This window comes from Streptomyces chryseus (genome assembly GCF_014650755.1).
In the GTDB taxonomy this organism is placed as follows: Bacteria; Actinomycetota; Actinomycetes; order Streptomycetales; family Streptomycetaceae; genus Streptomyces; species Streptomyces chryseus.
In genome coordinates this window covers 170,121-225,876 of sequence record NZ_BMVO01000007.1, presented here as the reverse complement: position 1 = coordinate 225,876, position 55,756 = coordinate 170,121, and the positions used below count along the sequence as shown (strand labels likewise).

53 protein-coding genes and 1 pseudogene (1 of these 54 running past the window's edge) are annotated in these 55,756 nt (G+C 71.8%); 28 read left to right on the top strand and 26 right to left on the bottom strand.

What is annotated here, in order from left to right:
• Nucleotides 1-34: 34 nt before the first annotated feature.
• On the bottom strand, nucleotides 35-1,858 hold the full coding sequence (locus IE185_RS14585; protein ID WP_138896077.1) for a phosphoenolpyruvate carboxykinase (GTP): 1,824 nt from the start codon (nucleotides 1,856-1,858) through the stop codon (nucleotides 35-37).
• 222 nt (nucleotides 1,859-2,080) lie between these two features.
• Between IE185_RS14585 and trhA the strand changes: the two genes are divergently transcribed.
• Together trhA and IE185_RS14575 are read left to right on the top strand one after the other, a co-directional pair.
• Complete coding sequence (trhA, locus tag IE185_RS14580) at nucleotides 2,081-2,791, top strand: PAQR family membrane homeostasis protein TrhA (protein ID WP_138908472.1); 711 nt, start codon at nucleotides 2,081-2,083, stop codon at nucleotides 2,789-2,791.
• Between the two features lie 400 nt (nucleotides 2,792-3,191).
• A complete protein-coding gene (locus IE185_RS14575) occupies nucleotides 3,192-3,827 on the top strand; it encodes a TetR/AcrR family transcriptional regulator (protein WP_373303724.1) in 636 nt (211 codons plus the stop codon).
• A 130-nt stretch (nucleotides 3,828-3,957) separates the two neighbouring features.
• On the opposite strand, the gene IE185_RS14570 is transcribed toward IE185_RS14575, so the two are convergent.
• Nucleotides 3,958-6,426, bottom strand: a complete 2,469-nt coding sequence (locus tag IE185_RS14570; protein ID WP_189715284.1) for a galactose oxidase early set domain-containing protein — start codon at nucleotides 6,424-6,426, stop codon at nucleotides 3,958-3,960.
• Nucleotides 6,423-7,904, bottom strand: coding sequence for an ArnT family glycosyltransferase (locus tag IE185_RS14565; protein WP_229843497.1), 1,482 nt, complete (start codon nucleotides 7,902-7,904; stop codon nucleotides 6,423-6,425). Before IE185_RS14565 ends, IE185_RS14570 begins: the two co-directional genes overlap by 4 nt.
• Before the next feature lie 421 nt (nucleotides 7,905-8,325).
• Here IE185_RS14565 and IE185_RS14560 point away from each other — a divergent pair, with 421 nt between their 5' ends.
• Both IE185_RS14560 and IE185_RS14555 read left to right on the top strand, forming a co-directional pair.
• Entirely contained in the window at nucleotides 8,326-9,540 is a 1,215-nt protein-coding gene (locus IE185_RS14560; RefSeq protein ID WP_138897779.1) for a glycosyltransferase, read from the top strand.
• Nucleotides 9,537-10,799: a glycosyltransferase gene (locus tag IE185_RS14555; RefSeq protein WP_229843496.1), complete on the top strand. Its 1,263-nt coding sequence runs from the start codon at nucleotides 9,537-9,539 to the stop codon at nucleotides 10,797-10,799. The genes IE185_RS14560 and IE185_RS14555 overlap by 4 nt, the downstream gene beginning before the upstream one ends.
• Before the next feature lie 71 nt (nucleotides 10,800-10,870).
• Here IE185_RS14555 and IE185_RS14550 read toward each other — a convergent pair whose 3' ends face one another.
• Complete coding sequence (locus tag IE185_RS14550; RefSeq protein WP_189715282.1) at nucleotides 10,871-12,892, bottom strand: thioredoxin domain-containing protein; 2,022 nt, start codon at nucleotides 12,890-12,892, stop codon at nucleotides 10,871-10,873.
• A gap of 105 nt (nucleotides 12,893-12,997) precedes the next feature.
• Here IE185_RS14550 and IE185_RS14545 point away from each other — a divergent pair, with 105 nt between their 5' ends.
• Nucleotides 12,998-16,216: a tetratricopeptide repeat protein gene (locus IE185_RS14545; RefSeq protein ID WP_189715276.1), complete on the top strand. Its 3,219-nt coding sequence runs from the start codon at nucleotides 12,998-13,000 to the stop codon at nucleotides 16,214-16,216.
• 155 nt (nucleotides 16,217-16,371) lie between these two features.
• Here IE185_RS14545 and IE185_RS14540 read toward each other — a convergent pair whose 3' ends face one another.
• Both IE185_RS14540 and mca read right to left on the bottom strand, forming a co-directional pair.
• On the bottom strand, nucleotides 16,372-16,665 hold the full coding sequence (locus IE185_RS14540; RefSeq protein ID WP_229843495.1) for a hypothetical protein: 294 nt from the start codon (nucleotides 16,663-16,665) through the stop codon (nucleotides 16,372-16,374).
• Entirely contained in the window at nucleotides 16,658-17,539 is an 882-nt protein-coding gene (gene mca / locus IE185_RS14535) for a mycothiol conjugate amidase Mca (RefSeq protein ID WP_138896948.1), read from the bottom strand. Before mca ends, IE185_RS14540 begins: the two co-directional genes overlap by 8 nt.
• 97 nt (nucleotides 17,540-17,636) lie before the next feature.
• On the opposite strand from mca, the gene IE185_RS14530 reads away from it, so the two are divergent.
• On the top strand, nucleotides 17,637-18,056 hold the full coding sequence (locus IE185_RS14530; RefSeq protein ID WP_138896949.1) for a DUF4307 domain-containing protein: 420 nt from the start codon (nucleotides 17,637-17,639) through the stop codon (nucleotides 18,054-18,056).
• Nucleotides 18,057-18,202: 146 nt separating this feature from the next.
• Nucleotides 18,203-18,700: a transcription elongation factor GreA gene (gene greA, locus IE185_RS14525; protein ID WP_138896950.1), complete on the top strand. Its 498-nt coding sequence runs from the start codon at nucleotides 18,203-18,205 to the stop codon at nucleotides 18,698-18,700.
• 63 nt (nucleotides 18,701-18,763) lie between these two features.
• Here the strand turns inward: greA and IE185_RS14520 are convergent, their stop codons facing one another.
• The 3 genes from IE185_RS14520 to ilvA form a co-directional block, all read right to left on the bottom strand.
• Complete coding sequence (locus IE185_RS14520; protein WP_138896951.1) at nucleotides 18,764-19,624, bottom strand: ABC transporter permease; 861 nt, start codon at nucleotides 19,622-19,624, stop codon at nucleotides 18,764-18,766.
• The gene (locus tag IE185_RS14515; protein ID WP_138896952.1) at nucleotides 19,621-20,592 is read right to left on the bottom strand and encodes an ATP-binding cassette domain-containing protein; all 972 of its coding nucleotides are present in this window, start codon (nucleotides 20,590-20,592) and stop codon (nucleotides 19,621-19,623) included. The genes IE185_RS14520 and IE185_RS14515 overlap by 4 nt, the downstream gene beginning before the upstream one ends.
• A 123-nt stretch (nucleotides 20,593-20,715) precedes the next feature.
• Nucleotides 20,716-21,945 (bottom strand): threonine ammonia-lyase, encoded by a 1,230-nt coding sequence (gene ilvA, locus IE185_RS14510; protein WP_138896953.1) that lies wholly within the window; start codon nucleotides 21,943-21,945, stop codon nucleotides 20,716-20,718.
• 147 nt (nucleotides 21,946-22,092) lie between these two features.
• Here ilvA and IE185_RS14505 point away from each other — a divergent pair, with 147 nt between their 5' ends.
• From IE185_RS14505 to IE185_RS14495, 3 genes and pseudogenes are all read left to right on the top strand, one after another.
• A complete protein-coding gene (locus tag IE185_RS14505; RefSeq protein WP_167519071.1) occupies nucleotides 22,093-22,629 on the top strand; it encodes a MarR family winged helix-turn-helix transcriptional regulator in 537 nt (178 codons plus the stop codon).
• 32 nt (nucleotides 22,630-22,661) lie between these two features.
• Nucleotides 22,662-23,136: pseudogene (locus tag IE185_RS14500) on the top strand (sigma factor-like helix-turn-helix DNA-binding protein).
• Between the two features lie 29 nt (nucleotides 23,137-23,165).
• On the top strand, nucleotides 23,166-23,378 hold the full coding sequence (locus IE185_RS14495) for a hypothetical protein (protein WP_138896957.1): 213 nt from the start codon (nucleotides 23,166-23,168) through the stop codon (nucleotides 23,376-23,378).
• Nucleotides 23,379-23,429: 51 nt separating this feature from the next.
• Here the strand turns inward: IE185_RS14495 and IE185_RS14490 are convergent, their stop codons facing one another.
• A complete protein-coding gene (locus tag IE185_RS14490) occupies nucleotides 23,430-24,575 on the bottom strand; it encodes a cystathionine gamma-synthase (protein ID WP_138896954.1) in 1,146 nt (381 codons plus the stop codon).
• Between the two features lie 69 nt (nucleotides 24,576-24,644).
• On the opposite strand from IE185_RS14490, the gene IE185_RS14485 reads away from it, so the two are divergent.
• The 5 genes from IE185_RS14485 (at nucleotide 24,645) to IE185_RS14465 (ending at nucleotide 28,936) form a co-directional block, all read left to right on the top strand.
• Entirely contained in the window at nucleotides 24,645-25,751 is a 1,107-nt protein-coding gene (locus tag IE185_RS14485) for a hypothetical protein (protein ID WP_138908965.1), read from the top strand.
• A gap of 72 nt (nucleotides 25,752-25,823) precedes the next feature.
• Nucleotides 25,824-26,483: a peptide-methionine (S)-S-oxide reductase MsrA gene (gene msrA, locus IE185_RS14480; protein WP_373303723.1), complete on the top strand. Its 660-nt coding sequence runs from the start codon at nucleotides 25,824-25,826 to the stop codon at nucleotides 26,481-26,483.
• Nucleotides 26,484-26,677: 194 nt separating this feature from the next.
• Nucleotides 26,678-27,091, top strand: a complete 414-nt coding sequence (locus IE185_RS14475) for a DUF7919 family protein (protein WP_138908409.1) — start codon at nucleotides 26,678-26,680, stop codon at nucleotides 27,089-27,091.
• A gap of 60 nt (nucleotides 27,092-27,151) precedes the next feature.
• The gene (locus IE185_RS14470) at nucleotides 27,152-27,814 is read left to right on the top strand and encodes a GNAT family N-acetyltransferase (RefSeq protein WP_138895890.1); all 663 of its coding nucleotides are present in this window, start codon (nucleotides 27,152-27,154) and stop codon (nucleotides 27,812-27,814) included.
• Nucleotides 27,815-27,865: 51 nt separating this feature from the next.
• Nucleotides 27,866-28,936: a DUF4034 domain-containing protein gene (locus tag IE185_RS14465; RefSeq protein WP_138895889.1), complete on the top strand. Its 1,071-nt coding sequence runs from the start codon at nucleotides 27,866-27,868 to the stop codon at nucleotides 28,934-28,936.
• A gap of 100 nt (nucleotides 28,937-29,036) precedes the next feature.
• Here IE185_RS14465 and IE185_RS14460 read toward each other — a convergent pair whose 3' ends face one another.
• Nucleotides 29,037-29,384 carry a DUF1330 domain-containing protein gene (locus tag IE185_RS14460; RefSeq protein ID WP_138895888.1) on the bottom strand — a complete coding sequence of 116 codons (348 nt, stop codon included), beginning with the start codon at nucleotides 29,382-29,384 and terminating at the stop codon, nucleotides 29,037-29,039.
• A 116-nt stretch (nucleotides 29,385-29,500) separates the two neighbouring features.
• Nucleotides 29,501-30,577 (bottom strand): NAD(P)-dependent alcohol dehydrogenase, encoded by a 1,077-nt coding sequence (locus IE185_RS14455; protein WP_138895887.1) that lies wholly within the window; start codon nucleotides 30,575-30,577, stop codon nucleotides 29,501-29,503.
• Nucleotides 30,578-30,705: 128 nt separating this feature from the next.
• On the opposite strand from IE185_RS14455, the gene IE185_RS14450 reads away from it, so the two are divergent.
• Together IE185_RS14450 and IE185_RS14445 are read left to right on the top strand one after the other, a co-directional pair.
• Entirely contained in the window at nucleotides 30,706-31,560 is an 855-nt protein-coding gene (locus IE185_RS14450) for a helix-turn-helix transcriptional regulator (protein WP_138895886.1), read from the top strand.
• Nucleotides 31,557-32,033: a GNAT family N-acetyltransferase gene (locus tag IE185_RS14445; RefSeq protein WP_138895885.1), complete on the top strand. Its 477-nt coding sequence runs from the start codon at nucleotides 31,557-31,559 to the stop codon at nucleotides 32,031-32,033. Before IE185_RS14450 ends, IE185_RS14445 begins: the two co-directional genes overlap by 4 nt.
• A 346-nt stretch (nucleotides 32,034-32,379) precedes the next feature.
• On the opposite strand, the gene IE185_RS14440 is transcribed toward IE185_RS14445, so the two are convergent.
• From IE185_RS14440 to IE185_RS14420, 5 genes are all read right to left on the bottom strand, one after another.
• Entirely contained in the window at nucleotides 32,380-33,378 is a 999-nt protein-coding gene (locus IE185_RS14440) for a GNAT family N-acetyltransferase (RefSeq protein ID WP_138895884.1), read from the bottom strand.
• Nucleotides 33,379-33,465: 87 nt separating this feature from the next.
• The gene (locus IE185_RS14435; RefSeq protein ID WP_138895883.1) at nucleotides 33,466-34,152 is read right to left on the bottom strand and encodes an ABC transporter ATP-binding protein; all 687 of its coding nucleotides are present in this window, start codon (nucleotides 34,150-34,152) and stop codon (nucleotides 33,466-33,468) included.
• Between the two features lie 55 nt (nucleotides 34,153-34,207).
• A complete protein-coding gene (locus IE185_RS14430; protein WP_138908413.1) occupies nucleotides 34,208-35,668 on the bottom strand; it encodes an ABC transporter permease in 1,461 nt (486 codons plus the stop codon).
• 185 nt (nucleotides 35,669-35,853) lie between these two features.
• Nucleotides 35,854-37,122 (bottom strand): L,D-transpeptidase, encoded by a 1,269-nt coding sequence (locus IE185_RS14425; protein ID WP_138895881.1) that lies wholly within the window; start codon nucleotides 37,120-37,122, stop codon nucleotides 35,854-35,856.
• Nucleotides 37,123-37,359: 237 nt separating this feature from the next.
• On the bottom strand, nucleotides 37,360-37,686 hold the full coding sequence (locus IE185_RS14420; RefSeq protein WP_138895880.1) for a hypothetical protein: 327 nt from the start codon (nucleotides 37,684-37,686) through the stop codon (nucleotides 37,360-37,362).
• Between the two features lie 109 nt (nucleotides 37,687-37,795).
• Here IE185_RS14420 and IE185_RS14415 point away from each other — a divergent pair, with 109 nt between their 5' ends.
• The gene (locus IE185_RS14415) at nucleotides 37,796-38,074 is read left to right on the top strand and encodes a hypothetical protein (protein ID WP_138895879.1); all 279 of its coding nucleotides are present in this window, start codon (nucleotides 37,796-37,798) and stop codon (nucleotides 38,072-38,074) included.
• Nucleotides 38,075-38,117: 43 nt separating this feature from the next.
• Here the strand turns inward: IE185_RS14415 and hutH are convergent, their stop codons facing one another.
• From hutH to IE185_RS14390, 5 genes are all read right to left on the bottom strand, one after another.
• Nucleotides 38,118-39,662, bottom strand: coding sequence for a histidine ammonia-lyase (gene hutH / locus IE185_RS14410; RefSeq protein WP_138895878.1), 1,545 nt, complete (start codon nucleotides 39,660-39,662; stop codon nucleotides 38,118-38,120).
• A 124-nt stretch (nucleotides 39,663-39,786) separates the two neighbouring features.
• On the bottom strand, nucleotides 39,787-40,926 hold the full coding sequence (locus tag IE185_RS14405; RefSeq protein WP_189715272.1) for a GGDEF domain-containing protein: 1,140 nt from the start codon (nucleotides 40,924-40,926) through the stop codon (nucleotides 39,787-39,789).
• Between the two features lie 44 nt (nucleotides 40,927-40,970).
• Nucleotides 40,971-41,771, bottom strand: coding sequence for an enoyl-CoA hydratase/isomerase family protein (locus tag IE185_RS14400; RefSeq protein ID WP_138896793.1), 801 nt, complete (start codon nucleotides 41,769-41,771; stop codon nucleotides 40,971-40,973).
• A gap of 43 nt (nucleotides 41,772-41,814) precedes the next feature.
• The gene (locus tag IE185_RS14395; RefSeq protein ID WP_229843506.1) at nucleotides 41,815-42,921 is read right to left on the bottom strand and encodes an adenylate/guanylate cyclase domain-containing protein; all 1,107 of its coding nucleotides are present in this window, start codon (nucleotides 42,919-42,921) and stop codon (nucleotides 41,815-41,817) included.
• Nucleotides 42,922-43,316: 395 nt separating this feature from the next.
• Entirely contained in the window at nucleotides 43,317-44,198 is an 882-nt protein-coding gene (locus IE185_RS14390) for a biotin--[acetyl-CoA-carboxylase] ligase (protein ID WP_138896792.1), read from the bottom strand.
• Nucleotides 44,199-44,303: 105 nt separating this feature from the next.
• Between IE185_RS14390 and IE185_RS14385 the strand changes: the two genes are divergently transcribed.
• On the top strand, nucleotides 44,304-45,884 hold the full coding sequence (locus IE185_RS14385; protein ID WP_138896791.1) for an acyl-CoA carboxylase subunit beta: 1,581 nt from the start codon (nucleotides 44,304-44,306) through the stop codon (nucleotides 45,882-45,884).
• A gap of 14 nt (nucleotides 45,885-45,898) precedes the next feature.
• Nucleotides 45,899-46,105, top strand: a complete 207-nt coding sequence (locus tag IE185_RS14380; RefSeq protein WP_138896790.1) for an acyl-CoA carboxylase epsilon subunit — start codon at nucleotides 45,899-45,901, stop codon at nucleotides 46,103-46,105.
• A gap of 53 nt (nucleotides 46,106-46,158) precedes the next feature.
• On the opposite strand, the gene IE185_RS14375 is transcribed toward IE185_RS14380, so the two are convergent.
• A complete protein-coding gene (locus tag IE185_RS14375) occupies nucleotides 46,159-47,412 on the bottom strand; it encodes an SGNH/GDSL hydrolase family protein (RefSeq protein ID WP_138896789.1) in 1,254 nt (417 codons plus the stop codon).
• A 72-nt stretch (nucleotides 47,413-47,484) separates the two neighbouring features.
• On the opposite strand from IE185_RS14375, the gene IE185_RS14370 reads away from it, so the two are divergent.
• The 5 genes from IE185_RS14370 (at nucleotide 47,485) to IE185_RS14355 (ending at nucleotide 49,652) form a co-directional block, all read left to right on the top strand.
• A complete protein-coding gene (locus IE185_RS14370; protein ID WP_138896788.1) occupies nucleotides 47,485-48,117 on the top strand; it encodes a TetR/AcrR family transcriptional regulator in 633 nt (210 codons plus the stop codon).
• Between the two features lie 71 nt (nucleotides 48,118-48,188).
• A complete protein-coding gene (mmpB, locus tag IE185_RS33685) occupies nucleotides 48,189-48,317 on the top strand; it encodes a morphogenic membrane protein MmpB (protein ID WP_268245845.1) in 129 nt (42 codons plus the stop codon).
• A 42-nt stretch (nucleotides 48,318-48,359) separates the two neighbouring features.
• Complete coding sequence (locus IE185_RS14365; RefSeq protein ID WP_138896787.1) at nucleotides 48,360-48,587, top strand: YlcI/YnfO family protein; 228 nt, start codon at nucleotides 48,360-48,362, stop codon at nucleotides 48,585-48,587.
• Between the two features lie 73 nt (nucleotides 48,588-48,660).
• Nucleotides 48,661-49,014, top strand: coding sequence for a PIN domain-containing protein (locus IE185_RS14360; protein ID WP_229843494.1), 354 nt, complete (start codon nucleotides 48,661-48,663; stop codon nucleotides 49,012-49,014).
• A gap of 23 nt (nucleotides 49,015-49,037) precedes the next feature.
• Complete coding sequence (locus IE185_RS14355) at nucleotides 49,038-49,652, top strand: Maf family protein (protein WP_189715270.1); 615 nt, start codon at nucleotides 49,038-49,040, stop codon at nucleotides 49,650-49,652.
• Here the strand turns inward: IE185_RS14355 and pdxR are convergent.
• Nucleotides 49,633-51,180, bottom strand: a complete 1,548-nt coding sequence (pdxR, locus tag IE185_RS14350) for a MocR-like pyridoxine biosynthesis transcription factor PdxR (RefSeq protein WP_189715268.1) — start codon at nucleotides 51,178-51,180, stop codon at nucleotides 49,633-49,635. The two genes, IE185_RS14355 and pdxR, sit on opposite strands and share 20 nt — an antisense overlap.
• Here pdxR and IE185_RS14345 point away from each other — a divergent pair.
• On the top strand, nucleotides 51,179-51,784 hold the full coding sequence (locus IE185_RS14345) for a LysE family translocator (RefSeq protein ID WP_138897612.1): 606 nt from the start codon (nucleotides 51,179-51,181) through the stop codon (nucleotides 51,782-51,784). The two genes, pdxR and IE185_RS14345, sit on opposite strands and share 2 nt — an antisense overlap.
• A gap of 56 nt (nucleotides 51,785-51,840) precedes the next feature.
• Here IE185_RS14345 and IE185_RS14340 read toward each other — a convergent pair whose 3' ends face one another.
• Nucleotides 51,841-52,323 carry a hypothetical protein gene (locus tag IE185_RS14340; RefSeq protein ID WP_138897611.1) on the bottom strand — a complete coding sequence of 161 codons (483 nt, stop codon included), beginning with the start codon at nucleotides 52,321-52,323 and terminating at the stop codon, nucleotides 51,841-51,843.
• 353 nt (nucleotides 52,324-52,676) lie between these two features.
• Here IE185_RS14340 and IE185_RS14335 point away from each other — a divergent pair, with 353 nt between their 5' ends.
• A complete protein-coding gene (locus IE185_RS14335) occupies nucleotides 52,677-54,431 on the top strand; it encodes an acetyl/propionyl/methylcrotonyl-CoA carboxylase subunit alpha (RefSeq protein ID WP_138897610.1) in 1,755 nt (584 codons plus the stop codon).
• A 217-nt stretch (nucleotides 54,432-54,648) separates the two neighbouring features.
• On the top strand, nucleotides 54,649-55,212 hold the full coding sequence (locus tag IE185_RS14330; protein WP_138897613.1) for a TetR/AcrR family transcriptional regulator: 564 nt from the start codon (nucleotides 54,649-54,651) through the stop codon (nucleotides 55,210-55,212).
• 12 nt (nucleotides 55,213-55,224) lie between these two features.
• Here the strand turns inward: IE185_RS14330 and IE185_RS14325 are convergent, their stop codons facing one another.
• Nucleotides 55,225-55,756 carry the 3' portion of a DeoR/GlpR family DNA-binding transcription regulator gene (locus IE185_RS14325; RefSeq protein WP_138897609.1) on the bottom strand. 446 nt of this gene lie beyond the right edge of the window, so 532 of the gene's 978 nt are visible here — the last part of the coding sequence; its start codon lies beyond the right edge, outside the window — the gene reads right to left on this strand; its stop codon occupies nucleotides 55,225-55,227.

Below are 55,756 nucleotides of genomic sequence, written 5' to 3'. Positions count from 1 at the left end.
CGGCCCGGCCGCGGAGTTCAGTGGCCGGGGATGATCACCCCAGGCGCTCGACGAGGGCGTGGTACTCGTCCCACAGCTCCTTCGGGGCGTGGTCGCCGAAGGTATTGAGGTGCTCGGGGACCAGGGCGGCCTCCTCGCGCCAGACCTCCTTGTCGACCGTGAGCAGGAAGTCCAGCTCCTCCTCGGAGAGGTCCAGGCCCTCGGTGTCCAGGGAACCCTTGGCCGGCAGGATGCCGATGGGGGTCTCGACGCCCTGGGCCTTGCCCTCCAGGCGCTCGACGATCCACTTGAGCACGCGGCTGTTCTCACCGAAGCCGGGCCACACGAACTTGCCTGCGTCGTTCTTGCGGAACCAGTTGACGTAGTAGATCTTCGGCAGCTTGGACTGGTCCTTGTCGGCGCCGACCTTGACCCAGTGGCCCATGTAGTCGCCCATGTTGTAGCCGCAGAACGGCAGCATGGCGAACGGGTCGCGGCGCAGCTCGCCGACCTTGCCCTCGGCGGCGGCGGTCTTCTCGGAGGCGACGTTCGCACCGAGGAAGACACCGTGCCGCCAGTTGAAGGACTCGGTCACCAGCGGCACGGCGGTCGCGCGGCGGCCGCCGAAGAGGATGGCCGAGATCGGCACGCCCTTGGGGTCCTCCCACTCGGGCGCGATGATCGGGCACTGGCCGGCCGGGACGGTGAAGCGCGCGTTGGGGTGGGCGGCGGGGGTGCCGGACTCGGGGGTCCAGTCGTTGCCCTTCCAGTCCGTGAGGTGCGCGGGCGCCTCTTCGGTCATGCCCTCCCACCACACGTCGCCGTCGTCGGTGAGCGCGACGTTGGTGAAGACGGAGTTCCCCCACATGGTCTTCATGGCGTTGGCGTTGGTGTGCTCACCGGTGCCGGGCGCGACGCCGAAGAAGCCGGCCTCGGGGTTGATCGCGTACAGCTGGCCGTCCTCGCCGAACCGCATCCAGGCGATGTCGTCGCCGATGGTCTCGACGGTCCAGCCGGAGATCGTGGGCTCCAGCATGGCGAGGTTGGTCTTGCCGCAGGCGGACGGGAACGCGGCGGCGACGTACTTCGACTCGCCCTTCGGCGGGGTCAGCTTGAGGATCAGCATGTGCTCGGCCAGCCAGCCCTCGTCGCGCGCCATGACGGACGCGATGCGCAGGGCGTAGCACTTCTTGCCGAGCAGGGCGTTGCCGCCGTAGCCCGAGCCGTAGGACCAGATCTCGCGGTCCTCGGGGAAGTGCGAGATGTACTTCGTGGAGTTGCACGGCCACGGCACGTCGGCCTCGCCCTCGGCGAGCGGCGCGCCGAGCGTGTGGACGGCCTTGACGAAGAAGCCGTCGGTGCCGAGCTCGTCGAGGACGGCCTGGCCCATCCGGGTCATCGTGCGCATCGAGACGGCGACGTACGCCGAGTCGGTGATCTCCACTCCGATGGCGGACAGCGGGGAGCCGACCGGGCCCATGCAGAACGGCACGACGTACATCGTGCGGCCGCGCATCGAGCCGCGGAAGAGGCCCTTCTCCCCGGCGAAGACGGCCCGCATCTCGGCGGGGGCCTTCCAGTGGTTCGTCGGACCCGCGTCCTCCTCCTTCTCGGAGCAGATGAACGTGCGGTCCTCGACGCGGGCGACGTCGCTCGGGTCGGACGCGGCGTAGTAGGAGTTCGGGCGCTTGACCGGATCCAGCTTCTTGAACGTTCCCTTGGCGACGAGTTCCTCGGCGAGCCTTTCGTACTCGGCCTCCGAGCCGTCGCACCAGACCACCTGGTCCGGCTCGGTGAGGGCTGCGATCTCGTCGACCCAGGAGATCAGCTCCTGGTGGTTCGTCGGAAGGGTGGTGGGAGCCGCGTTCTCGCGCGCCACGGTTGCTCCTAAGTGAGGGTGTTTTCAGGTGTATGCCCCGTGGGGGCCGCGACCCGGATGCTTCACGACGGTGATTCGCTGGCGCTCATCCGGTGCCGACCGCACTCATCTGATGATCGATGCCACGCGCCCATATGTCCAGGGGGCCTCTCACGTGAGCATCACCACTCATTTCACCCCTACCTGCGCGTAACCTACGGTCGCGTAGGTAGCATGTCGCTCATGACGTCCGCCCAGTCCGATCACCGCACGAACCCCGACGACCCCGGGCACGGCCCCGTCGAGATCGACCTCCCCACCCCCGTCAAACCGAAGCTGCGGGGCTGGCTGCACGCCGGTATGTTCCCCGCCGTGGTCGTGGCCGGTCTGACGCTCATCGCCCTCGCGGACTCCACCCGCGCCCGGGTGGCCTGCGCGATCTACATCGCGACCGCGTGCCTCCTGTTCGGCGTCAGCGCGGTCTACCACCGCGGCACCTGGGGGCCGCGCGGCGAGGCCGTGCTGCGCAGGCTCGACCACGCCAACATCTTCCTGATCATCGCGGGCACCTACACCCCCCTCACCGTGCTGCTGCTCCCCGACTCCACCGGCCGCACCCTGCTGTGGGCGGTCTGGGCGGCGGCCCTCGCCGGTATCGCCTTCCGGGTCTTCTGGGTCGGCGCCCCGCGCTGGCTCTACACCCCCTGCTACATCGCGATGGGCTGGGCGGCGGTCTTCTTCCTCCCCGACTTCATGCGCGCGGGCGGCATCGCCGTCCTGGTCCTGGTGATCGTCGGCGGGCTGCTGTACAGCGCGGGCGGCGTGATCTACGGCCTCAAGCGCCCCAACCCGTCACCGCGGTGGTTCGGGTTCCACGAGGTCTTCCACTCGCTGACCCTGGCCGCGTTCGTCGCGCACTACGTGGGGATCTCGCTGGTGGCCTATTCGGCCTGACGGCCGACGCCCGTCCGGTGGCCGCACCCGCACCACCCGCACCACCCGTACCGCCCGCGACGGCCGCGGCCTCGACGCCGCGGCCACCTGCCACGCCACCGCGGCGACCGCGACCAGCACCACCCCGAGCACGGCCGCCCCGCCGCCGACCAGGAACCCCACGACACACAGCGCCGCCGCGACGACGGCCGACCCGTTGATGACTCCCCGCATCCCCGCTCCCCCTTTCGCGCGTATCTCCGCACACCAGTCCGCTTTCACGGACTGTTCATTTACCCCACACACATCGTGACATGCCCCACTGACAGTCCTCCGGGCCCGCCGCGGGAGCCCGGCCGAGCAGGCCCCCGGGAGAACGACGGAGGAACGGCGGGCGGCCTGCGAGAGCCGATGCCCGACAATGGCGGTCATGGCCGCCGACACCCCCCACCCGCTCGCCGACACCGCACCGCCCCGCCCGGGCCTGCGCGAGCGCAAGAAGCTCAAGACGCGGATCGCGATCCGCACCGCGACCTACCGGCTCATCGCCGAGCAGGGGTACGAGGCCACCACCGTCGAGCAGATCGCCGAGGCCGCCGAGGTGTCGCCCTCGACCGTCTTCCGCTACTTCCCGGCCAAGGAAGACATCGTCATCACCGACGAGTACGACTCCCTGATGGAGTCGGCCCTGCGTGCCCGCCCCGCCGACGAGCCGCTCGTCGAATCCCTGCGCGTCGTCGTCACCCAGGCCCTGCGGCACTCGCTGACCCACGAGCCCGAGGAGATGCTGACGCGTTCGCGGCTGCTGACCGAGGTGCCCGCCGTACGCGCCCGCATGATGGAGAGCATCTCCGTGACCGGCCGCATGCTGTGCGAGGTCGTGGCCGAGCGGACCGGAAGGCGGGCGGACGACCTCGACGTACGGGTCGTCTCGATGGGGTTCGTCGCCGCCCTGATGGAGACGACCGTGTACTGGGCCGAGCGCGGCCGGCAGGACGACCTGATCGCCCTCGTCGACCGCACGCTCGACACCCTCGACCACGGCTTCCGGCTGTGACACCCGCGAACGAACCGGCGGCGGCCCGGCCCCTCACCGGAGCCAGGGCCGCCGCCCGGGAGCAGAGCCGCCGGAAGACCGACCCGGCTGGGCCGGCCGGCCCCCCGGCCGGCCGGCCCAGCCGCTCGGCTCACCGCTTGCGGAAGTCCCCCTTCCCGCAGGCCCTGCCGTCCTTGTTCCGGTCCAGGCCGTGCCGGTCGCGCCGCACGTCCAGCCCGCCGTACCCCTTGGCCTTCAGCCACGCGCACCGGTCGGCCGCCGGCACCTTCGCCGGAAACTTCCACGGCACGCACGTGCTGACCTCGCCGTACGCGTGATCACAGCCGTCGTACCCCTCCGGCAGCTCCACGCCCGCCTTCGCCCCCTTCTTCCCGTGGCCCCCGCTGTCCCCGTGGCCCGCGCGCCCCGGTGTCCTCGGCGCCGCGGCCAGCTCGTCGGCGTAACTCTGCACGCGCTGCGCCGCCACCTGTCCCTGCGGGCCGATCCGCACCCACTTCGACACCGACGGCACGCCCTTCGCGTCGACGACCGACAGCATGTACCAGCCGGGCGGCGCCAGGTTGGGGTTGCTGGTGAGGCTGAGGTCGATGGTGCTGCCGTTGACCGTCATCGGCAGGTCGACGAGGCGCTGGTTCGGGTCGGACGAGTGGGTGACGGCGGCCGGACGGATCAGCGACGCCTTGACCACCGGCCGGTCGACCGTGATGCGCTGCGCCGAGCCGTACGCCCAGTTCTGCGAGGCCACCGACATGATCTTCGGGCGGGCGCCCTTGAAGAAGTACGGCGGCTTGTAGATCGACACCCGTTGCTCGAACGACCCGTCGCCTGGGTTGTCCCCGACGCTCAGCACCCGGCCGTCCGGCAGCAGCGTGGACGACGAGTGGTACGTACGCGGCACCGGGTCGGCGGCCAGTCCCGGCTGGAACGTGTTGGTCGCCGGGTCGTACATCGACGCCCCGAAGACCGGGTCCTCGCGGTACGTGTGCAGCGCGCCGCCCGTCTCCAGGACCTTGCCGTCCGGCAGGATCACCGCCGACAGGTAGACCTTGCCCTCGGCCCCCTTCTGGAAGGTGCCGTCCTTGTACCTGCCCTGCGGCAGGTCGGGCCCGGGGACGTACTCCGGGGAGGCGGCCTTCAGATCGATCAGGTCCACGAGCCGGTGCGCGTCGGGCGAGACGGTGTGGTTGCCGCCGCCGGCCGTGAGCACCTTCTGGTCCTGGGCGGGGGGCAGCAGCAGCGACGCCGACTGGTCGCGCTCGTCCTTCTTCCTCAGCCCGGGTACGTCGGTGATGGTGCCCTTCTCGTAGTCGTAGACCGAGGCTCCGGTACCGGGCAGGCCGACGCCGAAGGTGTGGCTGCCGCTGTAGAAGAGGCGCCCGTCCTGGAGGAGGATCATCGCCGGGTAGAGGCCCCAGAACGACCAGGCCTGCTTGGCCTCCCCCATCGGGAGCCACTTGTTCTGGGCGTAACTGAAGTGCTCGTTGACGACCGTCCCGGCCGCGTCCTCGCCGAGACCGCCGAGCGACAGGACGTCGCCGTTGCCCAGCGCGGTCGCCGACGGGTACCAGTGGCCGGCCAGCATGTCGTTGACCTTGAGGTACTTGTTGAGCTTGGGATCGAAGACGTAACTGGTCCTCAGCCCCTTGTAGCCGACCGTTCCGTCCGCCGACGCGTAGTCCTTGTTGCCGCCCACCACGAGCACCCGCCCGTCCGGCAGTTGGACGTGTCCGGCGCAGAAGAAGTCCGAGGGCGTCGGGATGTTCGTGTACCTGCCGGTCACGGGGTCGAAGACGGACGACTTGAAGGTCCCGGCGGCGAAGGCGTCACGGTCGTTGCCCGAGCCGGCGATCAGCAGGACCTTTCCCGTGTGCAGCAGTACGGAATGGATGGCGCGCACCGGCGACTGCGCGCTCTGCACGGTCCACTGGCCCTTGCACTCCGGGCCCTTGCCCTCGCACGGGTCGGCGGGCGGCTCGGGCACGACGGTCGCGTCGACCATCGCGTAGTCGTCCGTGGTGAGCGAACCGACCCCGTAGAGCGCCGCGCCCCAGGTGATCTGGTCGGTGTTGGGGGGAATGACCGGTGTACGGACCTCCGTGCGGGCGTACGCCGCGCTCTGCGGCAGGGTGTTGAGGTCGGCCCAGAAGACCCAGCCGGCCGTCTTGTCGTGCCGGAAGAGCGTCATGGCCACATCGGGCGACGTGGACTTGTACCAGAGGGACAGGTCGTACTGATGGCCCTCGGTGACCTGGGGCGCGCACGCGTTCTCCAGCATCATCGCCTTGCGGTCGCCGTCGGCGCGGCGGGTGAGGTCGACACGCAGGGCGCGGGCCCCGGAGTGCGCGTCGTCCGTCACCGTGTACGTGTAGTCGTTGTCGCCCCACCCGGACTTCTCGAAGCACTCGGGGAACTCGCCCTGCGCGTCGAGCGTTTCCAGGCCGGGATTGGCTATCAGGTTCGGCGCGGCGCTGGCGGGCGTGGCGTCGAGCGGCGCCAGCCCGAAGCCCGCGGCGAGCAGGGCGAACGCCGTGAGGAACAGGCGCTTCCTGCCGCGCCCGGGTCTTCCTGCGTTCCTTCGGTACGAGTGGTGCGGGGTCATCCCTCCCCCTTCTGGAGCTGCTGGTTGCGCCGGTCGGCCCGGTCGACCTGGAGGATGTCGATCCGGCCGTCCCCCTCCCCGAAGCTCGCGACCGGCTCGCTGTGCTCGAACAGGTCGCGCAGCGTGGGCAGATTGTGCTGTTCGCCGCGCAGGGCGGGCGTGGACACGACGTAGTCGATGTCCTTCCAGCCGCGCGGCAGCGTCCTGGCGACCGCGGGGTCCTGGTCAAGCTTGTAGTGCCAGATGGCGCCGGTGCCCGGCCGGTATCCGGCCTCGACGGCGTCCAGCCACAGCACGCCGTCGGTCACCACGCGGGTACGTTCCCGGTCGCCGACCGGCGTCTCGCGCAGCCAGCGGGAGGCCGCGTGGTAGACGCCGTTGTCGTCGCCGCGCACGGTGTCCCGGTCCTCGCGGTACCAGTGCGGGGCCACGAACACGACGGCGACGGCGAGGACGGCGGTGACCGCGGCCGGGCGCATCGCGCGGTGGCGGGACGGGACGAGGGCGATGAGCGCGCACCCCAGACCGGTCACGGTGAGCGCGAGGAAGGGCAGCACCTGGGCGACGTACATCTGCGGCAGGTAGCCGCCGGGGCGCAGCGCGACCAGGGCCAGCACCAGGACGGCGAGGGCGACGGGCCGCAGACGGCGTACGGCGAGGCCGACGACGGCGGCCGCGCAGCCGGCCCCCAGCAGGTAGGGGTCGCGCGAGAACCAGTCCAGGATCAGGGTGTTGGCGTCGGTCCCGTCCTGGAAGACGGAGCCGCTGCCCTCGCGCCCGCCGAGCTGGAACTTGAGCGTGCCGAGGAGCGAGACGTGGCCGGCGCCCGGCACCAGCTCGCCCTTCAGCGTCGCGTACAGCGGATAGAAGAGGGCGGTGAGGACCAGTCCCGAGCCGAAGCCGGCGAAGGAGAACTTACGGGTCCTCGGATGGCTGCCGTGCCACAGCGTCACCAGGACGACGGGCAGCAGGACCGCGATCGTCTCCTTGGACAGGATCGCGAGGGCGAAGGCGCTGCCTGCCGCGATGTGGTGCCACAGGTGGCGGCGCGGGGACAGGGCGAGCGCGAAGGCCGCCAGCGCCCAGACGACCGCGAAGTTGTCGAGGTAGATCTGCCGGTGCAGGGTCACGGCGAGCGGCGAGAGCCCGTACAGCAGCGTCGCGAAGGCGGCGGCGGGGCGGCCGAGGCCGATCCGGCGGCCCACGACGAAGACGAGGACCGCGCCGGCGGCGACGACGGGCAGCATCGCGATGCGGCCCTGGACGAACGTCGGCAGATCGGGGAAGAGCCAGGTCGGCAGCCAGGCGAGGCCCGCGAGCTGTATCCAGCCGAACGGCGGGTGGTCGTACCAGTAGGTGTAGTGGGCGAGGTCGCCGTTGCGCACCGCCCAGGCCTGCGCCAGGTATGTGCCTTCGTCGTCGTTGGGGAACGGGAAATTGCCTATGTTCCACGCACGTACGGAAACGATCAGAATCAATAGCGGCGCCACCCACAAGAAATCTTTGAGAAAAGTGGAACCGCCCTGGGGTTCCGGAGCTTTCCGAGTTGTGGACGGCGCGTGACGCGGGCGTAATTCCGGCCCGTTACGGGTATTGGCGCGCAGCACAGCGTTGCTCATGCAGATCCCCCCACCCTGAAGGCCCCCCTGGCCTGCAGCTCCCAGGATCCGACCCCCCGGACCCGGGCATGCCGCAGCAGCATGGCACACAACGGGCATGCCACATAAGAAGAATCTTGCATTCCGTTTGTGGCGGCGGCGTGCGGCTCAGGCGTCGTTGCCGCGCGAAACAATCACCTGCTAGCTTCCCCGGCGGGGAGAGAAATAACAGAACACCGAGGAAGACCCAGGGGGGTAATTCGTGGTCTCCGCCGTCCTTTTATTGGACTCGCTCATACTCATGGCCACCGCCGGCGTCACGCTCTGGTGGATGGTCCATGCCTGGCGCACACCGGAAACGCTGGAAGCGACCGCCTTCGCCGAACCCGACGGGCACCACGGCGTGTCCTTCTCGCTGCTGGTCCCTGCCCGGCACGAGGAGGCGGTGCTCCGGCACACCGTCGAGAACATGCTGAAGATCGACCATCCCGCCTTCGAGATCGTGCTGATCGTCGGCCACGACGATCCCGGCACCGCCGCGATCGCACACCAACTGGCCGCCGAGCACCCGCACATGGTGCAGACCGTCGTCGACCAGCACGAGGCCAAGAACAAACCGCGCGCCCTCAACACCGCGCTGCCGTACGCCAAGGGCGACGTCGTCGGCGTCTTCGACGCGGAGGACATCGTCCACCCCGAGCTGCTCAGCCACGTCGACTTCGCCTTCCGCCGCGACGACGCGGACGTGGTGCAGGGCGGCGTACAGCTCGTCAACTACGACACCAGCTGGTACAGCCTGCGCAACTGCCTGGAGTACTTCTTCTGGTTCCGCAGCCGGCTGCACCTGCACGCCCGCAAGGGCTTCATCCCGCTCGGCGGCAACACCGTCTTCGTCCGGGCAGCGCTGCTGCGCGAGACCGGCGGCTGGGACGGCGACTGCCTCGCCGAGGACTGCGACCTGGGCGTACGGCTGTCCTCACGCGGCGCCAAGGTCGTCGTCGCGTACCACGCCGCGCTCGTCACCCGCGAGGAGACACCCGACACGCTGCTCGCGCTCTACAAACAGCGCACCCGCTGGAACCAGGGCTTCCTGCAAGTCCTGCGCAAGGGCGAATGGCGCGGGCTCCCGGGCTGGCGCCAGCGCCTCCTCGCCCGCTACACCCTCTCCACGCCCTTCCTCCAGGCCGCCACCGGCATCATGATCCCGCTGGGCCTGCTGCTGGCCTGGGTCGGCGGCGTGTCCCTGCCGATCGCGCTCGTCGCCTGGCTCCCGATGGTCCCGATGGCCGCGATGATGGTCTTCGAGGCCGTCGCCCTGCACGACTTCGGCCGCGAGTACGGCTTCCGGATCGGTCCGTGGCAGTACGTACGGCTCACGATCGGAGGCCCGGTGTACGCCGTCGTACTCGCCGCCGCAGCGCTGCGCGCCGTCTGGCGCGAGTACACGGGGCGCAGGGACTGGGAACTCACCTCCCACATCGGCGCCCACCTGGAGCCCCAGCGGGAGGCACGGTGACGGCTGACCCGCTGGACCTGCCCTTCGACCTGCAGGTCGACGCGCCCCTCGACACCTCTCACGGCGGATCTCCCGACGGGCCGCTCGAACCCCTCGACGTCTCCGTCGTGGTCCCCACCTACAACGAGGCCGGCAACATCCGCGAGCTGCTGCGACGGCTCGGAGCGGCCGTGGCCTCGGCCGGCCTCACCGCGGAAGTGATCTTCGCCGACGACTCCACCGACCACACCTGCCAGGTCATCGCCGACGCCGCGTCCTCGACCCCGCTCCCCGTCGTCCTGCACCACAGGGCGACACCGGCCGGCGGCCTCGGCGGCGCGGTCATCGAGGGCATCGCCCGCTCCAGCGCGCCCTGGATCGTCGTCATCGACGCCGACCTCCAGCACCCGCCGGAACTCCTGCCCGAGCTGCTGGCGCGCGGCAGATCGACCGGCGCCGAGCTGGTCGTCGCGAGCCGGTACGCGGCGGGCGGCGACCGGTCGGGGCTCGCGGGCGGCTACCGCAAGCTGGTGTCCGGCCTGTCGACCGGCGTCACGAAGGCCGTCTTCCCGCGCGCGCTGCGCGGCCTCACCGACCCCATGAGCGGATTCTTCGCGATCCGACGCCGGGCGGTGGACCGGGCAGCCACCGGCGAGGACGGCCTCCAGCCGCTCGGCTACAAGATCCTGCTCGAACTGGCGGTACGGTGCCGGCCGAGCGGCATCGCCGAAGTGCCGTACGCCTTCGCGGAGCGGCACGCCGGCGCGTCGAAGTCGACCGTACGGGAGGGCCTGCGCTTCCTGCGGCACCTGGTCACCCTGCGCACGGCCGACCCCCGGGCGCGGGTCGCTGCCTTCGGCCTCATCGGCCTGTCCGGGTTCGTGCCGAACCTGGCACTGCTGTGGCTGCTCAACGGGCCGGGCGGCATGCACTACGCCCCCGCCGAGATCATCGCCAACCAGGCAGGGCTCCTCTGGAACTTCCTCCTGGTCGACTCGCTCCTGTACCGCCTGCGACGGGGCCACCACCGCAGATCCCTACGGCTGCTCACCTTCGCGGCGGTGGGCAACGCGGACCTCGTCGCGCGTCTGCCCCTGGCGGCGCTGTTCATGGCCTGGGGCGGCCTGGCCGCCGTCCCCGCGACGGCGGTCAGCATGGTGGTGGTCTTCGCGGGCCGCTTCCTGCTGGTCGACCGGTGGCTGTACCGCCGCCGACGCGCCGAACGGACCCCGGCCGAACCGGTCCGGCTCGAAGCGCCGCTCCCCGACCCGACACCGTGAGGTGAGGCGGGGCGGGGCGGGGCGGGGGATGCCTTCCCCCTGCCCGCCCCTTCCCACGTCTGCCCGCCCCACTAGACGGCGGCCTCGCCCAGCCGCTCCCGCAGCACCCCCGGGTCCGACGTCGGCGCATCGCACACGAAGTGCCGGCACACATACGCCCCCGCCCCCCGCTCGGCCAGCAGCGGGAACTCGTCGCTGCCCACCTCGCCCACCGCGACCACCGCCCCCGGCGCCCCGCTCAGCAACGCCACCCGGTGCAGTTCCCGCGTCAGCGGATCGCCGCCCGCGCCCACCACCGCGACCTCGCGCGGCCCGTCCAGCACCGCCTCGGCCACCGCGAGACCCCACCCGATGAACCGCGGCGCACGAGGCCCGAGCGTCTTCACCACACCCAACGCCCGCTCCGCCGCGCTCCGATGCGCCTCGGAACCCGTGTGCGCGGCGTACGACAGCAGCGCACCCGCCGCGGCCGTCCACCCCGAGGGCGTCGCGTTGTCCGTGGGGTCCTGCGGCCGCCGGATCAGCTTCTCCGCGTCGTGGGCCGTGTCGTACAGCGTCCCGTCCTCACCCACGAACTGGTCGAGGACGATGTCGAGCAGGAACCCGGAGAACTCCAGCCAGACGCCCTCCCCCGACACCGCCGCCAGCGCCAGGAAGCCCTCCGCCACGTCGGCGTAGTCCTCCAGCACACCCGCGTTCGCACCCACCTGCCCGTCCTTCGACGTACGGGCCAGCCGCGCCCCGTCGTCCATGTGCACCCGCACCAGCAGATCGGCGGCCTCGGTCGCCCGCTCGACGAGGTCCGGCCGGTCGAAGTACGCCCCGGTCTCCGCCAGCGCGGCGATCGCCAGCCCGTTCCAGGCAGCCACGATCTTGTCGTCCCGGCCGGGCCGCTCCCGCCCGTCGCGCGCCGCGAGCAGCCGCGCCCGGACATCCGCCACCCGCGCCGCGTCCGCCACACCCTCCCCCGCGGGAAGCTGCAGTACGGACGCCCCCTCCTCGAACGTCCCCTCCTCCGTCACCCCGAACAGCCGGACGGCGAACTGCGCGTCCTGCTCCCCGAGCACCTCACGAAGCTGCTCCGGCGTCCATACGTAGTACGCGCCCTCGACGTGCCTGCCCGTGCCGTCGTCACTGTCCGCATCCAGCGCGGACGCGAATCCGCCTTCGTGCGTACGGAGTTCGCTCACCATGAAGTCCGCGGTCTCCAGCGCCACCCGGCGCGCGAGCTCCGATCCGGTGGCCCGCCACAGATGGGCGTACACCCGGCACAGCAGCGCGTTGTCGTACAGCATCTTCTCGAAGTGCGGCACGACCCATTCACGGTCCACCGAATACCGCGCGAAGCCACCGGCGAGCTGGTCGTAGATGCCCCCGCGCGCCATCGCCTCACCGGTGTCGGCGGCCATCTGCAGGGCGCCCTCGGACCCCGTGCGCGCGTAATGCCGCAGCAGGAACTCCAGCACCATGGACGGCGGGAACTTCGGCGCCCCGCCGAATCCGGCGCGCGTGGCGTCGTAGTCCCGCGTCAGCGCGAGCAGCGCCTGCGCGAGCTCCTCCTCCCCCGGCACCTCGGGCGCCCCGTACGCGAGCGAGCGCCCGCTCAGATCCCGGACGATCTTCCCGGCGACCTCGGCGACCTCGTCCCGCCGCCCGGTCCACGCGTTGCTGACCCCCTCCAGCACCTGCCGGAAGGACGGCATGCCGTGCCGGGGCTCGGGCGGGAAGTACGTGCCGAAGTAGAAGGGCGCGGCGTCGGCGGTCAGGAACACGGTCATGGGCCAGCCGCCCTGCCCCGTGGCGGCCTGCACGGCCTCCATGTAGACGGCGTCCACATCCGGCCGCTCCTCGCGGTCGACCTTGACGTTGACGAAGTGCTCGTTGAGGTACGCGGCCGTCGGCTCGTCCTCGAAGGACTCGTGAGCCATGACATGGCACCAGTGGCAGCTGCTGTAGCCGACGCTGAGCAGCACCGGCACGCCGCGCCTGCGCGCCTCCTCGAACGCGCCGGCCGACCAGGGCCACCAGTCGACGGGGTTGTCGGCGTGCTGGAGGAGGTAGGGGGACGTCTCATGGGCCAGTCGGTTCGGCATACCTCCATCCTGCACGACCCCTCCCCGATCGCCTGGCTCTCTCGCGCTGACGCGCGTCAAGCAGGACACTTGTCCCGCAATCATTGCTCTCGGAGGGGGACGCACATGCGGGACAGCCACCGGGCGGAAGCCGAGCGGCTGTTGGTACGGGCCGTCGAGGAGCAGGCGCGGCGGTCGGGTGGGCGGGTCGATGCCAACGCGCTGCTCGTGCGCGGGCGGGCGGCGCTGGATGCCATGGCGCGGAGCGCGGGCGAGGAGTACACGGCGTACGTCAGGGCGCTGGACGAGGCGCAGGCCGGGCAGCTGTCGCTGGCGGAACGGTTCAGCAGTGCCGGTCTGGCAACTCCGGGGCTGGTGGTGGCCGTTGCCTCCGTCGCCGCGTTCGGCGCCGACCTGGCTCTCGGTACGGGTCCCGGCACGGCGCTCGCCGCCGGGGCCGTCGTCGCCGTGGCCGGCGCCGCCGCGACCGTCGGCCGGGTCACCGCCTCGCACTGGCCCGCCGCCCACCGCCGGGCGGGTGCGCTGGCGCAGCCCGGTGGGCCGGAGCAGCTGCGGTTGGAGTGGCTGACGGCGCTGGAGGTGCGGGGGATACGGCCGTTCCTGGACCAGCAGCATGTCCTGCTGGCCGCGACCCGGGGTGCCTCGGCGAAGAAGACCGCCGTCGTGGGGCAGCTGCGCGGGGCCGACCGCAGCCAGGCGGCGCGCAGGCGGTCCGTACTGGAGCAGTCCTTCGGGCATCTGCCGGAGCCCGAGGGTCCGTTCGCGGGGCGGCGGGCCGCGATGGGGCAGATCGCGCAGTGGGTGCACGCGGCGCGGGCGAGCACCGAGACGCGGCCGACGGTGGTGGTGCTGCACGGAGCGCCGGGTTCCGGGCGTACGGCGCTGGCGGTGCGGGCGGCGCACCACCTGCGGGACCAGTTCCGGGGGGCGTGCGTGGTGGATCTGCGCGGGGACACGGCGGGTGAGGCGCCGCTGTCGACGCGGGAGGCGCTGCTGCACCTCCTCAACCGGCTCGGCGCTCCGCGTGAGCAGTTGCTCTTCCGTGAGCGGTCCTCGCAGGAGCAGCAGTTGCGCAGGCTGACGGAGCTGTACCACCAGCACCTGACGGGTCTGCCGGTGACGGTGGTGCTGGACGACGCCTGTGACGCGGCGCAGGTGCGCACGCTCGTACCGGAGCGCTCGGACAGCCTGGTGCTCGTGACGGCCCGCGAGCCGCTCGATCTGCCCGCCGACATTCCGGCGTGGGTGCACCAGCTGCCGGTGGAGGCGCTGGACGCGGTGGGCGCGGAGGAGCTGCTGCGGGAGGTGGCGGAGGAGAAGGAGGGGCCGTACGACGCGGAGGCGGCCGAGCGGATCACCGGGCTGTGCGGGGGGCTGCCGCTGGCGTTGCGGGTCGCGGGGTCCTCGCTGGGCGCGCGTTCGCCGCGGACACTGGCGGCGGATCTGGAGGCGTACGGTCCGGTCGATCCGGTGGAGCGGGCGCTGTGGCTGCGCTACACCGACCAGCCGGACGCGGCCCGCCGGCTGCTGCGCCGGCTCGCGCTGGCCGGGCGCGCGAGCCTGGGGGCCGCCGCGGCGGCGGCGCTGCTGGCGACCGACGAGCACGAGGCGCAGCGGCTGCTGTCGGCGTTGTCACGGGCGGGGCTGATCGACCATGTGCGCGGCAGCCGCTACCGGCTGCACGACCTCGTGCGGGCCTTCGCGCAGGCGCGGCTGCTCGACGAGGAGGAGCCGGCGGACCGGTCGGCGGCGCAGGAGCGGCTGATCCGCAACTACGGCGAGCTGGCGGATTCGGTGATCCGTCTGGTCGACGGCAAGACGTCGACGCGGGCGGATCATTTCGGGGCGCACGGTTTCACGTCCCTCGACGCCGCCCTGCGCTGGCTGGACGACGAGTCGAGCTTCATCACGGCGGCGCTGCGCCAGGCGGAGGGGGTCGACCAGCAGGCGGTGCTGAATCTGCTGGGCGCGCTGTGCGACTACTGCCTGCTGCGGGGCGACCTCTACCGCCTGGGCGAGATCAGCGAGCTGACGCAGGCCGTGGACCAGGGTCTGCTGGTGCGGTCGGTGCAGTGGCGTACGGGTATCGCGGCGCGCCAGCTCGGTGAGCTGGACAAGGCCCGTACGACGCTGTCGTCGGTCGTCGACCTGTACTTCGAGGCGCAGCACGAGGCGGGCGCCGCGCGGGCCCTGTGTTCGCTGGGCATCACGTTGCACCATCAGGGGAATCTGGCCCAGGCGGCGGACAAGCTGGGCGAGGCGCTCGCGCTGCAGGCGTCGCCGGAGCTGGACGCCGACCGGGCGTGGACGCTGCACGCGCTGGCGGCGGTGGAGCGCGACCGGGCGAATCTCACGGAGGCGGTCGCTCACCTGGACACGGCGCTGGTCCTCCACCGGGCGAGCGAGAGCCTGCACGGGCAGGCGTGGGCGCACTTCCAGCTGGGGCAGGTCTTCCTGCGCAGGGGGGACGTGCCCCGGGCCCAGGAGCAGTTGCGCGACGCGCTGGAGCTGTACGGGCGTACCCGTGACGGCCGGGGCGAGGCGTGGGCGCTGACGCAGCTGGCTCGCGCGCGGCTGGTGGACGGCGACCCGTCGGCGGCCGTCGAGGAGCTGCGGGAGGCGCTGTCCCGGCACCGGGAGGCGGAGGACGCGCGGGGCGAGGCGTGGACGCTGTACTACCTAGGGCAGGCGTTGGAGGAGCGCGGGGACGCCGACCAGGCGGTGCGGGAGCTGGAGCGGGCGCGGGGGATGTTCTCGCGGATGCGGGACGTGTACGGGCTGGCCTGTGCGCGCCATCACTCGGGTCGCGTCACGCGCGACCAGCGCGCGGCCCAGACGGGCAATCTGCGCAATTCCGGCTTCGCGCGTCAGCTCCTGGTGGACGCGCGCGCCGACTTCCACCGGATCGGGGTGGCGCACGGCGAGGCGTGGACGTGCCTGGAGCTGGCGATCGTGGACGCGGGGAACAACCGGCCGGCGCAGGCGCTGGAGCTGTGCGACGAGGCGGCGCGGCTCTTCACCTCGTACGACGACCGCCGCGGCGCGGACTGGGCGCGCTTCCTGCGCTGCACGCTACTGCCGTTCGGTTCGCCGGGGGGCTCGGAGATCGGCACGGCGGTGGCGCAGGAGGAGCTTTCCCAGCTGCTCCGGGCGACGCATCCGACGCGTGACGGCAAGCTGGAGGACTGTGCGGAGGCGTACGGCCTGGTCCTGGAGCGCGGTGTGGACCTGGCGGAGGGCTGGCAGGCGTGGCGGCTCGGCATGGTGCCGAACCGGCATGCGCGGGAGGTGATGGGCGTACCGGTGGGGCCGGCGCGGGGGTGAGCGGGTACGGGTGAGGTGCGGCGCGGGGTGCCTGCGGCGGCTTCCCCTGCCCGCCCCCAGCGGGGGCTCCGCCCCGGACCCCGCTCCTGGGACACCGCAGGGGCTGGAGTCGCCGCAGCGCGGCAGATCCAGCCCCGCGGGGCCCGCCCCCGGCGCTACGCGTCCTTGGGACGGTCCCCCGCGGGGTCCGCCGACGAGGGGGCCGGCGCCGAGGCGGAAGCGGAGGCCGAGGCGGTGGCCTTCTGGCCCGCCGCCGGGTCCGGCGCCTCCTCGAAGTTGACCCGCCCCATGTGCCGGTTCATCGACTTCATCAGCAGCCACACGCCGACGGCCAGCGCCGCGAAGACCAGGAACCCGAGGACACCCGGGGTCACCTTGTTCTTGTCGAACTTGTCCGCGGCGAGCGGGACGAACTGCGTCATTGCCAGGGTTACGTTCACATCAGGCATTGTCGCGGATGCCTGCGAACAGGTCGCTCTCGGGGAGGGAGGTATCGACGAGCGACTTGGCCAGCTCGTACTCCTCGGTCGGCCAGACCTCCTGCTGGATCTCCATCGGCACACGGAACCAGCCGCCGTCGGGGTCGATCTGCGTGGCGTGCGCGATGAGCGCCTTGTCGCGGATCTCGAAGAACTCGGCGCACGGGACGTACGTGGTCAGCGTCCGCTCCGCCCGCTGGAACTCCTTCCAGCGCTCCAGCCACTCGCCGTACGGCGACTCCAGCCCGCGCTCCAGGAGCGCCTCGTGGAGCGCGACGGTGCGCGGCCGGTTGAAGCCCTGGTTGTAGTAGAGCTTCCGCGGCTGGTAGGCCGGGCCGAACTCCGCCTCCGGGAACTTCTCGGTGTCCGCCGCGCCCTCGAACGCCACCATCGTGCTCTTGTGGGTCATGATGTGGTCGGGGTGCGGGTAGCCGCCGTTCTCGTCGTACGTCGTGATGACCTGCGGCCGGAACGTGCGGATGGACCGCACCAGCCGGCCCGCCGCCACGTCGACGTCCTCCAGCGCGAAGCAGCCCTGCGGCAGCGGCGGCAGCGGGTCGCCCTCGGGGAGGCCCGAGTCGACGAAGCCGAGCCATTCCTGGCGGATGCCGAGGATCTCGCGGGCCTCGTCCATCTCCTTCTTGCGGACCTCGTGGATGTGCTCCTCGATGTACTTGTCGCCCTGGAGCTTCGGATTGAGGATGGAGCCACGCTCGCCCCCCGTGCAGGTCACGACCAGCACGTCCACCCCCTCGGACACATACTTGGCCATGGTCGCCGCACCCTTGCTCGACTCGTCGTCGGGGTGGGCGTGAACGGCCATCAGTCGCAGCTGCTCAGTCAAGACTCGATCCTCAGTGATTCGGCGCAATAAGCGGCTTCTATAGTGACCGAATCGGGGGACGGAAAATTCCGGAGTTCCGGATCCAGGAGGAACGATCATGAACGCGGTGCGCCAGGACCTTCCCGAGGGCCGCTACGGCCGGTCGGCGGACGAGCGCGCGGACCGCAAGCTCAAGATCGTGGGCGCCGTGCTGGGCGCCGCGCTCCTGGCGATGACCGCCTGGTTCGGTTACGACTACATCACCGGCCAGAGGATCAGCGCCGAGCTGATCAAGCTCGACACCGTCTCGGACTCCGAGGTGAAGGTGCACCTGGAGGTGCGCAAGGACCCGGAGGCGACCGGCACCTGCACGCTCCGCTCGCTCGCGGAGGACGGCGGCGAAGTGGGCCGCAAGGACGTCCGCGTCGACGCTCCCGGCAAGGACCGCGTCGACGAGATCTACACGGTCCGTACGACGGCCAGGGCGACCAGCACCGAGCTGACAGGCTGCACCGCGGAAGCCGGTTCTACCCGCTGACCTGCGGTGTTACCGCTTCGAGCGTTTTCCTCCTCCCCCTTTTCCGCCTGAATTGTTAGGCTCGTGGTTTCGCCCGCCCCTGGAGGCACATCCTTCTGGGTAGGGCGATGCTTGCTTTGTATTCCAAGTACCGACGAGGAGCACCTGTGACCCAGACCAGCGAGAGCGTCACCTGGCTGACCCAGGAGGCGTACGACCAGCTCAAGGCAGAGCTGGAGTACCTGTCGGGTCCCGCACGCACGGAGATCGCCGGCAAGATCGCGGCTGCCCGCGAGGAGGGGGACCTGCGGGAGAACGGCGGGTACCACGCGGCCAAGGAGGAGCAGGGCAAGCAGGAGCTCCGTGTGCGCCAGCTGACCCAGCTCCTGGAGAACGCGAAGGTCGGCGAGGCTCCCACCACCAGTGGTGTGGTGGCCCCCGGCACGGTCGTCACGATCGCCTTCGACGGCGACGAGGACGACACGATGACGTTCCTGCTCGCCTCCCGCGAGTACGCGAGCTCCGACGTCGAGACCTACTCGCCGCAGTCGCCCCTGGGCACCGGCGTGATGGGCAAGAAGGTCGGCGAGGACGCGCAGTACGAGCTGCCGAACGGCAACAAGGCGTCGGTGAAGATCCTCGAAGCCAAGCCGTACCAGGGCTGAGCAGGACAGCGACGAAGCCCCCGGCCGGGATGTCCCGGCCGGGGGCTTCGTCCGTGCGTACGGTCAGACCGACGCCGAGCGGTACTTGCGCACGGCGAGGGTGCGGAAGACCACCAGGATCAGCACCGACCACAGCACCGAGGCGAGGATCGGGTTCTGCATGGGCCAGGCGTCGGAGGTCTGGAAGCCGGGCGGAAGATTGCCGAACAGCTCGCGGCAGGCCTGCACGGTGGCGCTGAACGGGTTCCACTCGGCGATGTGCCGGAGGAACGTCGGCATCTGGTTGGCGTCGACGAAGGCGTTCGAGATGAAGGTGAGCGGGAACAGCCAGATCAGTCCGCCGGACGTCGCCGCCTCCGGTGTGCGGACGGAGAGGCCGATCAGGGCGCCGATCCAGGAGAAGGCGTAGCCGAGCAGGAGCAGCAGCAGGAAGCCGAGCAGGACCTTGGCCATGTTCTCGTGGACGCGCCAGCCGACGATGACGGCGACGATCGCGAGGACGACCAGGGTGAGCGCGGTCTGCACGAGGTCGGCGAGGGTACGGCCGGTGAGGACGGCCCCGCGGGCCATGGGCAGCGATCGGAAGCGGTCGATGAGGCCCTTGTGCATGTCGTCGGCGATGCCCGCGCCCGCGCCGGCGGTCGCGAAGGTGACGGTCTGGGCGAAGATGCCGGCCATCAGGAACTCGCGGTAGGCCGAGGCGGAGGTGGACCCGCCGACCTGGATGGAACCGCCGAACACGTAGGTGAACAGCACGACGAACATCACCGGCTGGATCAGTCCGAAGATGACCATCTCCGGGATCCGGGCCATCCGGATCAGATTCCGCTTGGCGATGACCAGCGAGTCGGAGACCGACTGGGAGATGCCCCCGCGCGGCTGAGGGGCGCGGGTACCTGGTGCGGTGTCCGTTACGGCGCTCACTTGGCGGCCTCCGCTTCTTCCTCGGCGGCTTCGGCCGCGTGGCCGGTCAGGGAGATGAAGACGTCGTCGAGGGTGGGGCGGCGCAGACCGATGTCGTCGATCTCGACGCCGCGGATGTCCAGTTCGCGGATGACTTCGGCGAGGAGCTTGGCGCCGCCGGCGACGGGGACGGTGATCTTGCGGGTGTGCAGTTCGGTCTTGCTCGCCCCCTTGCCGAAGGCGCGCAGTACCTCGTCGGCGGTGGTGAGGTGCTCGGGGTCGTGCACGACGACCTCGATGCGCTCGCCGCCGGTGCGGGCCTTGAGCTGGTCGGAGGTGCCGCGGGCGATGACGCGGCCGTGGTCGATGACGCAGATGTCGTGAGCCAGATGGTCGGCCTCTTCGAGGTACTGGGTGGTGAGCAGGAGCGTCGTACCGCCCGCGACCAGTTCCTGGATGACCTCCCACAGCTGCTGCCGGTTGCGGGGGTCGAGCCCGGTGGTCGGCTCGTCCATGAACATCACGGGCGGGCTGACGACCAGCGCGGCGGCGAGGTCGAGGCGCCGCCGCATGCCTCCGGAGTACGTCTTGGCCGTGCGGTCGGCGGCTTCGGCGAGGTTGAAGCGCTCCAGGAGCTCCTCCGCGCGGGCCTTCGACGCCTTCGCGGACATCTGGTAGAGCCTGCCGACCATCTGCAGGTTCTCGCGCCCGGTGAGGTACTCGTCGACGGCGGCGAACTGGCCGGACAGGCCGATGGACCGGCGCACCTCGTTGGGGTGCTTGAGGACGTCGATGCCGGCGACGACCGCCTTGCCGCTGTCGGGCTGGAGCAGTGTGGTCAGGACCCGCACCGCGGTGGTCTTGCCGGCCCCGTTCGGGCCGAGGAGGCCGAGGACCGTGCCTTCCGGCACATCGAGATCGACCCCGTCGAGGGCCTTTACGTCGCCGAAGGTCTTCACCAGACCTTCGGCATGGATGGCTCCTTGCATAAGTGGTCCCCCGTTGTGGGTGATTCCTACGCGAATTTTAGGTTTGCCGGACTTGCCCTGCTCGGCGAAGCCGTATCGCGAGGCTCACCACCGTAAAGCGATCGATCGGGTGGCGTCATCCCTTTAAGTCATCACGGTGTAGCCCGCCTCCCGCAGCACCGACCGGACCTCCGCGCAGTGCTCCGGACCCTTCGTCTCCAGGTGCAGCTCCACCTCGACCTCCGTGAGCCCGAGCCGCGGATCGGTCCGTACGTGACCCACGTCGAGGACGTTGGCGTCGACCACCGACAGCTCCGCCAGCATCGCCGCCAGAGCGCCCGGACGGTCCGTCAGGCGCAGCCGCAGGGACAGATAGCGGCCCGCCGCCGCCATGCCGTGCCGCAGGATGCGCTGCATCAGCAGCGGGTCGACGTTGCCGCCCGACAGCACCGCCACCATCGGCCCCTCGAACGACTCCGGCTTGCTCAGCAGCGCCGCGACCGGGCTTGCCCCGGCCGGCTCGACGACCATCTTGGCCCGCTCCAGGCAGAGCAGCAGCGCACTCGACAACTCGTCCTCGGTGACCGTCACGACCCCGTCGAGCAGCTGGTTGATCACCGCGAACGGCACGTCGCCGGGCCGCCCCACCTTGATGCCGTCCGCCATCGTCTGCGCCGTGTCGATCGACACCGGCCGCCCGGCCGCCAGCGACGGCGGGTAGCAGGCCGCGTTCGCCGCCTGTACGCCGATGATCCGCACGTCGGGGCGCAGCGCCTTGACCGCGATCGCGATACCGGCGGCCAGCCCGCCACCGCCCACCCCGACCACGATCGTCCGCACCTCCGGGCACTGCTCCAGGATCTCCAGCCCCAGCGTCCCCTGGCCCGCGACGATGTCGGGGTGGTCGAAGGGATGGATGAAGGCCGCGCCCGTCGTGTCGGCGTACTCCTGCGCGGCGGCCAGCGTCTCGTCGACGACCTGACCGTGCAGGCGCACCTCGGCGCCGTACTCCCGGGTCGCCGCGACCTTCGGCAGGGGTGCCCCGAGCGGCATGAAGACCGTGGACCGTACGCCGAGGAGGGTCGAGGCCAGGGCGACGCCCTGCGCGTGGTTGCCCGCGCTGGCGGCGACGACGCCGGCCGCGCGCTGCTCGGGGGAGAGCCCGGCGATCCGCACGTACGCGCCCCGCAGCTTGAACGAACCGGTCCGCTGAAGGTTCTCGCACTTGAGGTGGACCGGGGCCCCGACCAGGTGCGACAGGTGCCGGCTGCCCTCCATCGCCGTGCACCTCGCGACCCCGGAGAGCATCTTCTGCGCCCCGCGTATGTCGTCGAGCATGAGGTTGCGGAAAGGATCGGCCGTACGGAAGCTCATGACCGCAAGTCTGGCAGCTCGCCGGCCGGGCGCCTGCCGGGCGCCGGGGGCTTCGCACCGTTTCTCGCAGCGCCGGTACGCACCCGCTGCCACCCGCGTACTCTGTCCCCCACCACACCGACCACCGCACGAAGAGAGCCCCCAGCCATGCCCACTTCCCAGGACATGACGACTGATCCGGACACCGGCCTCCTCGATGCCCTCCAGCACCAGGTGGCCGTCTTCGCCCGCCGCGCCGAGCAGACGAGGCTCGGCGGAGTGGGTCAGGTCCGCAACTCCATGGACCGCGCGGCCTACCTGCTGCTCAACCGGCTCGACCAGGAAGGCCCGATGGGCGTCAAGGCGCTGGCCGCGGGCATGGGGATCGACTCGTCGACCGTGACCCGGCAGGTCGCGCCGCTCGTCGACACGGGTCTCGTCAAGCGCACGTCGCACCCCGAGGACGGCCGCGCGGTCGTGCTCCAGCTGTCGCCGCGCGGGCAGGCGCGGCTCGACGAGGTGCGCTCCTCTCGGCGCGAGCTGATGGCCCAGGTGACGGACGGCTGGACCGAGGAGGAGCGCGACGCGTTCTGCACGCTCCTCACGCGCTTCAACTCCGCGCTGTCGGCCCGCCAGGGCGCGGCCGGCGTCGAGGCGGGTGCCGAGGCCGCGCCCACCGGCGCAGAGGTGCCTCCGACCTCTTGACCCCGGGCCCGTTCCTGCCCTGATATGAGGGCGTGCGAGAGCGGCAGGCGATTCGGCATCGCCGCAGGGCCCGCGAGTTCGAGGCGTTCGTCGCGGGCGCGGCAGGAAGACTGCTGCATGCCACGACACTGCTGACGGCGGAGCCGGCCGACGACAACCCGCGCGCGGCGCCTGCTCACCGCCGCGCTGGCCCGTACGTACGCGGACTGGGACCGGCTGCGCGGCGAGGACCCGTACGACCGCACCCGCCAGGAGCTCGCCGCCCGTTTCGCGCGCGGCGCGTGGCACTACCGGCAGCACGGCGGCGGGGTGCTGGAGCGGCTGACACCCCAGGAGCGGCTGGTGCTGGTCCTGCGGCTGTACGAAGGCGTCGCCGAGGAGCAGACGGCCGCGCTGCTCGGGCTCCCGGCGGAGCGGGTGCGGGCGATCTGTACGCGGGCGACGGCCACGATGCGCAGCGGACCGCGTGCCCCGGCCGGGCCGGTGCGCACGGTGGCCACGCCGTGAGCGACCGCAAGCAGGACGAGGTCCGCCGGATGCTGGAGACCGCGCACCCCCCGGTCCCGGCCGACCTGGGGACGCGCGCCGCCGAGCGCGGCGCCCGCCTGCTGCGCCGCCGGCGGCTGGCGCGACGGCTGCTGTGGCTGCTGCTGGCCCTCGCGGCGGTGACGTTCGCGGTGTGGGCGGTGCTGGAGCAGCCGTGGGTGGTACCGCCGTCGGAGATCGCCCCGCCCCTGGAGGGGTGGTGAGCCGGTGCCGGAGGGGCCGGCGGTCCGCCCCTCCGGCGCGCGCCCGGCGGGTCAGCCCAGCATCTGCTTGAGGTCGGCCAGCAGGTCGTCGCCCGACTCGATGCCGACCGACAGCCGCACCAGGTCGCCCGGGACCTCCAGCGCCGAACCCACCACCGACGCGTGCGTCATCCGGCCCGGGTGCTCGATCAGGGACTCGACGCCGCCCAGCGACTCACCGAGCGTGAAGAGCCTGGCACGGTTGCAGACCTCGACCGCCGCCTCCTCGCCGCCCTCGACGCGGAACGACACCATCCCGCCGAACGCCTTCATCTGCTTGGCGGCCACCTCGTGCCCCGGGTGCTCCGGCAGCCCCGGGTAGAGGACCTCGGTGACGCGCGGGTGGCCCGTCAGCATCTCCGCGACCCGCGTCGCGTTCTCGCTGTGGCGGTCCATCCGCACGGCGAGCGTCTTGATGCCCCGCAGCACCAGCCACGCGTCGAAGGGCCCGGCGACCGCGCCCATCGCGTTCTGGTGGTAGGCCAGCTCCTCGCCGAGCGCCGTGTCGTTGACGATCAGCGCGCCGCCGACGACGTCCGAGTGGCCGCCCATGTACTTCGTGGTCGAGTGCACGACGACGTCCGCGCCGAGCGCCAGCGGCTGCTGGAGGTAGGGGCTCGCGAAGGTGTTGTCGACGACCAGGCGGACGCCGGCCGCGCGCGCGACGCCCGCGAGCGCCTGGATGTCACTGATGCCCAGGAGCGGGTTCGAGGGGGTCTCGACCCAGATCGCCTTGGTCCTGGGGGTCAGGGCCGCCCGTACCGCCGCCGGGTCGGAGGTGTCGGCGACCGAGAACTCGACGCCCCACCGCGAGACGACCTTGGCGAACAGGCGGAAGGTGCCGCCGTACGCGTCGTTCGGGATGACCACGTGGTCGCCCGGGCTCAGCAGGGTCCGCAGCAGGCAGTCCTCCGCCGCCAGGCCCGACGCGAAGGCCAGCCCGAGGCTGCCGCCCTCCAGCGCCGCCAGGTTCTCCTCCAGGGCCGTGCGGGTCGGGTTGGCGCTGCGGCTGTACTCGTAGCCGCCGCGCAGCCCGCCGACGCCGTCCTGCTTGTACGTGGAGACCTGGTAGATCGGCGGTACGACCGCGCCCGTGAGGGGGTCCGCGGTGTTTCCGGCGTGGATCGCGATGGTCTCGAAGCTGTGGTGGTCACTCATGAGGCACGAGCGTAGTTCGTCCGCACCTCCGCCCACCGCCGTCCCCGCGCGGTCCGGGACAATGGAGCCATGGAGATTCTCTGGTTCCTGATCGCTCTGTGCATGCTGGCGGCGGTCATCGGCCCTGTCGTCCTGCGCAGGCGCGGCGGCGGCATCCGCCTGGTCGCGCCCGGCTCCCCCGACGCCGCCGACCCGGCCGACTACGGTTTCGTACGCCAGGAACTGCTCGACGTGCGGATGCCGGGCCCGGACCAGGACCTGGAAGACGTCCTGGAAGTCGTGCAGCGCTCGCAGGACTGGCGGGCCGCCGCACAGCTCCTCGCGGGCACGCCCAAGGAGGGCGAGGTGCGCTGGCAGCGTGTGCAGGCGTTCGCCGGGGCGGCCTCGCTGGAGCTGGCCCAGCACCCGGGCGAGGGCGGGCGCTGGCTGCGGGCGTGGCGGGCCGAGTCGCCGAAGGACGCGGGCGGCGCGCAGGTGCACGCCGAGTTCCTGGTGCAGCAGGCGTGGCGTACGTCGACGCCCGGTACGAACGACTTCCGGATCATCCTGGAGGAGGCCCGCACGGTGTGCGGCGAGGCGGCGCTGCTGGCGCCGGGCGACCCGGTCCCGTACATCACCGAGCTGACCGTGGCGCGCGGACTCGCCTACCCCGAGCCGGAGTTCGACCAGCTGTGGGCGAAGATCCTGGACCGCGCACCGGCCCACATGGGCGCGCACCTCGCCGCGCTCAGCTACCGCAGCGAGAAGTGGCACGGTTCCCGGAACGCCGCCGACACCTTCGCGACCGCTGCCGCCGCCCGCGCCCCGCAGGGCTCACTGCTCGCGGCGCTGCCCCTGTTCGCCGTGTACGAGCACCTGCCCGAGGTCAACCTCGTCAACGGTTTCTACCAGAGCGCGGTGGTGACGAGGGCCATGGAGGGCGCGCTCTACGCGGTGCACGCCGCCCGCCCCGACGACCCGATGCTGGCGCACGTACGTCACCTGCTGGTCCTCTTCCTGGTACGCGCCGAACGCTGGGCGGAGGCGATGAACCAGCTGCGGCACGTGGACGGCCACGTCGGCGCGCTGCCCTGGACGCACAGCCCGGACCCGGCGGCGGACTACGCCGTGTACCGCGCGCTGGCGGTCGCCGGCTACGAGGCGAACGGCGGCAGCCCGGCGACCCTGCCGGGCTGACCCGCCCGCGCGGAATTCCAGGCGGCACCCGAACGTTCTCCCGGTGCCGCCCCCCGCGAAGGAGACCGAGTGATGATGTTCGGCCGTACCCCCCAGCTCCCCACCCCGGAGCAGGCCCTGAAGGGCCGCCCGACCCCCGAGTTCGACGTCCCGTCCCGGCACACGGTCCTCGGCAACCCGCTCGTGGGGCCGTACCCCGACGGCCTGGAGACTGCCGACTTCGGCATGGGCTGTTTCTGGGGCGCGGAGCGCAAGTTCTGGCAGACGGACGGCGTCTGGACGACGCTGGTCGGCTACCAGGGCGGCTACACCGAGAACCCGGCCTACGAGGAGGCGTGCTCGGGCCTCACGGGCCACACGGAGGCGGTCAGGGTGGTCTTCGACCCGTCGGCCGTCTCGTACGAGCAGCTCCTGAAGGTCTTCTGGGAGAACCACGACCCGACCCAGGGCTTCCGCCAGGGCAACGACGTGGGCACGCAGTACCGCTCGGCGATCTACACCCACTCCCCCGCCCAGGCGGCGGCCGCCGAGGCGTCGCGCGAGGCGTACCAGAAGGTCCTCACGTACTCCGGCCACTCCACGATCACCACGGAGATCCTCCCGGCGGACACCCGCCCCTTCTGGCCGGCGGAGCCGTACCACCAGCAGTACCTCGACAAAAACCCGGCGGGTTACTGCGGCACCGGCGGCACGGGCGTCAGTTGCCCGATCGGTGTGGCGAAGACCAGCTGAGCAGCGAACCAAAGCGGACACTCAACGAATTTCACCGCCTCACCGACCGCACCCGTCACACCCGTAGCTTCCACTCACCATCTGCGGGTTCTGGACCACCACCGGCGCTCACGTGCGACGCGGTGGCGGGCGCCGCACCGAGCTTCGGGCCCGCCGCTGACCGATCGGTGTGATCCGACTGGTAGACAGCAACCATGACTTACTACGCAGATCTGACGCCGTACACCTACGACACGGACAACAGGACTCCCAGCAGAGCTCCCACCGCCCCCCAAGCGCTGCCGCACGTGAACGTCGGCTGGCTGGGGCGGGTCCGGCCGTACGCCAAGGGCGACGCACCCGCCGGTCTGGTGGAAGCGCTCAGGGGCATGCAGCAGACCCACCGTGCCCAGCAGACCCGTGGCTACCACTTCTGCCCCTGGTGTGCCGCGCGGTCGCTCGGCCTGCTCGGCGCCCGTGACACCTGTCCGCGCGGCAGCGCCGAGATACGCGTCCTCGGGGACGGCGTCGTCTACGCCGCACCCGAGCTGATCACCCACTACGTCGAGGCCCACGCCTACGCGCCGCCCGCCGCGTTCGTACGAGCGGTCCTGGCGTCCGCGAACTGACCTGCCTCTGCCCCGCGTTATTCGGTGGCGGCCGTCGGAGGCCGGCGCGACGATCGGACCATGCGCCGCACCTTTCTGGAGACCGACCGACTCGTACTCCGCCCCTTCGCCGAGGCCGGGCCGGACACCGATGCCGACCACCGCGCCGACCGCACCCACCTCACCGACACCGACCACCCCACCGACGTCGACCGTCTCGTCGACCTCGACAGCGACCCCGAAGTCATGCGCTACCTCAACGGAGGCCGCCCCACCACCCGTGCCTTCGTGGTCGAGCGCGTACTCCCCCGGCTGACGCACGACTATCCGTGCATCGGGACCCGCGGTTTCTGGGCCGCCGAGGAAAAGGCGACGGGAGTGTTCCTCGGGTGGTTCGAATTCCGGCCGACGGCCGACGACAGCGCCGAGGTCGTCGAACTCGGTTACCGCCTCGGCCGCGCCGCCTGGGGACGCGGTTACGCGACCGAGGGAGCCCGCGCCCTGATCGACAAGGGCTTCACCGAGCTGGGCGTGCGGCGCGTCACCGCCGACACGATGTACGTCAACTCCCGTTCGCGGCGCGTGATGGAGAAGGCGGGCCTCCTCTTCGTACGCCGCTGGTACGGGGACTGGCCCGACAGCATCGAGGGCTCCGAACACGGCGAAGTCGAGTACGCCCTGGAGCGCGACCAGTGGGCGGCTCGCACCGGCGCCGCGGTCCACCCTGCCGACCGAGTCCGGTAATTCTCCCGCCCGTGTGCTTACCGTGACCGTGACCAGGGATGATTACGTCCCGTGTTCACGAACCTCATCTCCTTCGTCGGCCTCGCGGTTCTTGCCTGGGCTCTCGTCCATGTCACCCGCCTCGCCCTCCGCAACCAGAAGGCCAAACGTTTCGACGCGGCCGCCTACGGGCTCGTCCCCCGCGATCAGCTCGACGCCGGCCGCTCCGGTCCGCCCCGCGACGAACCCGCCCTCCGACTCGCCGTCGAGGCCGCCTGCGGCGGTGACTGGGAGCCCGCCGCCGGCCTGCTGGCCTCGGCCGCCGACGACGCGGACTGGGAGGCGCGCTGGCGGCTCGTCGGCGTCTTCGCGGACATCGCCGTGGAGGACGAGCGCTGGCTGCGGACCTGGCGCGCCCGGATGCCGCACGACGCCGACGCCGTTGTCGTGCACGCGCACGCCCTCCTCCTGCGCGCCTGGGCGGCGCGCGGTGTGAAGTACGCGCAGGAGACCTCCGACGGTCAGATGGAGACCTTCGCAGAGCTGCTGCCGACCGCGATGCACGCCGCCCGCGAGGCGGCCCGGCTGGCGCCGCGCGACCCCTCGCCGTGGATCACGATGGTCGCCGCCGCGCGTGGACTCGGTCTCTCCCACGACGAGTTCAACGGCCTGTGGGCCGAGGTGACGGCTCGCGCGCCGCACCACTACGACGCCCACTGGCAGGCTCTCCAGTACTGGTGCCAGAAGTGGTACGGCTCCCACAAGCTCATGTTCAAGTTCGCCAAGGAGGCGGCCGTGTCGGCGCCGGCCGGTTCCCTGCTCTCCGGCATCTACCTGGACGCCGTGCACGAGGCCGTGCTCCAGGACGGCGACGAGGCGTACCGCACCTGGGCCACCAAGCCGATGATCGCCCGCGTCCAGGCCGACCTCGCGCAGGCGGACCCCGACGATCACCGGCTGCCGCCCATACGGCACCTGCTCGCCGCGACGCTGGTGAAGTGCGGGCGTTACGCCGAGGCCCTCGCCCAGTTCCGGCTGATCGGCGGGTGGTGCGGAGCGGCCCCGTGGACCTCGGCGAACGACACGGTGGTGGCCTTCGACCACGCCCGCGGCCTCGCGGCGCTGGGCTCCGGCCGCCCGTGACGAACCGGCTGCCCGCCGGGCGGGCCGGCACACGCGACGCGCGGGTCGGCACACGCGACGCGCGGCGGTGGACGGACGCCACGGTGTACGCCACCGCGCGTCAGGCCGCCCGATGCCGCTGCCGCAGTCGCGCCGCCGTGTCCGCCGCGTCGTAGCCGGGGGCGACTCCCTCGACCAGGACGACCTCCCCTGCGACGTGCCGCGTGCGCAGCGGGAGGATCTCCTGGTAGGCCTCGGAGTCGTACCAGTCGCGCGCCTTCGCCATGTCGGGGAAGCCGATGACGACCAGGTTTCCGTGCCACTCGCCCTCCAGGGCCTCCACCCCCGTGCCGTGGACGAGGAACTGTCCCCCGAAGGGGGCGAGGGTGGCCTGGATCCGCTCCATGTACACGAAGATGTCCTCGTGCTGGGCGGCGGCGCGCAGGTGACCGACGGCGTAGGCGCTCATGGTGTTCCCTCCCGGGCGGTGTGACGGGCTGACGCGCCACATCGTTCCGGGAGGGACCACGGCCGTCGATTACCGCTCAGGTAATGCCGGGCACCGAGGACCGGGCGCCCGCTCCCTCAGATCGTCGCCGCGTCGATCACGAACCGGTACCGCACGTCGCTCGCCAGTACCCGCTCGTACGCCTCGTTGATCTGGTCCGCCCTGATCAGCTCGATCTCCGCGCCCAGCCCGTGCCGCGCGCAGAAGTCGAGCATCTCCTGCGTCTCGGCGATACCGCCGATCATGGAACCGGCCAGCGTCTTGTTGCCGCCGATCAGCGAGAACATGTTGAGGGAGTTCGGCTCCTCCGGAGCGCCCACGTTCACGAACGCTCCGCCCACCTTCAGCAGGCCGAGGTACGCGTCCATGTCGAGCGGCGCCGAGACCGTCGAGACGATCAGGTCGAAGGAGCCCGCCAGCTCCTCGAAGGTCTTCGGGTCGCTGGTCGCGTAGAAGTGGTCCGCGCCGAGCTTCAGCCCGTCCTGCTGCTTGCGGAGGGTCTGGCTCAGTACGGTCACCTCGGCGCCCAGCGCGTCCGCGATCTTGACGCCCATGTGTCCGAGGCCGCCCAGGCCGAGGATCGCGACCTTCTTGCCGGGGCCCGCCTGCCAGTGGTTGAGCGGCGAGTAGAGGGTGATGCCGGCGCACAGAAGCGGGGCGGCGACGTCCAGCGACAGGCCCTCGGGGATGCGCACGGCGTAGTTCTCGTCGACGACGAGGTGGGTGGAGTAGCCGCCGTAGGTCGGCTCGCCGTTCTTGTCGAGGGCGTTGTACGTACCGGTCATGCCCTTGGCGCAGTGCTGCTCCTGGCCCGCGAGGCAGGCCTCGCACGCGCGGCAGGAGTCGACGAAGCAGCCGACGCCGACGCGGTCACCGACGGCGTACTTGCTGACGCCCGCTCCGGCCTCGGTGACGATTCCGGCGATCTCGTGACCGGGCACCATCGGGTAGATGCCCTCGCCCCAGCCGTCACGGACCTGGTGGATGTCGGAGTGACAGATGCCCGCGTACTTGATCTCGATCAGCACGTCGTGTTCGCCGACCGGGCGGCGCGGGACGGAGATCTTCTCCAGCGGCGCCTTGGCGGAGGGGGCCGCGTAGGCGGAGACGGACGAGACGGAGGACACGGACGGGACAGAGGTAGAAGTGGTCATGTTCGAAAGCCTGCCTGAGCTGCGGACATCCACCCAGCCCCCTGTTGAGCGTACGTCTGCTGTGCGTACCACTGGCGGGGACAGGATCACCTTCGTACCCGGTCCTGCGGGGGGTAATACTGGCTGTTATGGACCAGCGCGCCGAACTGAGTGAGTTCCTCCGCTCCCGCCGTGCGCGGCTCAAGCCCGAGGACGTCGGCCTGCCCGACTTCGGCAGGCACCGCCGCGTGCCCGGTCTGCGCCGCGAGGAGCTCGCGCAGCTCGCCGGGGTGTCCGTCGCGTACTACACGCGCCTGGAGCAGGGGAACGGCCGCAACGTGTCCATGGGCGTGCTCGACGCGATCGCCCGCGCCCTGCGGCTGTCCGACGCGGAGCGCGACCACCTCACGCATCTCGCCAAGCCGTCGCAGAAGCGGAAGCGTCCTGTGCGGCCGCAGCGTCTGCGGCCCGGTCTGCAGCACCTGATGGACGCCATGGACGGGGTGCCGGCGTACGTCATGGGGCGGCGCACCGACGTCCTCGGCAGCAACCGCATGGCGCGCTCGCTGTTCGGCGACATCACCGCGCGGCCCGTGGAGGAGCGCAACATCGCCCGTCTCCTCTTCCTGGACGAGGACTACCGGAACGTGTACGCCGACTGGGAGTCCAAGGCGTGCGAGGTCGTCAGCTACCTGCGGCTGGACGCGGGCTGCCATCCGGACGATCCGCTGCTGTCGGCGCTGGTCGGCGAGCTGTCGGTCAAGAATGAGGTGTTCAGGAGTCTGTGGGCCGCCCATCATGTGAAGGACAAGGGCCACGGCAGCAAGCGCCTGCACCACCCCCTGGTCGGTGAACTGCCCCTGGCGTACGAGACGCTGACGCTGGCCGACGACCCCGAGCAGCACCTGATCACTTTCCACGCGGAGCCGGGCTCGCCCTCGCAGGCGTCCTTGCAGCTCCTGGCGAGCTGGGGCACGGACATGAACATGGAGATACGCGGATGAGCCGCACGGCGTACGACGAGACCGTGACCCTGCGCCGGGCGGCCGGTTCCGTCGACGCCGCCGCCGTCGCCGAGGTGTGGCTGCGGTCGTACGACGCCGCGCTGCCCACGGTGCGGCGGGCGCACAGCGACGACGGGGTGCGGGACTTCTTCCGGTACGTCGTCGTGCCGGAGCAGGAGACGTGGGTGGCGGAGAGCGGCGGCGCCGTGGTCGGGATGATGGCGCTGGAGCCCGGCTGGGTCGAGCAGTTGTACCTGGCGCCGGAGCACCGGGGGCGCGGGATCGGCGACCGCTTCGTACAGCTCGCGAAGGAACGGTCGCCCGGCGGCCTGGGGCTGTGGACCTTCCAGGTCAACGAGCCGGCGCACCGCTTCTACGAGCGGCACGGCTTCCGCGCGGCCGAGCGGACGGACGGCTCGCGCAACGAGGAGCGCGAGCCGGACGTCCGCTACGTGTGGGCGCCGGCGAGCTGAACCGGCCTTGCCGAGGTGGTGGGCGAGCATCGCCGGGTAGCCGCCGTGCTGGTCGGTGTAGCGGGCGGGGCCGCCGAAGACCTCGCCGAGCCAGAGGGCGACATGGGCGGGGTGGTCGGGCGGACGAGTTCGTACTCCACGCACTGCGGCGACCGGGTGAGCCGCACGGCGGCCCGGGCAGAGGCCGCCTCGAACTCGGCGGGGCGGTCGTCGGGGACGCGGTGGCGGATGTATTCGACGGTCATGGTCTTCCCCCCGGAAAGCCGTGTCGGACGTGTCGGAGTCTCGGACACGTGTTGCGCGTCGAGCGTCACGAACAAGCCTCTCGCGCCCCGCACCGAGCGCGTCAGATCTTCGCCTGGAAGATTCCGCTGGCCCGCTCGCGTACGTAACCGAGCGCCTCGTTGACGGTGAGCATCGGGCCGTTCTCGTCGGCGACCGTGGTGCCGATCCACCGTACGTGCGGCTGCCGCCGGGCCAGCTCCCGCAGCATCCGCAGCTTGACCGCCCGGCCGAGTCCACGGCCCCGGTGGGCGGGGACGACCACCGTGTCGTACTGGAGCGCGCGGGTGTCCGACGGGTCGCGCAGTACGAGTTCGGTGTACGCGGCGATGGTCTCGGCGCCGCTCCGCCCGTCGACGGCGGCCACGGTCAGTATGAGGCCGCCCCGGTCGTGAATGACCTGCGCGGCGGCGCGCACCTTCTCGGCGTCCCAGACCGGCGGCGCCTCGTCCATGTCGCCGCTGGGGGCGTCCTCCATGGCGTTGTGGGCGAGGGCCGACGCGTCGGCGAGGTGGTCGGGGACGACGCCTTCCCAGGCGGCGAACGTGTAGCCGTCGGGAAGCTCGCCGTCCGGGCGCGGCAGGGACGTGTCCTGTACGTACCAGGTGATCGGCAGGACGTTCTCGAAGCCGCGCCCGGCGGCGAACTTCTCGCCCTCGCCGCCGACTTCGAGTTCGGTGGCGACGGAGGTGCGGCCGTCGGCGGCCAGTTCGGCCCGTACGGCCTCCCACAGCGCGCCGCCGACGCCCCGCCGCCGGGCTCCGGGGCGTACCGCCAGGACGTCGAGGAACGCGGTGTGCTCGTTGCCCGGGTCCGTGTGGAGGAGCAGCGAGGCGACACCTTCGTACGAGCCGTCGGGCGCGGTGACGGCGAAGCGGGCCACGCGGCCCCGTGACGAGGGCACTTGGAGTTTGCCCGCGGTCTCGGCCCTGCCCGGCGGTGGGATGTCGGCGGGCAGGTCGTGGGTGTGGGCGGCGGTGACGACGGCGTGCCAGGCGTCCACCTCGGTGCGGGCGTCGGCGTCGGCGGGCGAGGTGCGCAGGGTTTCCACAATGATCGGCATGCACAGGAACGTACGTGCGGACCCGGACGCCCGCACGCGAGTTCTACGGTTGTGCGGTTCTTGTCACCCTGCGGCGGCCCGCCGGTGTCACGAGGCCGCCGCGTTCTCGGTCACCGTGACGCGCCCCTTGCGGATCGTGGCGAGGCGCGGCGCGCGGCGGGCGAGGGCGCTGTCGTGGGTGACCATCACGAACGTCAGCCCGTGTTCCCTCCACAGCCCTTCCAGCAGCTCCATGATCTCGTCGCGCATCGACTCGTCGAGGTTTCCGGTGGGTTCGTCGGCGAGCAGCACCTTGGGCCGCTTGACGAGCGCACGGGCGATCGCGACGCGCTGCTGCTGGCCGCCGGACATCTCGCCGGGCAGGTGGGTGAGCCGCTCGCCGAGCCCCACCGAGTCCAGTGCCTCCGCCGCCCGTTCGCGGCGGTCCGCCGCCTTCAGGCCGAGCGGTACGAGCGCCGTCTCGACGTTCTCCCGGGCGGTGAGGGTGGGGATGAGGTTGAAGCTCTGGAAGACGAAGCCGATGCTCTCGGCGCGGACCTTGGTGAGCCGGGCCTCCGGCAGCGCGGCCAGGTCGACGCCGTCGAGTTCGACGCTGCCCGACGTCGGCCTGTCGAGGCCGCCGAGCATCTGGAGGAGGGTGGACTTGCCGCCGCCGGTGGGGCCCTGGATGACGAGCCGGCCGCCGTCCTCGATGGTCAGGTCGACGCCCGCGAGCGCGTCGATGGTGTCCTTGCCGCGCCGGTAGCGCTTGGTGACGCCTCTGAGCTGGTACATGGGTGGGGTCAACTCCTGCGGTCCGAGAAGGGGGTACGAAGGGGGCGCGCGCGGCTCAGGCCACGCGGCGCAGCGCGTCCGCCGGGCGCAGCCGGGAGGCGCGCCAGCCGCCGAAACCGCCCGCGACGAGCCCGCCGGCGACGGCGAGCGCGACAGCGAGCCCGATGGTGGTGAGGGAGACGGGTGCGGTGAGCGCGACGTCGACGGCCTTGCCGGTGGCCTGCCGGAGCGGGCCGCCCATGCCGCCGCCGGGACCCGTCACGGTGGCGGCACCGCCCCCGCCACCACCGCCCCCGCCGCCGAGCTGAGCGGTGAGGGTGGGGCTGATCGCGGTGACGAGGTACGCGCAGCCGACGCCCACGGCGATGCCGAGCGCCCCGCCGAGCAGCCCGTTGGCCAGGGCCTCGCCGACGACCTGGCGGGTGACGCGGCCGCTCTTCCAGCCGAGCGCCTTGAGGGTGCCGAATTCCTGTACGCGGCGGCTGACCGCCGACGAGGTGAGCAGCCCGGCCACCAGGAAGGCGGCGACCAGTACGACGACGGAGAGCCATTTGCCGACGCTCGCGGCGAGGTCGGACGCGGTGGAGAGCGAGCCGGAGACGGTGTCGGCGAGGTCGGCGGAGGTGGTGACGGTCGTGCCGGGGATGTTCTTCCGCACGGCCGCCTTGACGCCGTCGATGCGCTGCGAGTCGGTGGCCCTGACGTAGACGGTGGTGACCTTGTTCTTCGCGTCGGCCAGGGTCTGCGCCTGTGCGAGGGGGAGATAGACGTTGGCGGCGGCGTCTCCGCTCTCGGCCGTCGCGATGCCGACGACCTTGTACTTCGTACCGGAGACGGTGACGTTCTCGCCGATGCCGAGCTTCTTCTCCTTGGCGTACGCGCTGTCCACGACGGCGACCTTCGCGTCGGCCTCCGCCGCGGTGAAGGTGCGTCCCGCCGTGATCCGCGAGGAGGTGAGCGGGCCGAGCGCGGGCTCGGTGACGTCGGTTCCGTACACGGAGAAGGAGTCGACGCCGAACGCCGCTCCGCCGCCGCGCACCTTGCCCTCGCCGCCGCCGGGGCCGCCCGGCTGTGCGGGCTGTGCCTTCTCGATCTCACCGCGCTTGAACTCGCCGCTGACCTTGAGGACCTGGAGGCTCAGGCCGCCGACGGCGTCGGCGACGCCTTCCTGGTCGGCCACCTCGGCGACCGTCGAGGCCGCGAGGGTCTGGAAGCCCTGCACCATCACCCGGTCGCTGCTCTGCTCCTCGTCGTCGCCGCTGTCCTTGGCGTCGAACTCGAAGCGCGGCTTTCGGCCGGTGTCGTTCTCGCCGGGCGGCGCCGCGGCCTTGGTGACCGTCATGTCGGTCCCCAGGCCGTACAGCGATTCCAGGACCTTGTCCTGGGCGCGGCCCATGCCGGCGGAGACCGAACCGACCACGATGACCAGCGCGATGCCGAGCGCGAGGCCGGAGGCGACGACGAAGGCCGTCTTTCTGCGGCGGCGCAGTTCGCGCCCGAGGTAGGTGAAGAACATGACGCGAAGCTATGGGCGGCTGGTGATGGCTGGATAAGGCCGGTCTGAGAGCCGGATGAGAAGCCGGGAACGCGTACAGCGGCGGTGCCGCCCCGACTTCGGGGTGGCACCGCCGCTGTACCGCTACGGGGAAGGAACCGGCAGCGTGGGGATCAGGCTCCGGGGCCGAGGCCGGCCTGGGGGGATCAGGCCGCCGAGCCGGCCTTCCACTGCTCCCAGTCCATGTTCCAGCCGTTGAGGCCGTTGTCCGGCTTGATGGTCTTGTCCGGGGAGTTCTTGACGACGACCACGTCACCGACGAGGGAGTTGTCGAAGAACCACGCACCGGGCTGGTTCGGGTCGTTCGCGCCCTTGGCATCGTTCAGGCCCACGCAGCCGTGGCTGGTGTTGGCGCTGCCGAAGATCGAGTCGGCACCCCAGTAGTTGCCGTGGATGAACGTGCCCGACGTGGACAGCCGCATGGCGTGCGGCACGTCCTTGATGTCGTACTCGCCCTTGCCGTCGTCGTCCGTGAAGCCGACCGTCGCACCGTTCATCCGGGTCTCCTTGAACTTCTCGGAGATCACCATCTGGCCGTTGTACGTCGGGTTGTCCGGCGCGCCCGCGGAGATCGGGATGGTCTTGACCGTCTTGCCGTCCCGCGTGACCGTCATGGTCTTCGTCTTGGCGTCGACGGTGCTGACCTGGTTGCGCCCGACGGTGAAGGTGACCGTCTTGTCCTGGACACCGTAGATCCCGTCGGCGCCCTCGACACCGTCGAGAGCCAGCTTCATCGTGACCGTGGACCCGCCCTTCCAGTACTCCTGGGGGCGGAAGTCCAGCCGCTGCGAGCTGAACCAGTGGCCGACGACCTCCTGGCCGCTGCTCGACGTGACCGTGATGCCCTTCTGCACGGCTGCCTTGTCGGTGATCGCCTTGTCGAAGGTGATCGACACCGGCATGCCCACGCCGACGGTGGAGCCGTCGTCGGGCGTGAAGTTCCCGATGAAGCTGTTGGCGGGCGAGACGGTGGTGAAGGAGGCGTTCTCGTGCGCCTCGCGGCCCGCCGAGTCGGCCGCCGTCGCGGAGATCTTGTACTTCGTCGAGCGCTCCAGCTGCGCGTCCGGCTTCCAGCTCTTGCCGTCGGCGGCGATCGTGCCGGCCACCTTCGCACCGGCGGTCGAGGTCATCGTGACCTCGGTCAGCTTGCCCTCGCTGACGGTGACCTTGGTGCCGCGGTTGATGCTGACGTTGTCGGCGCCGCCCTTGGGGGTGATCGCTATTCGGGCCTTGGAGGTGTCCTTGGCCGCCGCCTCGTCCACCTCGGCCTGCGACCTCTCCGAGCTCTGGGCGCTGCTGCCGCCCTTCTCGCCACCGTCGCTGCAGGCCGAAAGGACCAGAACGCCGCTTAGCAGTGCGGACGCGGCCATCAGGCCCCTGCGCCGCTTGCTGTCCGTCATCACACGCTTCTCCATCGTTGCCGATTCCCCACAAGATCCCCGGGCAGAGCCGCTGGGCAGCGTCACCCTGCCAATGTCTTAAACACCTGTACCGATTCGTCCGTTCCACATCTGGGCGGAATGTGGGGAACACCACTGATCACAGTGACCGACGCAGCCACGCCGCCGCCGGTTGCGGCGGCGGCGCGCATTTCTTCACAGGGCTCACCGGACGTGCCCGGCGCGCAGGGCGCGCCCGGCTCACCGGAAACGCTACGCGGGGCCCTCCTCGTCGTCATCATCCAGGTCCCACTCCACGGCGTCGGGGTTGTAGTCGATCCGTTCACTGCTCCACGAGGCCTGCGCGAGTTCCACACCGGGGACGTCGCTGATCAGATCGAACGGATCCACGAGGTGGGCGAGGGCCTCCGCCACGTCTTCCCGCACGGCGGCCTCGGCATGCGTGCGTTCGACGTCCGCCGCGTGGGCGTCCTCCGTGACGTGGGCGAGAGCGGCCTCGGTGAGTTCCCCGGCATCGGAAATTTCCAGCACCAATTCCACCTGGAGACGGACAAAGCGTGACGTGTCAGTTGCGTTCATGCCTCGGAGCGTAGGCCGCCGGGCCCTCGCGACTTTCCTGCGACCCGCTGCTTTCATTAGCATCGGCGCACACGGCCAATTCCCGGTTGCCTCAAGGGGGATCGATTACGTGTCCGCACGCCGACCGCTGCTGACCGCCACCGCCGCGGGCACACTGCTGTGTGCTCTGTGGTTCGTCCCGTCCGCCAACGCCACGGCGGACAAGGAGGCGAAGCCGCAGCCCGCGACACAGGCACAGCCGCCCGCCTCCTCCGCGCGGGATCTCGCGCTGGCCGACACGGGCAGCGTGGACACCACCCCGTACCTGATCGGCGGCACCGCGTTCCTCGGCGTGGGCGCCGGGTTCATGGCGTACTCGCTGAGAAGGGCCGCGCGTCCGGTGATCTGACGCACGGCCCCTGCTCCGGCTCTCCGCCGGTCCGGATCGCCGCTTACGCGAGCGGGCCGGTCACCGGCTCGACGGCCCCGACGAGCCGGCCGGCCCGTACGAAGGCGTCGGCCGCCGCGAGGTCGGGCGCGAGGAAGCGGTCGGGGCCCGGACCCTCTACGCCCGCTTCCCGTACGGCCTTGATGACCGCCTGGGAGGCGGGCGCGGGCGTGAGGCCCTCACGCAGCTCGATGCCGCGCGTGGCGGCGTACAGCTCGACGGCCACGATCCGCGTCAGGTTGTCGATCGCGGTCCGCAGCTTGCGCGCCGCCGACCAGCCCATGGAGACGTGGTCCTCCTGCATGGCGGAGGACGGGATCGAGTCGACGGACGCGGGCGCCGCGAGCCGCTTCATCTCGCTGACCAGCGCGGCCTGCGTGTACTGGGCGATCATCAGGCCCGAGTCGACGCCGGCGTCGTCGGCGAGGAAGGGCGGCAGGCCGTGCGACCGGTTCTTGTCGAGGAGCCGGTCGGTGCGGCGCTCGCAGATCGAGCCGAGGTCCGCGGCGGCGATGGCGAGGAAGTCGAGTACGTACGCGACGGGCGCCCCGTGGAAGTTGCCGTTGGACTCGACGCGGCCGTCGGGCAGGACCACGGGGTTGTCGACGGCGGCGGCCAGCTCCCGCTCGGCGACGGTGAGCGCGTACGCGATGGTGTCGCGTCCGGCGCCGGCGACCTGGGGGGCGCAGCGCACGGAGTAGGCGTCCTGGACGCGCGGGGCGTCGTCCTGGTGGTGCCCGGTGAGGCCCGACCCGGCGAGGACCCGGAGCATGTTGTCGGCGGATTCCCCCTGGCCGGGGTGGGGGCGTATGGCGTGCAGCTCGGGCGCGAGGACCTTGTCGGTGCCGAGGAGGGCTTCGAGGCTGAGGGCCGCGGTGATGTCGGCGGAGGTGTAGAGCCGCTTCAGGTCGGCGATGGCCATGATCAGCATGCCGAGCATGCCGTCGGTGCCGTTGAGGAGGGCCAGGCCCTCCTTCTCACGCAGCTCGACGGGGGCGATGCCGTGCGCGGCGAGCAGTTCGCCGGCGGGGCGCACCACGCCGTCGGGGCCTTCCGCGTCCCCTTCGCCCATGAGCGCGAGGGCGCAGTGGCTGAGGGGGGCGAGGTCGCCGGAGCAGCCGAGTGAACCGTACTCGTGGACGACCGGGGTGATGCCGGCGTTGAGGAGGTCCGCCATGGTCTGGGCGACGTGCGGGCGTACGCCGGTGTGGCCGGAGGCGACGGTCTTGAGCCGCAGGAACATCAGCGCGCGCACGACTTCGCGCTCGACGTGCGGGCCCATGCCGGCGGCGTGCGACCGGACGATGTTGCGCTGGAGCTGGGCGCGCAGGTCCTGGCTGATGTGCCGGGTGGCGAGGGCCCCGAAGCCGGTCGAGACGCCGTAGACGGGCTCCGGCTTGGCGGCCAGGGCGTCGACGATCTCGCGCGAGGCGGCGAGGGCGGCTACGGCCTCCTGGGAGAGCTCGACCCTGGCGTTGTCCCGGGCGACGGCGATGACATCCGCTGCGGTCGTCCCGGACGTCCCCAGCACGACTGTGTGCATATCCATATTCAGAACCCTACGGACTGAATCCCTTTCTGTCACTACCCCACGGACGGTTGGCCCCTTACCGGGCCGGACAGGTCCGCACCCCCGCCGAGCCCCTCGTCCCGGCGCCCCGGACGAGCACCCCTCACCCCGGCTCCCGCCCCCGGAACCGCCGCCGGTCGTGCGGCGCGGGCGGCACCGCGTCCGCGAGGCGGACCACCGCTCCGTCGCGCCCCGCCACCACCGGCAGCGTGGAGCGCGCGGCCTTGGCCCGGTACTGCGCCGCGTCCGCGAGCCGGAAGAGGCGGCGCGCGGTCCGTACCGGCCCGATCGGGTCGCCGGTCGAGGCCACCCCGCACGCGACCCCCTCGCCGAGGTCCATCTCCGCCGCCCGTACGCACAGGTCCTCGGCCACCTTCACCACCGCGTCGGACGACGGCCCCACCGCCAGCAGGCAGAACTCGTCACCCCCGAGCCGCGCCGCCAACGCTCCCGGCAGCATCGCGCCGCACAGGGACAGCACCGAGCCGAAACGTTCAAGCAGCCGGTCGCCCACCGCGTGGCCGAGCGAGTCGTTGACGCGCTTGAGGCCGTTCAGGTCACAGACGACCAGGCTGACGACCGCCCCGGACTCCCGGTGCCGTTCCACCGCCTCGTCGAGCCCCATGTCGACCGCCCGCCGGTTCGCCAGCCCCGTCAGCGGGTCGGTGAACGCGAGCTTGCGGACCTCCTCCAGCAGCTCCGTCTGGGCGATGCCGGCCGCCACCACCGACGCGAGCACGGTCGCGAAGTCCGCGTCGGCCCGGCCGAACACCGGGGTCCCGGCCGGCCGGGCCACGTACAGCTCCCCCCACGCCTGCCCGCGCATCACGATCGGCGCGACCACGCACGACCCGCGTCCGCGCCGCCGCAGCGCCGCCACCCGCTGGTGGCAGAAACCCGCCGCCGGGTCACCGGCGGAGGCGTCGGCCGTCTCGACCCACGCGTTGGGCTCGCCCCCGCCCGCCCACTTCTCGTGCAGGAACTCGGCGATCTCCGGAAACTGGTGGACGGGATAGGTCTCCCCCTCGGGGAACTCCTCCTCCCCCTCCGCCCGCACGCCCGCGTTGACGAGCACGCGCAGCTGTCCCAGCTCGCGCTCCCACACGGAGACCGCCGCGAAGCTGCCCCCCAGCGCCTCCTTCGCCCCCAGCGCGGCCGCCCGCCAGGACTCGCGCGGGGTGTGCGCCGCAGCCATCGCCTGTGCCAGCGTCACGACGGCCCGCAGCCGCACATCCTCAGCCATCTCCCCAGCTTAGGGAGTTTGATGAGATTTGTATTGCTTGATCCCTATTCGCCGGGCCACTGCGGCGTGCGCTTCTCGTTGAACGCCGCCACACCCTCCGCACGGTCGCCCGAGAACGCCACCGACCGCCACGCCGCGTCCTCGACCTCCAGCCCCGCCCGCAGGTCGAGGCCGTGGCCGAGCCGCATCGCCCGCTTCGCCGCCCGCAGCCCCACCGGCGAGTTCCCGGCGATCCGCGCCGCCAGCTCCAGCGCCTCCTCGCGGTCCCGGCCCGCGTCCACCAGCCGGTCCACCAGGCCGAGCGAGGCCGCCTCCGCCGCCTCCACGCGCCGCGCGGTGAACACCAGCTCCGCCGCCCGCGCCGCCCCGACCCGCCGGGGGAGCAGCTGCGTACCGCCGCCGCCGGGAATGACGCCCACCGACACCTCGGGGAGCCCCACCACCGCCGTACGGTCCGCCACGATCAGGTCGCAGGCCAGCGCCAGCTCGAAGCCGCCGCCCAGCGCGAAGCCGTGCACGGCGGCGATGGCCGGCATGGGCAGTTCGAGTACGCCCGTGTACGCGCCCCGGGCGACCGGCCGCTGGCGTACCAGCTCGGCGTCCGTGAAGGAGTTGCGCTCCTTGAGGTCCGCGCCCACGCAGAACGCCCGCTCGTGGCTGGACGTCACCACCGTCACGCGCACGCCCGGGTCCGCGCCCAGCGCGTCGCACGCCGCCGCGATCGAGCGCGCCATGTCCGTCGACACCGCGTTCATCGCCTTGGGCCGGTCGAGGACCAGCTCGGCGACGTGTCCGTGCCGCCGTACGCCGACGAACTCCCCGAAGCGTTCCTGTTCCGCACTCATACCGCGCACACCCTCCCGGTTAACGATCGTTACCGGGAGGATCCTAGGTGGCGCGCCTGGTCAGAAGCCATGGTTCGACGGTGCCGAGCCCGCGCACCGGCCGCTGCCACATCGGCTGGAGCGCGAAGCGGTACGAGGGCGGCGCGACGCCCTCCTTCTCGGCCTTCTCCGCCTCGGCCGCCGCCTCCGCCTCGGACACCGGCGCGTCGCCCGTGCGCGACAGCTCCTCGGCGAACGCCCCGTCCACCAGGAGCGCGTCCTTGGGGGCTATCGAGGTGAGCCTGCTGGCCAGGTTCACGGTCGTACCGAACACGTCGCCCATGCGGGTGGTCACGGTGCCGAACGCGATGCCGACGCGCAGGGCCGGCATCGTCGGGTTCGCGGCCATCGTCTCGATGAGCCGCAGCGCGATCTCCGCCGCCGTGCCCGCGTCGTCCGCCGCGTACAGGACCTCGTCGCCGAGGGTCTTGATGAGCCGGCCGCCGTGCGCCGCGACGAGGTCGGCGCAGGTGGTCTCGAACGCCTCGACCAGCTCGCCCAGCTCTTCCTCCTCCAGGCGCCGCGTCAGCCGTGTGAACCCGACGAGGTCCGCGAAGCCGACCGCGAGCCGGCGGTCGACCATCTCCTCGTCGTCGGCGGCCTGGACGACCCGGCCGGTCGCGGCGGCGAGCTGGCGCCGCCAGACGTACCGCAGGAACTCCTCCAGCTCGGGCAGGAGCAGCTCGACCAGCGGATAGGTGACCTCGGTGCGGGTCATGCCGGGCTCGGGCGGCTCGGTCAGACCCTCCAGGAAGGAATCGATCTGCCATTCCGCCAGCCGGGCGGTGGTCTGCCCGGTGGACCGGGCCACCTGCACTGCCATCGGCTCGCTGAGCAGCCCCGCCTCGACGAGACCGGCGAGCCGTCGCAGGGCGAGGACGTCCGCCTCGGTCAGCGCCTTGGCCTGCCCGATGTCGGCGAAACCCATGGCCCGCCAGAACCGGGACGCGAGGTCCATCGAGACGCCTGCCGTACGGGCGGCCTGAAAGGGGGTGTACCGGCGCTCGGCACCGAGGATCAGCTGCTCCAGCCGGATGGCGAGCGGATCGTCGGTCGGCTCGGCGGTGTGGTCGACGGCGTGGTGCGGTGTGGGGTACGGCGAGGGGTCCACGGCGGCGGGCACCCCTCCGGTCGTACCGTCCGCCCGGAGGATCCCGTGCGGCGGCTCGCCCGCGCCGGAGGCGCCGGACGCGCGCGTTCCGGCCTCATCGGGGTCCCGGTGTGCCGGGGAGCCGCCCCCGGCGGCGGAAGCGCCCGCGCCGGGGCCGGACGAGGATGCCGCACCCACTGAGGACTCCTCACCCGCACCGGCCCCGGACGGCGCGGCCGCACCCGGGTCCGGATGCGCGCCCCGGTCCCGCCGCGCACCCGCGGAGGACCCCGCGTCGTCGACGGTCACCTACCGCCTCCTGCCCGTTCCCTGCGCCACTGCCGTCTGTCCTGCCGATCGTCTGTCGCACCGATCCGTCGCGGATCGCCTCAACGATACGGCAGGTGTGCCCTAGCTCACTCCTCCGTCCCGCGCGTCTCCTCTGTACGCGTCCCCGGCCTGAGGTGTACGACGTCACCCGCTCCCACCGGCTGCTGGACCCCCTCGGCCGTCGCCAGCACCAGCCGCCCGTGGCCGTCGACGGCCACCGCCTCGCCGGTGACCGAGCGGCCGCCGGGCAGCTCGGCCCGTACGGTGCGGCCGAGCGTGGCGCAGCCCGCCGCGTATGCCTCCTGGAGGCGGCTCGCCGCCGGGTCGCCGCCGGACTCCCGCCAGGCGCCGTACCACTGGGCGAGCGAGCGCAGGACGGCGCGCAGCAGGGTGTCGCGGTCCGTGGAGACCGCTCTGGCGAGGGCCAGCGAACCGGCGCCGGGGACCGGCAGTTCCTTCTCGCCGAGGGTGACGTTGATGCCGATCCCGACCACGACGCCGTCCGCGGCCCGCTCGGCGAGGATGCCCCCGGCCTTGCGCTCCTCACCGCCGACTGTCACCAGGAGGTCGTTGGGCCACTTGAGCGCGGTGTCGACGCCGGCGGCCCGGGACAGCCCGGTCGCCACCGAGACGCCGGCGAGGAGCGGAAGCCAGCCCCACTGGTCGACCGGGATCCCGGTGGGCTTCAGCAGTACGGAGAAGAAGAGCCCGGAGCGGGCGGGCGCGGACCAGCGACGGTCGAGGCGGCCCCGGCCCTCGGTCTGCTCCTCGGCGACCAGGACCGCCCCTTCGGGCAGCTCCCCGGCCCGCGCGGCCAGGTCGGTGTTGGTGGACCCGACGGAGGGGACGACGTCGAGGGACGTCCACAGACTGCCCTCTCGTACCAGGGCGCGGCGCAGCGCGACGGCGCTGAGCGGCGGCCGGTCGAGGTCGGACCAGCGGTGGTCTGAAGCATCGGGAGGCGTCATGCAACCCAGCGTAGGTGTGGCAAACGACGCACTGCCGAGCGGCACACGCGCCGCTACGCTACGTGCCAGTAGCCGTCCGCTGACCAGGCAGGGAGCCGCATCCCGATGTCCGAGCCCGAGACAGACATTCACACCACCGCGGGCAAAATCGCGGATCTGCAGCGCCGTATCGACGAGGCGACGCATGCGGGCTCCGCGCGCGCGGTCGAAAAGCAGCACGCCAAGGGCAAGTTGACGGCCCGCGAGCGGATCGATCTGCTCATGGACGAGGGGTCGTTCGTCGAGCTCGACGAGTTCGCCCGGCACCGCTCGACGAACTTCGGCATCGAGAAGAACCGTCCGTACGGCGACGGCGTGGTGACCGGCTACGGCACGGTCGACGGCCGCCCCGTCTGCGTGTACTCGCAGGACTTCACGATCTTCGGCGGGTCGCTCGGCGAGGTCTACGGCGAGAAGATCGTCAAGGTCATGGACTTCGCGCTGAAGACCGGCTGCCCGGTCGTCGGCATCAACGACGGCGGCGGCGCGCGCATCCAGGAGGGCGTCGTCGCGCTGGGCCTGTTCGCCGAGATCTTCCGCCGCAACGTGCACGCCTCGGGTGTGGTCCCGCAGATCTCGCTGATCGTCGGCCCGTGCGCGGGCGGCGCGGTCTACTCGCCCGCGATCACCGACTTCACGGTGATGGTCGACCAGACCTCGCACATGTTCATCACCGGTCCGGACGTCATCAAGACCGTCACGGGCGAGGACGTCGGCTTCGAGGAGCTCGGCGGCGCGCGCACGCACAACACCACGTCGGGTGTGGCGCACCACATGGCGGGTGACGAGAAGGACGCGATCGACTACGTCAAGTCGCTGCTCTCGTACCTCCCGTCGAACAACCTCAGCGAGCCGCCGGCCTTCCCGGAGGAGGCGGACCTGGAGACGTCCGACGAGGACCGCGAGCTGGACACGCTGATCCCGGACAGCGCGAACCAGCCGTACGACATGCACACGGCCATCGAGCACGTGCTGGACGACGGCGAGTTCCTGGAGACCCAGGCGCTCTTCGCGCCGAACATCGTCACCGGTTTCGGCCGGGTCGAGGGCCACCCGGTCGGGATCGTCGCCAACCAGCCGATGCAGTTCGCGGGCTGTCTGGACATCAACGCCTCCGAGAAGGCGGCGCGCTTCGTCCGCACCTGCGACGCGTTCAACGTACCGGTGCTGACCTTCGTGGACGTGCCGGGCTTCCTGCCGGGCGTGGACCAGGAGTACGGCGGCATCATCCGGCGCGGCGCCAAGCTGATCTACGCGTACGCGGAGGCCACGGTCCCGCTCATCACCGTCATCACGCGCAAGGCCTTCGGCGGCGCGTACGACGTCATGGGCTCCAAGCACCTGGGCGCGGACCTGAACCTGGCGTGGCCGACCGCGCAGATCGCGGTGATGGGCGCGCAGGGCGCGGTGAACATCCTGCACCGGCGCACGATCGCGGCCGCCGAGGACCCGGAGGCGACCCGCGCCGAGCTGATCGCCGACTACGAGGACACGCTCCTCAATCCCTATGTCGCCGCCGAGCGCGGCTACGTCGACGCGGTGATCATGCCGTCGGAGACGCGCCGCCACATCGTGCGCGGGCTGCGTCAGCTGCGTACGAAGCGGGAATCCCTCCCGCCGAAGAAGCACGGCAACATCCCGCTCTAGGAAGGCCGCTGACGATGATCAAGGTCGTACGGGGCAACCCGACCCCTGAGGAGCTGGCCGCCGCACTCGCGGTGGTCCAGGCACGCGCCGCGGCGGCGGCCGGTGCGCCGTCCGGCGCGGAGGAGCCGCCGACCGCCTGGTCGGACCCGGCCAGGGTGGCGCGGCACCGGCTGCCACAGCCGGGGCCGACGGCCTGGGGCCGGACGTACTGGCCCGGCTAGGCAGACCGCACGAAGGCCGGACCCGCGCGCGGGTCCGGCCTTCGGCATGCCGGCTAGAGGACGTCGGCGACGGTCTTCGCCATCAGCCGGTAGCCCGCGTCGTTGGGGTGCAGCGCGTCTCCGTGGTCGTACGCCGGGTGGAGGCGGTCGGCGTCGGCCGGGTCGGCGAGCGCCTTGTCGAAGTCGGCGTACGCGTCGAACTCGCCCGAGGTACGGATCCAGTGGTTCACCTCCTCGCTGACCTTCGCCGCGTGCGGGCCCCAGTGGTCGGAGCCCTTGAGCGGCAGGAGGGTGGACCCGACGATCCGCAGGCCCTCGGCGTGGGCGGCGCGGATCAGCTCGCGGTAGCCGGCGACGAGTTCGGCGGCGGAGACGACGGGCGAGGGCTTGTAGGTGGGCTGGTCCTTCGCCTCGCTGAAGCCCATGTCGTTGAGACCTTCGAGTACGACGACGGTGGAGACGCCGGGCTGGTCGAGGGCGTCGCGGCCGAATCGGGCGGTGGCGCGTTCGCCGTACCAGGCGGAGTCGTTGAGGACGAGGTTGCCGCCGATGCCCTGGTTGACGACGGGGCGGCCGGTGCGCTCGGCGAGGGCGTCGGAGTAACGGCGATCGGTGTTCGGCGTCGAGCCGAAGCTGTCGGTGATGGAGTCCCCGAAGAGGACGATGCCGTCCTTGCGGCGGGGCCGGTCTCCGCCGACCTCGACGCCGGTGAGGTAGTACCAGGACTGGGTGGTGTCGGTGAAGGCCGCGCCGGACGCGTCGGCGCGGTGGTCGCCGTCGGCGCGGTAGGTGTCGGTCCAGCCCTGGGCATGGAAGGTCGCGGGGCCGGTGGTGCCGGCGAGGTAGAGGGTGACGGTCACGGACTCCAGCCGCTTCAGGGGCAGCGGGGCGGCGTCGCTGCGCAGTTCGCCTCGTGCGGGGATCTCGACGGACCGCCCGCCGGAGAAGGTGAGGTGGCGGACGCTGCCGGGCTCGACGGCGGCGTCCCTCCCCTTCGCCGTGCGGGCGATCGTGGCGCCCGTGACGCCGAGCGGCGAGGTCCCGTACGCGTTGGAGAGGCGGATACGGACCCGCTCGCCGGCGCCGGTGACCCGGACGACCTGACGGACGCTCTGGCGCGAGAAGCCCTCCTGCGACCAGTTGGGGGTGAAGCCGGTGCTGGGCAGCTGCGGAGAGGCGCCCCATGCGGCGGTCCAGCGGGCGGCGGACTGCGCCGAGGACGACGGCTGCGCGGCGCCGAGGAGTCCGAGGGAGAGGGCGGAGGCGACGACGGGGGCGGCGATGCGGCGGACGAGGTGGGCGGTCATGACACAACCCTTTCGCTAATGGGAAGCACGTTCCGTTAAGATGTCGGGACCGTAGCAGACTCGGAGCATCTAATGGAACAGAATTCCCGTTTGGAAGCCGCATCGCTCACCCCGGGCACCGTGCGCCCGGGCGGACGAACCGCCAAGGTCCGCGCCGCCGTGCTCGAAGCGACGCAGGAGGCACTGATCGAAGGGGGCTTCCACGCACTGAACCTGGACCGGGTCGCGGCGCGCGCGGGCGTCGGCAAGACGACGGTCTACCGCCGCTGGGGCTCGGCGGCCGGCCTCGTCGCCGACCTGCTGCGCGACATGGCCGAGCAGTCGGTGCCCGCCGCCGACACCGGCTCGCTGGAGGGCGACCTGCTGGCCAACGCCCGTCTCGTGCACCGGACCCTCACCGATCCCCGCATGGGCCCGGTCTTCCAGGCGGTCATCGCGGCGGCGGCGTGCGACGAGGAGTGCGCACGTGCGCTGAACGGCTTCTACGCGACGCGCATCCGCGCGTGGGCGCCCTGCGTGGAGCGGGCGGCGGGGCGGGGGGACGTCCCGGTGGGGACGGACGCGGGCGAGGTGGTCAGGGCGGTGTCCGCCCCGCTCTACTACCGCTTCGCGGTCAGCCGGGAACCGCTGCACGAGGCGGACGCGGTGCGCGCGGCGGCGGTCGCGGTGACGGCGGCGAAGGCGGGATCGTTCACCCGGAATTAGTCCATTGGTACTGGCACGCCTGAGTACACGTACTCAGGCGTCGGAGCCATTTCGGTCGCAGGATCGAAGGCATGCTGTGGTCCGACCCGGAGAACGAACCTCCGAAAGAGCTGCGCGACATGGAGACGATGCTCCGCCGCGCAGGCGTGCTGCTCGCGCTGGCGATGGTGCTGGCGATGTTCGTCCTGGGCGTCCACTGAACCGCCCCATGCCATACATGACGGGTGGCACCATAGGGGGCGGTGTACCTCCCCGAAGAGCTTGAGCTCCGGCTGGACGCCGAGTCGGCGGCCACCGGAGTCAGCAAGGCCGCGCTCATCCGCCGGGGCATCACCGAACTACTGGACAACTCGTCCCGCCTCAGGCGCAACCGTCCGCTGCCCGTGTTCAACAGTGGCCGCTCTCTCACGCCCGAAGAAATGGCTGACGCCACTTACGAGCACATCGAGGAAAGAGCGGCTCGGCGTTGATCATCGTTGTCGAGACCTCGGCTGTCTTGGCTTCGACGCCGCACAGCCCGAACACGAGGGCCCCGTCGACGTCATGGCGGAGGAGACTCTGGCGATCTCCCCTCTCGTCGTCACGGAACTCGACCATCTCGCCCGGCGCCACCTCGGGTTTCCGCAGGCGCTCCTTGTCATGGAAGCCGTGAATGAGCGCCTCGTGGACGGTCAGTACGAACTCGCCACACTGAACCCTGCTGACCTCGTGGCAGCGCACGAAGTACGGCAGAAGTACGACGGTCCGCGGCTCGACCTGGCGGATGCGATCGGTGTGGTCCTGGCCGATCGCTATCGCACCGACCGGATCTTCACCCTCGACCAGCGGGACTTCCGGGCCATCACACCACCGACCAAGGGCTTCGATGCCTTCCGCATCCTTCCTTACGACGTGTGAGCACTCGTCCCGCGCCTCGTACGATGAGCGGCATGACTGATCCGCGCCGCCGCCTCGTCCTCGCTTCCGCCTCCCCCGCCCGCCTCGGGCTCCTGCGCCAGGCCGGACTCGCCCCCGAGGTGATCGTCAGCGGCGTCGACGAGGACGCGATCACCGCGCCCACCCCGGGCGAGCTCGCGCTCGTCCTGGCCGAGGCCAAGGCCGCGGCCGTCGCCGCCCGCCCCGAGGCCGCCGGAGCCCTCGTGATCGGCTGCGACTCCGTACTGGAGCTGGACGGCCAGGCTCTCGGCAAGCCCGCCGACGCCGAGGACGCCACCGCCCGCTGGAAGGCCATGCGGGGCCGCTCCGGCATCCTCCGGACCGGCCACTGCGTGATCGACACCGCCACCGGCCGGCGCGCCAGTGCCACCGCGTCCACCACGGTCCGCTTCGGCGAACCGACCGACGCCGAGATCGCCGCGTACGTCGCCACCGGCGAGCCCCTGCACGTCGCCGGCGCCTTCACTCTCGACGGCCGGTCGGCCCCCTTCGTCGACGGCATCGACGGGGACCCCGGCAACGTCATCGGCCTGTCGCTGCCGCTGCTGCGCCGCCTGCTCGGTGAGCTGGACACGCCCATCACCGCCCTGTGGGTCTGACCCCCGCCACCACCTCCACCGCGGCCTCGCCCAGCGCCGCGATCCCCTCCACGATCCCGCCCGGCGCCGTCGCGGCGTAACCGAGCACGAGACCGGGGCTGCCCGGGCGCTGCCGGTGCCACGACAGCGGCTGCGCCTTGACGCCGCGCGCGAGCGCCGCAGCCGCCAGGACGGTGTCGTCGAAGCGCGGGCCCTCGAAGGTGATCATCAGGTGCAGGCCCGCCGCGGCACCGTGCACCACCGCGCCCGGCAGGTGCTCCCCGATCGCCCCGATCATCGCGTCCCTGCGCCGCCGGTGCCGGCGGCGCAGCAGACGCAAGTGGCGCTCCATCTCGCCCGATTCCATCAGCCGGGCCAGCACGAGCTGCGGCAGCACCGCGTTGCCGAGGTCGGCGAAGCGCTTGGCCTCCACCAGCGCGTCCCGGTACCTCGGCGGCGCCAGCATCCACCCCACACGCAGGGCCGGCGCGAGCAGCTTGGACACGCTTCCGGCGTAGCAGACCCGCTCCGCGAGCACGGATCGCAGCGCGGGCACCGGCGGCCGGTCGTAGCGGTGCTCGGCGTCGTAGTCGTCCTCGACGATCAGGCCGCCCTCCCCCGCCCACCGCATCAGCTCCCGCCGCCGTACGCCGCCGAGCACCACCCCGGTCGGGAACTGGTGCGCCGGCGTGAGCAGCACCGCTTCCGCACCCGTGGCGCGCAGCTCGTCGACCCGTACCCCCTCCGCGTCGACCGCGACCGGCGGTGTCTCAAGACCCCGGTCGCACAGGTGCTGCCGGGCGCCGAGCGAGCCGGGGTCCTCCACGGCCATCGCGCGGACCCCGTCGGCCCGGAGCACCTGCGCCAGCAGACCGAGCCCCTGGGCGGTGCCGTAGGTGATGACGATCTCGCCCGCGTCCGGCCGGATCCCCCGGTTGCGGGCCAGCCAGTGCGCCACCGCGCGGCGCAACGGCGGTGCGCCGCGCGGGTCTCCGTACCCGAGGTCGCAGGCCGACAGCTCTGCCAGTACGGCGCGTTCCGCGCGCAGCCACGCCGTGCGCGGGAAGGCGGCCAGGTCGGGGACACCGGGCGACAGGTCGATGCGGGCCGGGGCCGCGCGCAGCGCGTCGAAGACGTCGGCGCCGGGCGGCGTCACGGTGAACACCGCCCCGGCGGAGGAACGCGCGGCGGGGGCGGGCGCCCGGGCGGCGGCGGGCGGGGCCGCGACGACCACCGTTCCGCCCCGCCCCCGTCCCACGACATGCCCGTCCTCCGTGAGGCGCTGGTACGCCTCCGTCACCACCCCTCGGGACACCCGCAGTTCGGCGGCGAGCACCCGCGTGGCCGGCAACCGGCTGCCCACCGGCAGGCTCCCGTCCGACACGGCGGCCCTCAGTCGGGCCGCCAGCCAGTCGGACAGCCCGCCGGGCGGTGCCTCGCCGGGGTCGAGCTGGAGGAAGTCCGACCCCGGGGAAGGAGTTGTGGACCGGTCGGAGGCGTGGTCAATGGACCTGTTCACCGGACCATAGTGACGCGAGCCTGAGGACATGACCACAGAGTTCCTGCTGACCTCCCTGATCATCGTGGCCACACCCGGCACCGGAGCGCTCTACACAGTGGCGGCCGGCCTCGCGCGCGGCGCCCGCGCGAGCGCCCTCGCCGCGCTCGCCTGCACGCTCGGCATCATCCCGCACATGGTGGCGGCGATCACGGGCCTCGCGGCCCTGCTCCACACCAGCGCGACGGCGTTCCAGATCCTCAAGTACCTGGGCGTCGCCTATCTGCTCTACATAGCGTGGAGCACGCTGCGCGACAAGGGCGCCCTGACGGCGGAGGAGGACACCGGAGAGCGGCCGGCGGCGAAAGTCATCGCCTCCGGCATTCTCATCAACATCCTCAACCCCAAACTGACGATCTTCTTCGTCGCTTTCCTGCCCCAGTTCGTCAGCCCGGGTGAACCCCAGGCGCCCTTGCGCATGGTGGAGTTGAGCGCCGTGTTCATGCTGCTCACCTTCGTCGTGTTCGCGCTCTACGGAGTCTTCGCCGCCGCGATGCGCCGCCACGTCCTGTCCCGTCCCCGCGTCCTGACCTGGATGCGCAGGGTCTTCGCGGGCGCGTTCGCCGCCCTCGGCGCCCGGCTCGCGTTCCTCTGACCGCAGGCGGATCCGATGTACGCCGGCAGATCCGGGCCCGGCGGCGGGCCGCTGGGTCAGGCCGGTGCCACCGCCCCGCTCTCCGGCCCGGCCGGCGGGGCGCCGGCGGGACCGGCGGCGCTCCCGGCGCCCCGCTCGTCCCGCTTCCCGTACGCGATGACCGACAGCACGATCAGCCCGAACTCGGCCATCAGCACCGCGAAGGCCGCCCAGCCGACCAGCCCGACGCACAGCGCCCCGAGCACCCCGTGCACCACCGCGCACGCGATCAGCAGGATGCGGCCGACGCGGCCCGGCGCGCGGTCCGACAGCGACGCACGCAGCAGGAGGACCCCGCACGCCACCAGGTAGAGCCCGAAGCCGCCGCCCATCACGTACGTCGACGTCGACATCACGTCCGGGTCGAGGCCGGCGAGGGACATCGACTGGCCGCTGACGACCTTGCCGAGGATCCAGTGGACGAACACGATCCCGACGGCTTCGACGAACAGCACTGCCGCGGCAGCGGCAGCTATCGGCCTGCGCGCCACGGCGCCCACCCTCTTCCGGCTGTTACCCCTAGTACGTAACGACACCCAAACGCTACTAACCGGTATTCCTCCGTACAAGGGGTCTGACGCGCCCGGTCCGGCAAGCAAAGAATCGTTCGGCCATTCGTAGGGACTCCACAAAGAAAGCTGGCGCGCCGCTGGCCGCTCGAACAGAGACCTGCGCCACACCTGAGGGCTACTGTGCGGTGAAGAAACCCGTCGTACCGTGGTGCGACAAGGGAATTCGCGACCCGAGCGGGACTCGCATCACGCTCCGTGTGGGCAAGCTCACTATTGGGGATGGGTCGTAGGTCCGTGTCGGCAGTCCCTAAACTCAGCTTGTTTCAAGGAGGGAGCCAATCGTGCGCAAGGTGCTCATCGCCAACCGAGGCGAAATCGCTGTCCGCGTTGCTCGGGCCTGCCGGGATGCCGGGATCGCGAGCGTAGCCGTCTACGCCGACCCGGACCGGGACGCTCTGCACGTCCGCGCGGCCGACGAGGCGTTCGCTCTGGGCGGTGACACCCCGGCCGCCAGTTACCTGGACATGGCCAAGGTGCTCCAGGCCGCCAAGGATTCGGGGGCCGACGCGGTTCACCCCGGTTACGGCTTCCTGTCCGAGAACGCCGAGTTCGCCCAGGCCGTGCTCGACGCGGGCCTGACCTGGATCGGCCCGCCGCCGCAGGCCATCCGTGACCTGGGCGACAAGGTGGCGGCCCGCCACATCGCCCAGCGCGCGGGCGCCCCGCTCGTCGCCGGTACGCCGGACCCGGTCTCCGGCGCCGACGAGGTCGTCGCGTTCGCCGAGCAGAACGGTCTGCCGATCGCCATCAAGGCGGCGTTCGGCGGTGGCGGTCGCGGCCTGAAGGTCGCCCGCACCCTCGAAGAGGTCCCGGAGCTGTACGACTCCGCCGTCCGTGAGGCCGTCGCCGCCTTCGGGCGCGGCGAGTGCTTCGTCGAGCGCTACCTCGACAAGCCGCGCCACGTCGAGACGCAGTGCCTGGCAGACAGCCACGGCAACGTCGTCGTCGTCTCCACCCGTGACTGCTCGCTCCAGCGCCGCCACCAGAAGCTGGTGGAGGAGGCCCCGGCGCCGTTCCTGAGCGACGCCCAGAACGCCGAGCTGTACCGCGCGTCGAAGGCGATCCTCAAGGAGGCGGGTTACGTCGGCGCCGGCACCGTCGAGTTCCTCGTCGGCGTCGACGGCACGATCTCCTTCCTGGAGGTCAACACCCGTCTCCAGGTCGAGCACCCGGTCTCCGAAGAGGTCACCGGCATCGACCTGGTCCGCGAGATGTTCCGGATCGCCGACGGCGAGGAGCTGGGGTACGACGACCCGGCCGTGCGCGGGCACTCCATCGAGTTCCGCATCAACGGCGAGGACCCGGGCCGCGGTTTCCTGCCCGCCCCCGGCACGGTGACCGCCTTCGCGCCGCCGTCCGGCCCCGGTGTCCGCCTGGACGCGGGCGTCGAGTCCGGCAGCGTCATCGGCCCGGCGTGGGACTCGCTCCTCGCCAAGCTGATCGTCACCGGCGCCAGCCGTGAGCAGGCGCTCCAGCGCGCCGCGCGTGCGCTGGCGGAGTTCAACGTCGAGGGCATGGCCACGGCCATCCCGTTCCACCGCGCGGTCGTCGCGGACCCGGCGTTCACCTCCGACCCGTTCACCGTCCACACCCGGTGGATCGAGACCGAGTTCGTCAACGAGATCCCGCCCTTCACCGTGCCGGGCGCCGACGCGGACGAGGACGAGGCCGGTCGCGAGACCATCGTCGTCGAGGTCGGCGGCAAGCGCCTGGAGGTCTCGCTGCCCTCCTCGCTGGGCATGACGCTGGCCCGGACCGGCCTGGCCGCCGGTGCCAAGCCGAAGCGCCGCGCCGCGAAGAAGTCCGGCCCGGCCGCCTCCGGCGACACCCTCGCCTCGCCCATGCAGGGCACGATCGTCAAGGTCGCGGTCGAGGAGGGCCAGGAGGTCAAGGAGGGCGACCTGGTCGTCGTCCTGGAGGCCATGAAGATGGAGCAGCCGCTGAACGCGCACCGCTCCGGCACCGTCAAGGGCCTGGCCGCCGAGGTCGGCGCGTCGATCACGTCCGGCGCCGCCATCTGCGAGATCAAGGACTGACGTCCGGCGGCCGTGAGCCGTGAGTGAGCTGAGGGCCCCGCCGAGACCGGCGGGGCACTCAGCTCGCAATGGCATCCTGGAGACCGGAGCGGGAGGAGGACGAGCCATGGCGACGAGCGGACCCCGGCCGCCGGGAGCGCCGGTCCAGCCGGACCCACGGCCGCCCGCGCCCGTACCCCCGGACGCTGCCACCTCCGCCGCCGGGGCGGTACGGCCGATGCGCGCGGATGCCCGGCGCAACTACGCACGCGTGCTGGCCGAGGCCCGTACCGCCTTCGCCGAGCACGGCACCGACGCCTCGCTCGAAGACGTCGCGCGCCGCGCGGGGGTGGGCATCGGCACGCTCTACCGGCACTTCCCCACCCGGCATGCCCTGATGAGCGCCGTCTTCCAGGGCGCCGTGGAGGAACTCCTCGCGCGCTCACGGGAACTGGCCGACAGCGACGCGCCCTGTTCCGCGCTCGTCACCTGGCTGCGCGACATCATCACGCACGCCGGTGAGTACCGGGGCCTCGCCCGCGCGCTCATGTCGGCGTCCCGCGACGAGAGTTCGGCCCTCGCTCGATGCAGTACGCCGATGAACGCGGCGGGCGAGCGGCTGCTCGTACGGGCGCAGCGCAGCGGCGCCGTGCGGCCCGACGTGTCGATCGGCGACCTGATGCAGCTGACGAACGCCATCGCACTGGCCGCCGAACAGGCCCCGGACGACCCGGAGTTGGCCGACCGCCTGCTGACGCTGACGCTGAAGGGCCTGCGGCCCGAGGCGGGGCCGGCGACCTGACCGGGCCGCCGCTCAGCGGCGGCGCAGATCCGCGACGCGCGCCCGCTCCCGCTCGGCGGGCCCCGACTGCTGGTCCGCGAGCGCCCCGGCGCTGCGCAGCCCGCCGGCTCCGGGGCCGCCCGGGTGCGTACGCCGCTGACCGGGCAGGGGCATGTCCCGGCGGGGCTGGCGTCCGGTGGGGACGCCGTCCGCTCCCGAGCCCGCCGCCCCGGGCCCCGCCACGGCGATCTGCACGCCCTGGTCCGCCAGGGCCTGCAACTCGGTCGCCGCACGGTCGTCGTGCTGCGGCGGCTCGTCGGTGACCAGACGCGTGATCACGTCGGTCGGCACCGTCTGGAACATCGTGTCGGTGCCGAGCTTGGTGTGGTCCGCGAGGACCACCACCTCGGCGGCGGCCTGCACCAGCGCCCTGTCGACGCTCGCCGACAGCATGTTGGAGGTGGACAGACCGCGCTCGGCGGTCAGTCCGCTGCCGGAGAGGAAGGCCCGGGAGACCCGCAGCCCCTGGAGGGACTGCTCGGCCCCGCTGCCGACCAGCGCGTAG

Coding starts and splice junctions, on each gene's coding strand:
- IE185_RS14455 (WP_138895887.1), bottom strand. CDS start 30,577: ATGACCACTTCTACCTCTGTCCCGTCCGTGTCCTCCGTCTCGTCCGTC.
- IE185_RS14540 (WP_229843495.1), bottom strand. CDS start 16,665: ATGCCTGATGTGAACGTAACCCTGGCAATGACGCAGTTCGTCCCGCTC.
- IE185_RS14545 (WP_189715276.1), top strand. CDS start 12,998: ATGCGGGACAGCCACCGGGCGGAAGCCGAGCGGCTGTTGGTACGGGCC.
- IE185_RS14550 (WP_189715282.1), bottom strand. CDS start 12,892: ATGCCGAACCGACTGGCCCATGAGACGTCCCCCTACCTCCTCCAGCAC.
- IE185_RS14460 (WP_138895888.1), bottom strand. CDS start 29,384: ATGAGCGCCTACGCCGTCGGTCACCTGCGCGCCGCCGCCCAGCACGAG.
- IE185_RS14390 (WP_138896792.1), bottom strand. CDS start 44,198: ATGACGCCTCCCGATGCTTCAGACCACCGCTGGTCCGACCTCGACCGG.
- IE185_RS14400 (WP_138896793.1), bottom strand. CDS start 41,771: ATGAGTGCGGAACAGGAACGCTTCGGGGAGTTCGTCGGCGTACGGCGG.
- IE185_RS14515 (WP_138896952.1), bottom strand. CDS start 20,592: ATGCAAGGAGCCATCCATGCCGAAGGTCTGGTGAAGACCTTCGGCGAC.
- IE185_RS14450 (WP_138895886.1), top strand. CDS start 30,706: ATGGACCAGCGCGCCGAACTGAGTGAGTTCCTCCGCTCCCGCCGTGCG.
- hutH (WP_138895878.1), bottom strand. CDS start 39,662: ATGGATATGCACACAGTCGTGCTGGGGACGTCCGGGACGACCGCAGCG.
- IE185_RS14440 (WP_138895884.1), bottom strand. CDS start 33,378: ATGCCGATCATTGTGGAAACCCTGCGCACCTCGCCCGCCGACGCCGAC.
- IE185_RS14370 (WP_138896788.1), top strand. CDS start 47,485: ATGGAACAGAATTCCCGTTTGGAAGCCGCATCGCTCACCCCGGGCACC.
- IE185_RS14405 (WP_189715272.1), bottom strand. CDS start 40,926: ATGGCTGAGGATGTGCGGCTGCGGGCCGTCGTGACGCTGGCACAGGCG.
- IE185_RS14345 (WP_138897612.1), top strand. CDS start 51,179: ATGACCACAGAGTTCCTGCTGACCTCCCTGATCATCGTGGCCACACCC.
- ilvA (WP_138896953.1), bottom strand. CDS start 21,945: ATGAGCTTCCGTACGGCCGATCCTTTCCGCAACCTCATGCTCGACGAC.
- IE185_RS14330 (WP_138897613.1), top strand. CDS start 54,649: ATGCGCGCGGATGCCCGGCGCAACTACGCACGCGTGCTGGCCGAGGCC.
- IE185_RS14425 (WP_138895881.1), bottom strand. CDS start 37,122: ATGGAGAAGCGTGTGATGACGGACAGCAAGCGGCGCAGGGGCCTGATG.
- IE185_RS14470 (WP_138895890.1), top strand. CDS start 27,152: ATGCGCCGCACCTTTCTGGAGACCGACCGACTCGTACTCCGCCCCTTC.
- IE185_RS14575 (WP_373303724.1), top strand. CDS start 3,192: ATGGCGGTCATGGCCGCCGACACCCCCCACCCGCTCGCCGACACCGCA.
- IE185_RS14360 (WP_229843494.1), top strand. CDS start 48,661: ATGGCGGAGGAGACTCTGGCGATCTCCCCTCTCGTCGTCACGGAACTC.
- IE185_RS14560 (WP_138897779.1), top strand. CDS start 8,326: ATGGCCACCGCCGGCGTCACGCTCTGGTGGATGGTCCATGCCTGGCGC.
- IE185_RS14530 (WP_138896949.1), top strand. CDS start 17,637: ATGAACGCGGTGCGCCAGGACCTTCCCGAGGGCCGCTACGGCCGGTCG.
- IE185_RS14445 (WP_138895885.1), top strand. CDS start 31,557: ATGAGCCGCACGGCGTACGACGAGACCGTGACCCTGCGCCGGGCGGCC.
- pdxR (WP_189715268.1), bottom strand. CDS start 51,180: ATGTCCTCAGGCTCGCGTCACTATGGTCCGGTGAACAGGTCCATTGAC.
- IE185_RS14505 (WP_167519071.1), top strand. CDS start 22,093: ATGCCCACTTCCCAGGACATGACGACTGATCCGGACACCGGCCTCCTC.
- IE185_RS14420 (WP_138895880.1), bottom strand. CDS start 37,686: ATGAACGCAACTGACACGTCACGCTTTGTCCGTCTCCAGGTGGAATTG.
- IE185_RS14380 (WP_138896790.1), top strand. CDS start 45,899: ATGATCAAGGTCGTACGGGGCAACCCGACCCCTGAGGAGCTGGCCGCC.
- trhA (WP_138908472.1), top strand. CDS start 2,081: ATGACGTCCGCCCAGTCCGATCACCGCACGAACCCCGACGACCCCGGG.
- msrA (WP_373303723.1), top strand. CDS start 25,824: ATGATGTTCGGCCGTACCCCCCAGCTCCCCACCCCGGAGCAGGCCCTG.
- IE185_RS14495 (WP_138896957.1), top strand. CDS start 23,166: ATGCTGGAGACCGCGCACCCCCCGGTCCCGGCCGACCTGGGGACGCGC.
- IE185_RS14490 (WP_138896954.1), bottom strand. CDS start 24,575: ATGAGTGACCACCACAGCTTCGAGACCATCGCGATCCACGCCGGAAAC.
- IE185_RS14570 (WP_189715284.1), bottom strand. CDS start 6,426: ATGACCCCGCACCACTCGTACCGAAGGAACGCAGGAAGACCCGGGCGC.
- IE185_RS14375 (WP_138896789.1), bottom strand. CDS start 47,412: ATGACCGCCCACCTCGTCCGCCGCATCGCCGCCCCCGTCGTCGCCTCC.
- IE185_RS14435 (WP_138895883.1), bottom strand. CDS start 34,152: ATGTACCAGCTCAGAGGCGTCACCAAGCGCTACCGGCGCGGCAAGGAC.
- IE185_RS14430 (WP_138908413.1), bottom strand. CDS start 35,668: ATGTTCTTCACCTACCTCGGGCGCGAACTGCGCCGCCGCAGAAAGACG.
- mmpB (WP_268245845.1), top strand. CDS start 48,189: ATGCTGTGGTCCGACCCGGAGAACGAACCTCCGAAAGAGCTGCGCGAC.
- IE185_RS14355 (WP_189715270.1), top strand. CDS start 49,038: ATGAGCGGCATGACTGATCCGCGCCGCCGCCTCGTCCTCGCTTCCGCC.
- IE185_RS14385 (WP_138896791.1), top strand. CDS start 44,304: ATGTCCGAGCCCGAGACAGACATTCACACCACCGCGGGCAAAATCGCG.
- IE185_RS14485 (WP_138908965.1), top strand. CDS start 24,645: ATGGAGATTCTCTGGTTCCTGATCGCTCTGTGCATGCTGGCGGCGGTC.
- IE185_RS14475 (WP_138908409.1), top strand. CDS start 26,678: ATGACTTACTACGCAGATCTGACGCCGTACACCTACGACACGGACAAC.